This is a genomic window from Curtobacterium phyllosphaerae (genome assembly GCF_049341865.1).
Taxonomy (GTDB): domain Bacteria; phylum Actinomycetota; class Actinomycetes; order Actinomycetales; family Microbacteriaceae; genus Curtobacterium; species Curtobacterium phyllosphaerae.
The window spans coordinates 1-55554 of record NZ_JBMPIU010000009.1; the positions used below are offsets into that span (position 1 = coordinate 1).

General features: G+C 71.8%; 53 protein-coding genes. 18 read left to right on the forward strand and 35 right to left on the reverse strand.

Translation table 11 applies throughout. The annotated features are described in order from the left end of the window. The first annotated feature begins 531 nt into the window (after positions 1–531). Complete coding sequence (locus ACO0E0_RS14290; protein WP_422872113.1) at positions 532–1917, forward strand: sensor histidine kinase; 1386 nt, start codon at positions 532–534, stop codon at positions 1915–1917. Then, positions 1914–2699: a response regulator gene (locus ACO0E0_RS14295; RefSeq protein ID WP_422872114.1), complete on the forward strand. Its 786-nt coding sequence runs from the start codon at positions 1914–1916 to the stop codon at positions 2697–2699. The genes ACO0E0_RS14290 and ACO0E0_RS14295 overlap by 4 nt, the downstream gene beginning before the upstream one ends. Before the next feature lie 49 nt (positions 2700–2748). Here ACO0E0_RS14295 and ACO0E0_RS14300 read toward each other — a convergent pair whose 3' ends face one another. Next, positions 2749–3249, reverse strand: coding sequence for a hypothetical protein (locus ACO0E0_RS14300; protein ID WP_422872115.1), 501 nt, complete (start codon positions 3247–3249; stop codon positions 2749–2751). A 177-nt stretch (positions 3250–3426) separates the two neighbouring features. Here ACO0E0_RS14300 and ACO0E0_RS14305 point away from each other — a divergent pair, with 177 nt between their 5' ends. Continuing rightward, positions 3427–4245 (forward strand): shikimate 5-dehydrogenase, encoded by an 819-nt coding sequence (locus tag ACO0E0_RS14305; RefSeq protein WP_422872116.1) that lies wholly within the window; start codon positions 3427–3429, stop codon positions 4243–4245. A 96-nt stretch (positions 4246–4341) separates the two neighbouring features. Here ACO0E0_RS14305 and ACO0E0_RS14310 read toward each other — a convergent pair whose 3' ends face one another. Both ACO0E0_RS14310 and ACO0E0_RS14315 read right to left on the reverse strand, forming a co-directional pair. Continuing rightward, complete coding sequence (locus ACO0E0_RS14310; protein WP_422872117.1) at positions 4342–5019, reverse strand: hypothetical protein; 678 nt, start codon at positions 5017–5019, stop codon at positions 4342–4344. A gap of 101 nt (positions 5020–5120) precedes the next feature. Next, positions 5121–5408 carry a zinc-ribbon domain-containing protein gene (locus tag ACO0E0_RS14315; protein ID WP_422872118.1) on the reverse strand — a complete coding sequence of 96 codons (288 nt, stop codon included), beginning with the start codon at positions 5406–5408 and terminating at the stop codon, positions 5121–5123. A 221-nt stretch (positions 5409–5629) separates the two neighbouring features. Here ACO0E0_RS14315 and gabT point away from each other — a divergent pair, with 221 nt between their 5' ends. Next, complete coding sequence (gene gabT, locus ACO0E0_RS14320; RefSeq protein WP_422872119.1) at positions 5630–7009, forward strand: 4-aminobutyrate--2-oxoglutarate transaminase; 1380 nt, start codon at positions 5630–5632, stop codon at positions 7007–7009. Between the two features lie 64 nt (positions 7010–7073). On the opposite strand, the gene ACO0E0_RS14325 is transcribed toward gabT, so the two are convergent. The 5 genes from ACO0E0_RS14325 to ACO0E0_RS14345 all read right to left on the reverse strand — a co-directional run bounded on the left by ACO0E0_RS14325 (position 7074) and on the right by ACO0E0_RS14345 (position 11299). Beyond that, the gene (locus tag ACO0E0_RS14325; protein ID WP_422872120.1) at positions 7074–8351 is read right to left on the reverse strand and encodes an ABC transporter permease; all 1278 of its coding nucleotides are present in this window, start codon (positions 8349–8351) and stop codon (positions 7074–7076) included. After that, positions 8348–9043 (reverse strand): ABC transporter ATP-binding protein, encoded by a 696-nt coding sequence (locus ACO0E0_RS14330; RefSeq protein ID WP_422872121.1) that lies wholly within the window; start codon positions 9041–9043, stop codon positions 8348–8350. Before ACO0E0_RS14330 ends, ACO0E0_RS14325 begins: the two co-directional genes overlap by 4 nt. 52 nt (positions 9044–9095) lie before the next feature. Next, positions 9096–9434, reverse strand: a complete 339-nt coding sequence (locus ACO0E0_RS14335; protein WP_422872122.1) for a glycine betaine ABC transporter substrate-binding protein — start codon at positions 9432–9434, stop codon at positions 9096–9098. Positions 9435–9644: 210 nt separating this feature from the next. Next, a complete protein-coding gene (locus ACO0E0_RS14340; RefSeq protein WP_422872123.1) occupies positions 9645–10277 on the reverse strand; it encodes a DUF6197 family protein in 633 nt (210 codons plus the stop codon). 80 nt (positions 10278–10357) lie between these two features. Then, entirely contained in the window at positions 10358–11299 is a 942-nt protein-coding gene (locus tag ACO0E0_RS14345; protein ID WP_422872124.1) for an aminoglycoside phosphotransferase family protein, read from the reverse strand. Here ACO0E0_RS14345 and ACO0E0_RS14350 point away from each other — a divergent pair. Further along, entirely contained in the window at positions 11298–11753 is a 456-nt protein-coding gene (locus ACO0E0_RS14350; protein WP_422872125.1) for a hypothetical protein, read from the forward strand. The genes ACO0E0_RS14345 and ACO0E0_RS14350 overlap by 2 nt on opposite strands. A 34-nt stretch (positions 11754–11787) precedes the next feature. Here ACO0E0_RS14350 and ACO0E0_RS14355 read toward each other — a convergent pair whose 3' ends face one another. From ACO0E0_RS14355 to ACO0E0_RS14365, 3 genes are all read right to left on the reverse strand, one after another. After that, the gene (locus tag ACO0E0_RS14355; RefSeq protein ID WP_422872126.1) at positions 11788–12543 is read right to left on the reverse strand and encodes a ThuA domain-containing protein; all 756 of its coding nucleotides are present in this window, start codon (positions 12541–12543) and stop codon (positions 11788–11790) included. Next, entirely contained in the window at positions 12540–13709 is a 1170-nt protein-coding gene (locus ACO0E0_RS14360; protein WP_422872127.1) for a Gfo/Idh/MocA family protein, read from the reverse strand. The genes ACO0E0_RS14355 and ACO0E0_RS14360 overlap by 4 nt, the downstream gene beginning before the upstream one ends. 72 nt (positions 13710–13781) lie before the next feature. Beyond that, on the reverse strand, positions 13782–14495 hold the full coding sequence (locus ACO0E0_RS14365; protein ID WP_422872128.1) for a YqjF family protein: 714 nt from the start codon (positions 14493–14495) through the stop codon (positions 13782–13784). A 121-nt stretch (positions 14496–14616) separates the two neighbouring features. Here ACO0E0_RS14365 and ACO0E0_RS14370 point away from each other — a divergent pair, with 121 nt between their 5' ends. Beyond that, positions 14617–15156: a DinB family protein gene (locus ACO0E0_RS14370; RefSeq protein ID WP_422872129.1), complete on the forward strand. Its 540-nt coding sequence runs from the start codon at positions 14617–14619 to the stop codon at positions 15154–15156. 127 nt (positions 15157–15283) lie between these two features. Further along, entirely contained in the window at positions 15284–17701 is a 2418-nt protein-coding gene (locus tag ACO0E0_RS14375) for an excinuclease ABC subunit UvrA (RefSeq protein ID WP_422872130.1), read from the forward strand. 84 nt (positions 17702–17785) lie between these two features. Here the strand turns inward: ACO0E0_RS14375 and ACO0E0_RS14380 are convergent, their stop codons facing one another. Both ACO0E0_RS14380 and ACO0E0_RS14385 read right to left on the reverse strand, forming a co-directional pair. Continuing rightward, on the reverse strand, positions 17786–18490 hold the full coding sequence (locus tag ACO0E0_RS14380) for a DUF4240 domain-containing protein (protein WP_422872131.1): 705 nt from the start codon (positions 18488–18490) through the stop codon (positions 17786–17788). Between the two features lie 124 nt (positions 18491–18614). Next, positions 18615–20825, reverse strand: a complete 2211-nt coding sequence (locus tag ACO0E0_RS14385; protein WP_422872132.1) for an NADP-dependent isocitrate dehydrogenase — start codon at positions 20823–20825, stop codon at positions 18615–18617. A 222-nt stretch (positions 20826–21047) separates the two neighbouring features. On the opposite strand from ACO0E0_RS14385, the gene ACO0E0_RS14390 reads away from it, so the two are divergent. After that, a complete protein-coding gene (locus ACO0E0_RS14390) occupies positions 21048–21440 on the forward strand; it encodes a hypothetical protein (protein WP_422872133.1) in 393 nt (130 codons plus the stop codon). 41 nt (positions 21441–21481) lie between these two features. Here the strand turns inward: ACO0E0_RS14390 and ACO0E0_RS14395 are convergent, their stop codons facing one another. Further along, entirely contained in the window at positions 21482–23527 is a 2046-nt protein-coding gene (locus ACO0E0_RS14395) for a potassium transporter Kup (RefSeq protein WP_422872134.1), read from the reverse strand. Positions 23528–23628: 101 nt separating this feature from the next. On the opposite strand from ACO0E0_RS14395, the gene ACO0E0_RS14400 reads away from it, so the two are divergent. Together ACO0E0_RS14400 and ACO0E0_RS14405 are read left to right on the forward strand one after the other, a co-directional pair. Continuing rightward, positions 23629–25107 carry an L-serine ammonia-lyase gene (locus ACO0E0_RS14400; RefSeq protein ID WP_422872135.1) on the forward strand — a complete coding sequence of 493 codons (1479 nt, stop codon included), beginning with the start codon at positions 23629–23631 and terminating at the stop codon, positions 25105–25107. Positions 25108–25202: 95 nt separating this feature from the next. Then, the gene (locus tag ACO0E0_RS14405; protein ID WP_422872136.1) at positions 25203–26249 is read left to right on the forward strand and encodes an NAD(P)-dependent alcohol dehydrogenase; all 1047 of its coding nucleotides are present in this window, start codon (positions 25203–25205) and stop codon (positions 26247–26249) included. 80 nt (positions 26250–26329) lie between these two features. On the opposite strand, the gene ACO0E0_RS14410 is transcribed toward ACO0E0_RS14405, so the two are convergent. Next, positions 26330–28012, reverse strand: a complete 1683-nt coding sequence (locus ACO0E0_RS14410) for a cation:proton antiporter (RefSeq protein ID WP_422872137.1) — start codon at positions 28010–28012, stop codon at positions 26330–26332. 58 nt (positions 28013–28070) lie between these two features. Here ACO0E0_RS14410 and ACO0E0_RS14415 point away from each other — a divergent pair, with 58 nt between their 5' ends. Further along, on the forward strand, positions 28071–28529 hold the full coding sequence (locus ACO0E0_RS14415; RefSeq protein WP_422872138.1) for a BLUF domain-containing protein: 459 nt from the start codon (positions 28071–28073) through the stop codon (positions 28527–28529). Positions 28530–28683: 154 nt separating this feature from the next. On the opposite strand, the gene ACO0E0_RS14420 is transcribed toward ACO0E0_RS14415, so the two are convergent. From ACO0E0_RS14420 to ACO0E0_RS14440, 5 genes are all read right to left on the reverse strand, one after another. Next, positions 28684–29394: an alpha/beta hydrolase gene (locus ACO0E0_RS14420; RefSeq protein WP_422872139.1), complete on the reverse strand. Its 711-nt coding sequence runs from the start codon at positions 29392–29394 to the stop codon at positions 28684–28686. A 27-nt stretch (positions 29395–29421) separates the two neighbouring features. Next, positions 29422–29898: a DUF4126 family protein gene (locus ACO0E0_RS14425; protein WP_422872140.1), complete on the reverse strand. Its 477-nt coding sequence runs from the start codon at positions 29896–29898 to the stop codon at positions 29422–29424. A gap of 123 nt (positions 29899–30021) precedes the next feature. Next, positions 30022–32211, reverse strand: coding sequence for a GMC oxidoreductase (locus ACO0E0_RS14430; RefSeq protein ID WP_422872141.1), 2190 nt, complete (start codon positions 32209–32211; stop codon positions 30022–30024). Positions 32212–32213: 2 nt separating this feature from the next. Next, positions 32214–32903 (reverse strand): SDR family NAD(P)-dependent oxidoreductase, encoded by a 690-nt coding sequence (locus ACO0E0_RS14435; RefSeq protein ID WP_422872142.1) that lies wholly within the window; start codon positions 32901–32903, stop codon positions 32214–32216. A 165-nt stretch (positions 32904–33068) separates the two neighbouring features. Next, positions 33069–33704 carry an MBL fold metallo-hydrolase gene (locus tag ACO0E0_RS14440; protein WP_422872143.1) on the reverse strand — a complete coding sequence of 212 codons (636 nt, stop codon included), beginning with the start codon at positions 33702–33704 and terminating at the stop codon, positions 33069–33071. A 35-nt stretch (positions 33705–33739) separates the two neighbouring features. Here ACO0E0_RS14440 and ACO0E0_RS14445 point away from each other — a divergent pair, with 35 nt between their 5' ends. Together ACO0E0_RS14445 and ACO0E0_RS14450 are read left to right on the forward strand one after the other, a co-directional pair. Next, the gene (locus ACO0E0_RS14445) at positions 33740–34198 is read left to right on the forward strand and encodes a MarR family winged helix-turn-helix transcriptional regulator (protein WP_422872144.1); all 459 of its coding nucleotides are present in this window, start codon (positions 33740–33742) and stop codon (positions 34196–34198) included. Positions 34199–34371: 173 nt separating this feature from the next. Further along, entirely contained in the window at positions 34372–35046 is a 675-nt protein-coding gene (locus ACO0E0_RS14450) for a hypothetical protein (protein ID WP_422872145.1), read from the forward strand. Positions 35047–35155: 109 nt separating this feature from the next. Here ACO0E0_RS14450 and ACO0E0_RS14455 read toward each other — a convergent pair whose 3' ends face one another. Then, complete coding sequence (locus ACO0E0_RS14455) at positions 35156–35758, reverse strand: sigma-70 family RNA polymerase sigma factor (protein WP_422872146.1); 603 nt, start codon at positions 35756–35758, stop codon at positions 35156–35158. A 214-nt stretch (positions 35759–35972) separates the two neighbouring features. Between ACO0E0_RS14455 and ACO0E0_RS14460 the strand changes: the two genes are divergently transcribed. Both ACO0E0_RS14460 and ACO0E0_RS14465 read left to right on the forward strand, forming a co-directional pair. Next, a complete protein-coding gene (locus ACO0E0_RS14460; RefSeq protein WP_422872147.1) occupies positions 35973–37121 on the forward strand; it encodes a glutathione-independent formaldehyde dehydrogenase in 1149 nt (382 codons plus the stop codon). Positions 37122–37290: 169 nt separating this feature from the next. Further along, positions 37291–38385 carry a catalase family protein gene (locus ACO0E0_RS14465; RefSeq protein ID WP_422872148.1) on the forward strand — a complete coding sequence of 365 codons (1095 nt, stop codon included), beginning with the start codon at positions 37291–37293 and terminating at the stop codon, positions 38383–38385. A gap of 72 nt (positions 38386–38457) precedes the next feature. Here ACO0E0_RS14465 and ACO0E0_RS14470 read toward each other — a convergent pair whose 3' ends face one another. Further along, positions 38458–38898: a MarR family winged helix-turn-helix transcriptional regulator gene (locus tag ACO0E0_RS14470; protein WP_422872149.1), complete on the reverse strand. Its 441-nt coding sequence runs from the start codon at positions 38896–38898 to the stop codon at positions 38458–38460. 67 nt (positions 38899–38965) lie between these two features. Here ACO0E0_RS14470 and ACO0E0_RS14475 point away from each other — a divergent pair, with 67 nt between their 5' ends. Next, positions 38966–39334 carry a VOC family protein gene (locus ACO0E0_RS14475; RefSeq protein ID WP_422872150.1) on the forward strand — a complete coding sequence of 123 codons (369 nt, stop codon included), beginning with the start codon at positions 38966–38968 and terminating at the stop codon, positions 39332–39334. Between the two features lie 156 nt (positions 39335–39490). Here ACO0E0_RS14475 and ACO0E0_RS14480 read toward each other — a convergent pair whose 3' ends face one another. The 5 genes from ACO0E0_RS14480 to ACO0E0_RS14500 all read right to left on the reverse strand — a co-directional run bounded on the left by ACO0E0_RS14480 (position 39491) and on the right by ACO0E0_RS14500 (position 44978). Next, on the reverse strand, positions 39491–40393 hold the full coding sequence (locus ACO0E0_RS14480; RefSeq protein WP_422872151.1) for a carbohydrate ABC transporter permease: 903 nt from the start codon (positions 40391–40393) through the stop codon (positions 39491–39493). Beyond that, entirely contained in the window at positions 40393–41346 is a 954-nt protein-coding gene (locus ACO0E0_RS14485; protein WP_422872152.1) for a carbohydrate ABC transporter permease, read from the reverse strand. The genes ACO0E0_RS14480 and ACO0E0_RS14485 overlap by 1 nt, the downstream gene beginning before the upstream one ends. A gap of 11 nt (positions 41347–41357) precedes the next feature. Then, positions 41358–42686, reverse strand: coding sequence for an extracellular solute-binding protein (locus ACO0E0_RS14490; protein ID WP_422872153.1), 1329 nt, complete (start codon positions 42684–42686; stop codon positions 41358–41360). 94 nt (positions 42687–42780) lie between these two features. After that, the gene (gene melA / locus ACO0E0_RS14495) at positions 42781–44097 is read right to left on the reverse strand and encodes an alpha-galactosidase (protein WP_422872154.1); all 1317 of its coding nucleotides are present in this window, start codon (positions 44095–44097) and stop codon (positions 42781–42783) included. A 92-nt stretch (positions 44098–44189) separates the two neighbouring features. Continuing rightward, entirely contained in the window at positions 44190–44978 is a 789-nt protein-coding gene (locus ACO0E0_RS14500; RefSeq protein ID WP_422872155.1) for a DeoR/GlpR family DNA-binding transcription regulator, read from the reverse strand. Positions 44979–45134: 156 nt separating this feature from the next. Here ACO0E0_RS14500 and ACO0E0_RS14505 point away from each other — a divergent pair, with 156 nt between their 5' ends. Further along, a complete protein-coding gene (locus ACO0E0_RS14505; protein WP_422872156.1) occupies positions 45135–46262 on the forward strand; it encodes an SIS domain-containing protein in 1128 nt (375 codons plus the stop codon). Next, positions 46259–47230 (forward strand): N-acetylglucosamine kinase, encoded by a 972-nt coding sequence (locus ACO0E0_RS14510; RefSeq protein ID WP_422872157.1) that lies wholly within the window; start codon positions 46259–46261, stop codon positions 47228–47230. Before ACO0E0_RS14505 ends, ACO0E0_RS14510 begins: the two co-directional genes overlap by 4 nt. Here the strand turns inward: ACO0E0_RS14510 and ACO0E0_RS14515 are convergent. The 8 genes from ACO0E0_RS14515 to ACO0E0_RS14550 form a co-directional block, all read right to left on the reverse strand. Further along, positions 47215–48216, reverse strand: a complete 1002-nt coding sequence (locus tag ACO0E0_RS14515; RefSeq protein WP_422872158.1) for a TerC/Alx family metal homeostasis membrane protein — start codon at positions 48214–48216, stop codon at positions 47215–47217. The genes ACO0E0_RS14510 and ACO0E0_RS14515 overlap by 16 nt on opposite strands. 217 nt (positions 48217–48433) lie before the next feature. Beyond that, complete coding sequence (locus tag ACO0E0_RS14520) at positions 48434–49411, reverse strand: SDR family NAD(P)-dependent oxidoreductase (RefSeq protein ID WP_422872159.1); 978 nt, start codon at positions 49409–49411, stop codon at positions 48434–48436. Further along, positions 49408–50388: a phosphotransferase gene (locus ACO0E0_RS14525; protein WP_422872160.1), complete on the reverse strand. Its 981-nt coding sequence runs from the start codon at positions 50386–50388 to the stop codon at positions 49408–49410. The genes ACO0E0_RS14520 and ACO0E0_RS14525 overlap by 4 nt, the downstream gene beginning before the upstream one ends. 13 nt (positions 50389–50401) lie before the next feature. Continuing rightward, on the reverse strand, positions 50402–51373 hold the full coding sequence (locus ACO0E0_RS14530; protein WP_422872161.1) for an NAD-dependent epimerase/dehydratase family protein: 972 nt from the start codon (positions 51371–51373) through the stop codon (positions 50402–50404). 60 nt (positions 51374–51433) lie between these two features. After that, positions 51434–52114, reverse strand: coding sequence for a hypothetical protein (locus ACO0E0_RS14535; RefSeq protein WP_422872162.1), 681 nt, complete (start codon positions 52112–52114; stop codon positions 51434–51436). 9 nt (positions 52115–52123) lie between these two features. After that, positions 52124–53188, reverse strand: coding sequence for a Brp/Blh family beta-carotene 15,15'-dioxygenase (locus tag ACO0E0_RS14540; RefSeq protein ID WP_422872163.1), 1065 nt, complete (start codon positions 53186–53188; stop codon positions 52124–52126). Beyond that, a complete protein-coding gene (locus ACO0E0_RS14545; protein WP_422872164.1) occupies positions 53185–54450 on the reverse strand; it encodes a lycopene cyclase family protein in 1266 nt (421 codons plus the stop codon). The genes ACO0E0_RS14540 and ACO0E0_RS14545 overlap by 4 nt, the downstream gene beginning before the upstream one ends. Then, positions 54437–55351, reverse strand: a complete 915-nt coding sequence (locus ACO0E0_RS14550; protein WP_422872165.1) for a bacteriorhodopsin — start codon at positions 55349–55351, stop codon at positions 54437–54439. Before ACO0E0_RS14550 ends, ACO0E0_RS14545 begins: the two co-directional genes overlap by 14 nt. Positions 55352–55554 lie beyond the last annotated feature (203 nt).

The window sequence follows — 55554 nt, forward strand, 5'->3', positions numbered from 1 at the left end:
GAAACACCCATCGCACGAGGTCAATAAATTGGCATTGACAATGTGCACGCTGTTGAGTTCTCAAGGACCAGACGCACCGGGTTTCACTCCCTTTCGGGATGCCCACCCGGGCAACTTTCCAACCTTATCACCCTGCCAGTTGGTGTCAAGTCGTGATGACGTGGAACCGGAGGAGGGTGCACCCCGGAACGATCCATGACGGATCAGGTACTGGGGTGGTCCCACTTGAGGTCGACGTGGTCTGGACTGCATCAGATTCGCATCTGACCGTCTCAGCCGCTCCGCCGCCCTATGGGGTGACGAGGGAACGCTCTACGCAGGTCGTCCGGGCTGGCCAAGCCAGCTCGACCTCGGGCGTGTCGCGATGGTGAGCGGCGCGAGGGTCAGCCCCGCGAGGGTCGCGGCGAGCGCAGACCCGACCACCGCACTCCCGGCCAGGGCTTCCCTCCCCAGCCCGTGCCCCTGTTCGATCGTCCACAGTTCACTCCTTCGACTGGTCCGATCGGCCAGCCGCCTCGGTACCGTGTTCGCGTGACCGACCAGACTCCTCCCGTTCGACCCGCCGCCACATGGCTGCGGTCACGGCCGGCGCTGCTCCGGTTCGTCCGCGGTGTGACGGTCTTCGTCGTCGCCGTGGTCGCCATCACCCTCGCGCATCAGCTCCCCTGGTACCCGTCTCGGATCGACTACTACGTGTGGACCGCCGCGATCTCCGCCGTGGCGATCGGGTTCGGTCGGCGGTACCCGTTGCCGCTCCTCCTCGGCACGGCGGTCGTCGTCGGCTGGCCCGCCTGGTCGTTCGAGGTCTCCGAAGTCCGGCTCATCCCGCTCGGGATCGCGGGGTTCCTCGCCGCGAGCGGGGGTGTCCGTGTGGTCGTGACACTCCCCGTGGTCGCCGCCAGCGCGGTCTCCGCCATGGTGCCGTACTGGTTCTGGTTCGCGCCGGGGACCGACCGCCTGCGGGAGGTCCTCGCGGTCGAGAACCCCTCGATCCGCGCGCTCGCCTTCTGCATCGTGCTCGCGGCCGTCCTCCTCGGTCGGGCCTCGTTCGTCCAGGCGCGGGACGCCACGGAGCTCCGGCGGCGGAACAGTGAACTCGAACGACTGCGCGAGTCGGACCGCGCGCGAATCGCGAACGAGGAACGCAGCGCGATCGCGCGCGAGGTCCACGACGTCGTCGCGCATCACATCGCCGCGATGGTGATCCGCGCGCAAGGGGCTGCCCGGCTCGCGGACACCCGCCCCGAGGAGCTCCGCTCGACCGTCGAGTGGATCGCGTCGAGCGGACAAGAAGCCCTGACCGCCATGCGCAACGTCGTGCGGGTGCTCCGCGGGAGCGCGTCCGGGGGAACGACTCCCGGGGGGAGCACGGAGGCACCGCTGCGGCTCGACCACGCACTCGACGACGTCCTCGCCAGGGTGCGCGGTGCGGGACTCGACGTCCTCGCCGAGATCGAGGTACCGCACGGTCTGAGCGCGATGCAGGAGTTCGCGGTGCTCCGTGTCTGCCAAGAAGCCCTGACGAACGTCCTCATCCACTCCGACGGGACGCGGGTGCGCGTCATGGTGATCACGCTCGCGGACGCCCTCCTGCTGCAGGTGCAGGACGACGGTGCCGCCCGACCGGCGTCCGATGGCTCGGCGCCGGGACGAGCGGGGGTCCTGGGCTCCGGGGGAGCCGGTATCCGCGGGATGCAGGAACGGGCGGAAGCGGTCGGGGGATCCCTCATCGCGGGTCCGGTGCAGCACGGCTGGCGTGTCGAACTCGTGCTCCCGCTGCGGGACCAGCGGACGGCTCCGACACGAGCCCCGGAGACGACCGCCCCGATCGCCCCGATCGCACCGCCCGCGCCGTCTGCGCCGACTGCGCTGCCCGCAGCATCCGCAGCATCCGCAGAACGGACCCGCACCGCATGACCGATCCGACGCCGACCACCGGAACGACCACCGCGGGCGACATCCGCGTGATGCTCGTCGATGACCAACCGATGATCCGGATGGGGCTCGGGATGATCCTCTCAAGCGAACCCGGGATGTCGGTCGTCGCCGAGGCGGCGAACGGTCGCGCCGCCGTCGCCGAGGCGGCGCGCGTCCGCCCGGACGTGGTGCTGATGGACATCCGGATGCCCGAGCTCGACGGCATCGGGGCGACCAGGGCCATCACCGACGCGGGCACCGCAGGCGCCGTCGTCATCGTGACGACCTTCGACGACGAGGAGTACCTGCTCGACAGCGTCCGAGCCGGGGCGTTCGGGTTCCTGCTCAAGGACGCCGGTCCGGACCTGCTGACGGCGGGCATCCGGACGGCGTTCGCCGGGGACACCCTCATCGACCCCTCGATGACCCGGTCCCTGCTCGAGCAGCGCCTCGCGGATCGGCTGCAGGGACAGACCGACCGCACCGACGGCCCGACGGTCGCGACGGTCGCTCTCGACGCGGACGGCAGGGCAGTGGACACCGCGCAACGCGCGCTCCTCGACACGTTGAGTGCCCGCGAGCGCGAGGTCCTGGCCGCCGTCGCGCGCGGGTCGAGCAACGCCGCGATCGCGGCAGAGCTCTGGGTGAGCGAGGCCACCGTGAAGACCCACATCTCGAGCGTCCTGACGAAGACACGGACGACCTCACGCGTGCAGGCGGCGGTGTTCGCCTACGAGAGCGGGTTCGTCCGCCCGGGGTGGCTGACCCAGACGGGAGCCTGACCGCGGAACGACGGCCCGGTCCGGAGGCCCGACCCAGTCGCGTCCGAGGTCAGTGACCGAAGGCAGGTGTCGTCGCCGAACACGTGACCGGAGCGCCGACGTCGGCGTGCTCCTCGTCGATGACGCGCTTGCCGTCGAGCAGGATCCGGCACGAGGCCGTCCCGCCCGGCGGCGGGGTCGCCACGACCATGGACCGGTCGGTCGCGAGCACGAGCGTCTCGTGCCGCCACACCGAACCGTCGCCGCCACCATCGCCGACGCCATTGCCGTTGCGCTTGCCGTCGCCGGCCCCGACGCCGACCGTGGTGACTGAACCGAGTTCCGCGACCTCCGGGTCGTCACCACGACGCTCGGCCCCCTCGGCACGCACGTGGGTGAGCGCCGAGCCCGCCGGCTGGTCGACGGTCACCTCGTACGTCACGGACCACGCATCGGCGGTCTGCTGCCGGATCTGACTGCAGCCGGCCACGAGCAGCAGTGCCGCCGCGGCCGAGACGACGATGCCGGCTCCGATGAACCAGCGGGACGTGGTGAGGCTGTCGTGTGGCATGTCCCCATCCTCGCGGCCTGGTCACCGCGACGCATCGGCCCGCCGGGGGTCGGAGGTCGGCCGGGAGGCGCACATCGCGTCGTCCGCACGGCTGACGTCGGCAGGATGCGCGACCTCGGCAGGACGCGCACGAACGCTCGTGTCACCCGGAGGGCAGACGTCCGCCACACTGGCGTGGTGCCGATCCTCAACAAGGACATGCAGGTCTGCATGTCGCTCGCCGCGCGTCCCAGCAACATCGGGACCCGGTTCCACAACTTCCTGTACGACGAGCTCGGGCTGAACTTCGTCTACAAGGCCTTCACGACGACGGACCTCGAGGGCGCGGTCCGGGGCATCCGCGCCCTCGGCATCCGTGGCTGCTCGGTGTCGATGCCCTTCAAGGAGGTGATCATCCCGCTCGTCGACCGCATCGAGGACTCGGCGCGGGCGATCGACTCGGTGAACACCGTGGTGAACGACGACGGTGTGCTCACCGCCTCGAACACGGACCACGAAGCCGCGGCCGCCCTCCTCGCGACGCACGAGGTCGATCCCCGGGCCAGCGTCGTGCTGCGCGGCTCGGGCGGGATGGCCAAGGCGGTCGTCTCGGCCTTCCGCAGCGCAGGCTTCGACGACCTCACGGTGGTGGCGCGGAACGAGCCCGCCGGCACGGCCCTCGCGACGCGGTACGGGTACCGCTGGGCTGCGACGGACGACACCCGCGCTGCCGCCGACGTCCTGATCAACGTGACGCCCCTCGGCATGCACGGCGACAGCGCGGACGAGCTCGCGTTCCCGGCCTCCCGGATCGCGACCGCTCACACCGTCTTCGACGTCGTCGCGTTCCCCTCGGAGACCCCGTTGATCCGGGCCGCGCGGGACGCCGGTCGGCGGGTGATCACCGGCGCGGAGGTCATCGCACTCCAGGCGGCGCTCCAGTTCGAGCGGTACACGGGTGTGTCTCTGACGCCGGAGCAGGTCGCGCGCGCATCGGCCTTCAGTCGGGAGCAGTGACCGAGCGTCCAGGACATCGCGGCCAGGACATCGCGGCACGACACAGCCAGGAAATCCCGTCCGGCCGAAGCACGGACCGGACACAGCCAGGACGACTCATGCGCCGGACGCGCCGGGGCCCACGCTGTCGTCGTCGAGCTCGGACCCCGGGGCCCGACCGTCGCCCGAGGTCGTCGTCGAGCGGCCCGAGGATCCCCGCTGCCGGGCGACGAGCGCCGCGAAGTCCTCGTCGAGCATCTGCTGCACCCGTTCGTCACGGCCGATCTCGTAGCCCTCGGCCGGGCGCTGCGCCCACCCGAGCCGGTCGACGACGGTCGCCCCGATGTCGTTCCAGGCCCGTTCCCGTGCCGCGATGACGACCGTGTCGATGAACGCGGCGTCCTCGGCGCTCCGTCGCATCGCCGCGGCGAGCTCGACGTAGGCGGCCTCGCGGGTGCGGAGCTTGAGGTCGTCGCCACGGCGGTAGTCGTGCTGGTGCTTCGACCGCCCCTTCGCGTTCTGCGCGACGGCCCGGATCTCGCGCATCCGCTCGGCTTCGGTCGTCTGCTCCGCGGCCATCCGCTCGAGCTCGTCCCGCGCAGCGTCGGCGACACGGCCGGCGTCGAACCGCTCGTGGTCCTGCAGCGCGTTGCGGATGATGTGGTTGGCGACGGCGATCGTGACCGCGGACCTGGCGATCAGGAACCCCTCGTCGACGGACCGGCGCAGATCGTCGGGATCGACCGGCTGCTCGCGGACGTCGTCCCGCCGGAGCCGCTTGCCGAACACCGCCACGCCCGCTCCCTCGTGTCTCGCTCGAACCGGCGCCCCGGGGTTCCGGACACCGCAGCATCGACGATACCGATCGTCAGGGGCCGGTGCCCTGCGAAGCCCGATCAGGCGCGCTCCGTCCCCGGCTGCGTCTGCGGGGACGAGGAGGCTGCGAACCGCTGCGAGTCGGCGACGAACCGCTCGGCGGTCTCCTTGTCGAGGTCGGTCTGTCCTCCGCAGTACGCGCAGCTGATGGTCCGGCGGGTCGAGAACGGGAAGACCGGGATGAAGAACAACGTGAACCACGTCGCGCGCTGGACGAGCCGCTGCGCCGCCTCCTGGTGGCAGTAGGCGCACGCGTAGAACAGGACGCCGAGCAGCTTGGACATGCCGCGGGTGCCGAAGATGATCATGGAGTCCCCCTGGTCGGGCTCGGCCGCGGACGCGGCGTGCTGCCGATCCTACGGCCGGGAGGCCCGGTTCCCGCGACCACGTCGCGAACGTCCGGCGATCCATGCGTCCGGCACCGTGCCTCCAGTCCGACCCGGGCATCGCTCCGGTCCGGCTGCCTCGGCCACCGGCCTCGTGCTCGCCGCCGTGGCGGACCGCTGGCGATCTGGCATACCGTGGTGCCATGACGACGACGTCCCCCACCTCCGAGAGCCGGGTCGGCGGCCCGGGCATCCCCCAGTCACGACTGCTCGTCACCGAGGTCCCCGGACCGCGTTCGCGCGCACTCCAGGCGCGCAAGGACGCCGCCGTCCCACGCGGCGTCGGCATCACCCTCCCGGTGTTCGCGGACGTCGCCGGCGGCGGGATCCTGGTCGACGTCGACGGCAACCGGCTCATCGACCTCGGCTCCGGGATCGCGGTCACGGGCGTCGGGAACGCCGCGCCTGCCGTCGTCGACGCCGTCACGGCGCAGATCAACCGGTTCACGCACACCTGCTTCACGATCACGGGCTACGACGGGTACGTCGAGGTCGCGGAGGCGCTCAACCGGCTCACCCCCGGGGACCACGAGAAGCGGACGGCCCTGTTCAACTCCGGGGCCGAGGCGGTCGAGAACGCCGTCAAGATCGCGCGGCTCGCGACCGGTCGTGACACCGTCGTCGTGTTCGACCACGCGTACCACGGTCGGACGAACCTCACGATGGCGATGACCGCGAAGTCGATGCCGTACAAGGCGGGGTTCGGGCCGTTCGCGCCGTCGGTGCACCGCGCACCACTGTCGTACCCGTTCCGGGACGGCCGCACGGGACCGGAGGCCGCCGCCGCCGTGATCCACCAGCTCGAGAAGCAGCTCGGTGCGGACGAGATCGCGTGCATCGTCATCGAGCCGATCCAGGGCGAGGGCGGGTTCGTCGTCCCGGCGCCGGGGTTCCTGCCGGCGCTCGCCGCGTGGGCGGCGGAGCACGGGGTCGTGTTCATCGCGGACGAGGTGCAGACCGGGTTCGCGCGGACCGGCACGATGTTCGCGTGCGAGGACGAGGGCGTCGTCCCCGACATCATCACGACGGCCAAGGGGATCGCGGGCGGGATGCCGTTGTCCGCGGTCACCGGCCGCGCGTCGCTGATGGACGCCGTGCACGTCGGCGGGCTCGGCGGGACGTACGCCGGGAACCCCGTCGCGTGCGCGGCTGCCCTGGCCGCGATCGACCTCTTCGAGCACGGTGGCCTCGTCGACCGGGCGCGGGACATCGGTGCGCTCCTGCTCGCGCGCCTCGACGGTCTGCGGGTGACGCACCCCTGCATCGGGGACGTGCGCGGTCGCGGCGCGATGATCGCGGTCGAGATCGTCGACCCCGCCGGTGCGCCGGACGGCGCGCTGACTGCGCGGATCGCGGCCGCGGTGCATGCGCAGGGCGTGGTGCTGCTCACGTGCGGGACGGACGGGAACGTCATCCGGTTCCTGCCGCCCCTGGTGATCTCCGACGAGCTGCTCCACGACGCGATGGACGTGCTCGGGTCGGCACTCGACGCGGTCGCATCGGGTTCGGCCCCAGCCGCCTGACCTGGTCGGCGCAGCGCGCTGGTCGACGCAGCGCTGGTCGACGCAGCGCGCTGACCGGCGTCCGCTACTCGTAGCGGAGCGCCTCGATCGGGTTCTGTCGCGCGGCACGGCGCGCCGGCAGGGTCCCGGCGAGGAACGCGATGACCATCACGACGATGATCACCGTGGCCACGGAGCTCGGCGCGAACTGGAGGATCTGCAGCCCCGGCAGGTCCTTGAGGAGGGTCCCGGCGAGCAGGTTGCTGAGCCCGGTCCCCAGGAGGATCGCCACCCCGGCGCCGATCGCGCTCCCGAGGAAGCCGATGAACACGGCTTCGAGGCTGAAGAGCGCGAAGATCTTCCCACCGCCCATGCCCATCGCCTTCATCAGGCCGATCTCGCGGGTGCGCTCCTGCACGCTCATGAGCAGCGTGTTGATGATCCCGAACCCTGCCGCGATGAGGGCGATCACGGCGAAGGCGTTGAGCACACCGACGATGCCGCTGATCACGGTCTGGAACTGCCCGAGCTGGTCGGCGATCGTCTGCCCGGTGAACCCGGCGTCCGACAGCCGGGTCTTCACGGCCGCGACGTCGGCGCCGCTCGCGACCGTCGCGGTGGCCGACGCGTACGAGGTCGCGACCGACGCGGGCTTGTTCGTCTCCTGCGCAGTGCGGAGCGCGTCCGTCAGCGCCGCGTTCGCCCCGGCACCCCCGCCGAAGAGGGACTCGTTCTGCACGCCCACCACCGTTGCGTCGACGGTGTGCTCCTGACCGAGGTAGTCGTCCACCGCGATCGTCACGGTCTTGCCGACGGCGTTGGAGGCACTGCCGAGTCCGAGGGTCTTCAGGTAGTTCGTCGGCAGGATGAGCTGGTGCTCCGAGGACTTCTCGGACAGCTGCGACCCGGTCGCGAGGTCGGCCTTCACCACGCCCGCGTTGCCCGTCACGCTCACGACGTACTTGCCGGCGTCGCCGTACTCGAGCCACTTCGCCGACAGCGCGACGGACGGCTGGACCGACGCGATGCCCGTCGTGCCCTCGATCTTCGTGATGTCCGCAGCGCTGAGGTACCCGAACGACGCCGGACCTCGCTGGACGGTCTCGCCGGAGTCGCTCGGGTCGTACTTCGCGGGGCCGCTGTCCGCGGCGGAGCTGTCGACCTTCTTCGTGACGGTCAGCGAGTCGCCGCTGCCGAGCGACGAGACCTGCGAGTCGATGTACCCGGAGACGCCGGTGCCGATCGCGGACGTGATGGTGATCGTGAACGCGCCGATGAAGATCGCGATGACGGTGAGCGTGGTCCGGAGCTTCGACCGGAACGTGTTCCCGACGGCGGTCCGGACGAGGTCGAGGAAGTTCACGCGGCGGCCTCCTGCTCGTCGACGATGAGGCCGTCGCGGACGCTGACGTTGCGGTCGCACCGCGCGGCGAGGTCCCGGTCGTGCGTGACGACGACGAGGGTGATGCCGCGTTCGCGCTGCAGGCCGAACAGCTTGTCCTCGACGAGGTCGCCGGTGGCGGTGTCGAGGTTGCCGGTCGGCTCGTCCGCGAAGATCACCGCGGGGTCGTTCACGAGCGCACGTGCGATCACGACACGCTGCTTCTGTCCGCCGGAGAGGTCGTTCGCGTCGCTCCGCGCCTTGTCCGCGATGCCGAGCGCGTCGAGGGCTTCCAGTCCACGGTTCCGACGCTCGCGGCCGGAGATGCCCGCGATCTTGAGCGGGAGGACGACGTTGTCGAGCACACTCGTCTTGGGCGTGAGGAAGAACTGCTGGAACACGAACCCGAAGGTGCTGTTCCGCGTGGCGTTCACCTGCCGGCCCGACAGCCGTGCCGCGTCGTGGCCGTCGAGCAGGACCTGCCCGTCCGACGGCTGGTCGAGCAGTGCCAACAGGTGCATCAGCGTCGACTTGCCGGATCCGCTCTTGCCCACGATCGCGAGACTCTCACCCCGCCGCACGGCCAAGGACACCCCCTTGAGTGCGTCGAAGCGCGCGTCACCGCGGCCGTAGGTCCTGGTGAGGCCTCGGGCCTCGAGCACGGGTGCGTCCATGGCGCCAACGGTAGCCGTCCGCGGTCCGGTGACCCTGGGGTTCGTCCGGATGCTATGGCTTCGTGACGAAGCCCTCCCCGAGCATCCAGTCGAACGCCACGTCGGCGGGCTCCCGGCCGGCGACGTCGACCTCGTGGTTGAGCTTCTGCAGCACCGCGTCGGTGAGCTTCGGCGAGACCTGGTCGGAGACGTCCTCGAGTTGCGGGTACTGCTCGAGCGTGGCGGTCGAGAGCACCGGCGCGACGTTGTACGCGGGGAAGAACCCTCGGTCGTCGTCGAGCACCGTCAAGCCCAGGGACTTGATGCGGCCATCAGTGGTGAAGACCTCGCCGAAGTTGCACCTGCCGCGGTCGGTCGCGGTGTACACGGTCCCGGTGTCGAGGATGCTCACGTTCCCGGTCGGGACGCCGTCCGCCGCTCCGAGGCGGAGGCCGTAGGCCGTAGGCCTCGAGCGTCGGGTGGAACCCGTCCGAACGGGAGTTGAACTCCGACTCGACGCAGAACGTGCGCTCGGACACCGGTCGGCAGCACGCCGTCGTCGGAGCTCATGCCGCGAGGCCACCGAGAGCGACGAGTGACGGCGGACGGACGTCGGGCTCGGTCACGCCGGGACGACGCCCTTGGCTGCCGCCCGCGCGACGAGCCGCTCGCTCTCCCCCACGGCCACCCGCTCCGCCGTCAGGAGCAACGCCGCCACGTCGTCGGCGCGCCTCGATGCGGCGTCGTTCCAGCTCGTCAGGTCGCGTACCCGTGCCATCCGGACGTCGGGAGCCGGGCACCAGAGCACCGGAGCGCCCTCCTCGACCGCCAGGGCGTGCCACACCAGGTCGAGGGCGCGCTGCACCGGTTGGGAGTGCACTGCGTGCGGGCCGCCCGCGGCGTACACGACGGAGCCGACGAGGCACGCCCCGACGAGCGGCCGCCCGGAGACGTCCATCGCCCCGGCACTCGACGCCTTGCGGGTCCGACCACGGTCGTCGAGGTAGGCGAACCAGGCGTGCTGGATCCACCCGCGCTCGATCACCGCACGGGCCTCGCCGAGCAGCTCCTCGAGCCGGCCGAGTTCCGCGAGCTGGGCGTCGAGTCGGCGCTGGTGGGCGACCAGGCGCCGGGCATGGTGCGCGTCGACCCAGGTGGCGATGCGTCGCCGGGAGAGGAGCGGGATGCGCAGCGGTGCTGCGGTGGAGGCGTCGGTGTGTGCGACGTCGTGCTGGACGCGGAACTCGAGGGTCATGACGGTCCCTCCGGATCGGTGTGCACGGATGTGTGGAGTGACCATAACCCCGTTCGGCGCTCGGGGCGATACCCCCGTTCTCAGGCGGACGGGTCGTCGAGCAGCGCGTCGATGGCCCGCAGCCCCATCACGTGCAGGCCGTCCCCGGGTCGCGTCGCGACGACGACCGCGGTCGCCATCGTCACCGCCCACCCCCGCGCGCGCATCCAGGTGGCGTCGTCCGCCGTGACGGACGCGCGGAACCGGCCCCGGGCCTCCCGTCCGTTCGTCGTCAGCCATGCGGTCGCGAAGTCCGTGGCGGGGTCGCCGGCCGTGACGTCGCCGAAGTCGACGACGGCCGCCAGGCGCCCGTCGGACACCACGAGGTTGTGCGGGTGCAGGTCGCCGTGCAGCCAGACGGGAGGCCCGGCGTACGGCGGCGCGGCCAGCGCCCGCGCCCAGACGGCCGAGACCCCGTCGGCGTGCGGGACGGCACCGGAGGCCAGTCGCTCCGCGACCACGTCGGCGCGTCCGGCCAGCGGACCGCCCCGGACCGGGTTGTGGGGCGCGTCCGGGGGCGCCGGCACGTGCAGGGCGATGACGAAGGCGGCGAGCGCGTCGACCACCTGCGGACGCTCGGCGTCGGTGCCGATCGCGGGCTGACCGTCGAACCACGGCACGACGCTCCAGTGCCAGGGGTACTCCGGTGTCGGTACGCCGATCCGCACCGGCGTCGGGACGGGCACCGTGCCGCGAACCAGGTCGCCGAGCACGGGGAGCCAGCGCTGCTCGTGGTCGACGAGGTGGGCTGCGACCTCGCGGCGTGGGACCCGGACGGCGAGGTCGTCGCCGAGTCGGAGCACGACGTTGTCCCAGCCGCTCGCGACGATCCGGAGCGGCAGCGCGGCGAGGTCGGGATGCTGGTCGCGGAGCAGCGCGCGCACGAGGTCCTCGGTCACGGCGATGTCGGCGAGCACGCGTCGACGGTACCCGAGGTCGTCGCCCAGCTGACGCGCCGGTCGTGCCGCTACGGTTCCTGCCATGCGCGAGACCGGGTCACGATCGACGGCCGGCTGGCGCGCGCCCGTCCGCTGGGCCCGCACCGGTCGGTGGCTCCTGCTGCCGTACGCGGTGCTCGTCTGGTCCACCCTCGTGCCGCAGGTCGTCTCCGTGCTCGCCTTCGCCGTCGCCGTCCTCGGGCTGCTCGGGGTCGCCGCCGCCGCGACCGTCGGCATGCTCGCTCGCGGGCGCGTCGCCACCGGGGTCCTGGGAGCGGTGCTGGTCGTGGTCGGCGTCGCGCTGTTCGGGCTCGACCCGATCCCCGGGTCGGTCGGCGGACTCGGCGACTGGTGGCCCGAGGCCATCACCCAGCCGCAGGTCGTCGGGAGTGCGTACTGGACGGTCGCCGCACTCGGCGTCGTGCTGACGGGCGGGGGGATGCTCGTGACGCTCTTCGTGACGGCGCTGTTCGCGAGCGGTCGGCAGCGGACGCACTGACCCGCTGGGCCGGGCCGGCCGCGATGGCCGGGCGTCACTCGGGGAGGAACCAGTCCCGGGGGTGCTCGTCGGCGGTGAGATCGTGCCGCGGTGCCGTCGCCGCGACGTACCGGGCGGCGTTGCCGAGCACCCGGCGGATGTCCGGGTGGTGGTACACCGGGTACTCCTGGTCGCCGGGCGAGAAGTAGAAGACCTTGCCGAGCCCACGGTCGTAGGCGACGCCGGAGCGGAACACCTCACCACCCTCGAAGGTCGACAGGAAGACCTCCTCGTCGGGGCGCGGGATGTCGAAGAACTCCCCGTACATCTCCTGGCGCGGGATGACGATCGGGTGCGGGACGCCCTCGGCGACGGGGTGGGTGGGGGCGACCGTCCAGACGAGTTCGCGCTCGCCGTCGTTCCGCCACTTGAGCGAACACGTGGTCCCCATCAGGCGCTTGAACACCTTCGAGTAGTGCCCGGAGTGGAGCACGACCAGCCCCATCCCGGCGTGCACGTGCCGGACGACGCGCTCGACGACCTCGTCGGCGACCTGCTCGTGGGCGATGTGGCCCCACCAGAAGAGGACGTCGGTGTCGGCGAGGACCTCCTCGGTGAGGCCGTGCGACGGTTCTGCGAGGGTGGCCGTCCGCACCACCGCGTCGGGGCCGAGGTGCTCTCGCAGACCGTCCGCGACGACGACGTGGATGCCGTCGGGGTAGTTCTCCACGACGACCTGGTCGCCGCGGGTCTCGTGCACGAACTCGTTCCACACGGTGGCGTGGATACCGCGCCGGGTCTCGGTGCTCATGCCTGCACCTCCACTTCGTGGCCCGCGGCGGCCGACTCGTAGACGGCGTCGATCACCCGGCTCCGGTGGAGCGCGTACTCGCCGTGGTGCCCGGCGTACCGCGGGCCCGTCGTGCCGGCCGTCCGGCCGGCTCGGACCGTCGCGAGGAACTCCTCGATCACCCGCTGGTGGTGCCCGGCCGGCACGTGGACCGCCGGGCGCGAGACCGTGGGCACGCCCTCGACGTCGGAGTACAGCGTGACGGTGCCGTCGGTCGCGTAGGCGTCCACGTGGAGCTGCGCGCCGCCGACGGAGCCGAGGACCTCGACGTCGATGTCCTCGTGCGCCTTCGAGTAGGACGCCCACGACGCCTCGAGCTGGAGACTCGCGCCAGTGTCGAAGCGGAGCAGGGCGCTCGAGAAGTCCTCCACGTCGAACGCGTGCGACCCGCGCGCGGAGACCGGCCCGCCGCCGATGCTGCCGCCGCGTCCGGCTGCGCCGAGGTGGTTGTACGCCACGGCGGAGACCGTCGTGACCCGCGGCTCGCCCATCAGGTACAGCGCGATGTCGAGGACGTGCGACCCGAGGTCGATCATCGGCCCCCCACCCGCAGCGGCCCGGTTCGTGAACCACGAGGTGATCCCGGGCACCCCGGAGCGACGGACCCAGCTCGCACGGGCGTGGTACATCTCGCCGAGGGCGTCGCTCCGGCCGGGCCCGGTCGGTGCGATGTGGTCGTGCAGGAACTGGACGTCGGCGCGACGACGGTGGTTGTAGGCGACCTCGAGCACGCGGTCAGCGGCCTCGGCGGCGGCCACCATCTCCGCGGCGAGCGCGCCGGTCGTCGCGAGGGGCTTCTCGCAGAACACGTGCTTGCCGCGCTCGAGGGCCGCGACCGCGATCGGGTGGTGCAGCGCGTTCGGCACGCCGATCGACACGACGTCGAGGTCGTCACGCGCCACGAGGTCCTGCCAGTCGGCGTACCTCGACTCGACCCCGCGGGAGTCCGCGAGCTCGGTGAGCCGGTCGGACTCCTGGCCGGCGAGCGCGACCACGCGGGCGCCGGGCAGGGCGGTGAAGGCGTCGAGGTGGGTGGTCCCGGCGAACCCGAGGCCGACCACCCCCACGCGGAGCTCGGCGGTCGGGTCGGTGCTGGCGGTGTTCGGTGGAGTGGTCGTCGTCGACATGCCTCGACGCTACCGAACTCCGGAGTCGATTCGATTCGATTGCCAGGGAGGTTCCACGGAACAGGACGTCGGTCAGCCGCGGGAGTAGCGGACCACGACGCCGGGCGACCACGTCGTGACGTCCGGCTCCTGCTCTGCGAGACCCGGGAGCCCCGCCGCCGAGAGGAGGGTGTCGTCGAGCCGGTCGACGCGGACCGAGCGGAGCGGCCACGGCTCGTGCGCCCGACGCCACCACCGGGCGCGACCGAACCGGGGAGCGTGCACGCCCCAGCGGTCGAGCAGGAACTCCGTCGTCGGGTCCTGCTCCACCACGTCGGTGCCGGGGGTCACGCGGACGAGACTCCCGGGGCCGCCGCCGTACCGTGCCGACCGGTGTGCGACGTCGTCGGGCCGCACGCGGGACCCGGCACGAGCCCAGACGTAGGGCAGGCCGATGGTCCTCGCGGCGAGGACCGCGGGCGCGTGCTGGGTGTCGATCGACCGGTACGCGATCCCGTGTCGTGGCTCCGGCGCGCCCCGGGGCTCGTCTTCCACCGTCGCGATCTGGACGGCGATCTCGGTCATGGTGCCGAAGCGGCCGAGTCGTGGGAGCGGCGGGACGGTGCTGTCCACGAACCGGTAGGCCGAGAGTGTGGCCCATGCGGCGCCGTCGTGTTCGTCGGGCCGTGTCCCCGGCGGGACGAGGTGCCGGGCGAGGGCGGGGTCGATGCGCCAGTGCAGGCCGACCACCTCCCGCCAGTCGTGCTGGGTGACCGGGTGGTACGGCAGCGGCGGGGCGGCGGACATCGTGCCAGTGCTACTCGGTAGAGCCTGCGTGCCCGGGTCCGGGCGGCGAGGGGGCGCGTTCCGCGGGTGCACGCGCCGGACACCCGCTCGGCGGCGACGGGTCCGCGCTAGCGTGTCCGGCATGGACGACCTCGATGAGCACGGCCGGGCGGAACCACCGCTCCACGGCGACGAGTACGCCACCCTCACGGGCTTCCTCGACTACCAGCGCGCGACGTTCGCGTGGAAGACCGCCGGGCTCACCGCCGAGCAGCTCCGGACGACGGTCGGGGTCTCCACGATGACGCTCGGCGGGATGATCAAGCACCTCGCGTACGTCGAGGACGACTGGTTCGGACGGCACCTCCTCGACGCGCCGGTCCCGGAGCCCTGGGCATCGGCGGAGTGGGAGGCCGACCGCGACTGGGAGTGGCACTCCGCCGCCGAGGACTCCCCCGAGGACCTGCTCGAGCTCTGGACGGCCTCCGTCGAACGCGCCCGTGCGATCTCCGACCGCGCGTACGCCGAGAGCGGCCTCGCGCTGCTCGCCGCCCACACGTGGGAGGACGGCGACGCCCCGTCCCTCCGGTGGATCATCACCCACATGATCGAGGAGTACGCCAGGCACAACGGCCACGCGGACCTCCTCCGCGAGGCGGTCGACGGCGAGACGGGCGAGTAGGCCGGCGCGGTACCGGACGCGGACGGGAGGGACGGGGCGGGCCCGCACCGCGCCTCCAGTCCGTCTCGTGGCGGCCCCGCCGCCGCCGCGCGCCCGCCGTCCAGCGGCCCCGCCTACCATCGCTCGAATGCCCGCTCCCCGAGACAGCACTGGCCGCGACGAGTTCATCCGCGTGCGCGGCGCCCGGGAGAACAACCTGCGGGACGTCGACGTGGACGTGCCCCGCGACCGGATCGTCGCGTTCACCGGTGTGTCCGGCTCCGGCAAGTCGAGCCTCGCGTTCGGGACGGTCTTCGCCGAGGCGCAGCGCCGCTTCCTGGAGTCCGTCGCCCCGTACGCCCGCCGTCTCATCGCGCAGGGCTCGACCCCGCACGTCGACTCGATCACGGGGCTCCCGCCGGCCGTCGCGCTGCAGCAGCGGCGGGGTGCCCCGAGCTCCCGGTCGACGGTCGGCACCCTCACGACGCTGTCGAACTCGATGCGCATGCTGTTCTCCCGGGCGGGGACCTACCCCGCCGGCGCGGACCGGCTCGAGTCGGACTCGTTCTCGCCGAACACGGTCGCGGGTGCGTGCCCCCGGTGCCACGGCCTCGGCGTCGCGCACGAGGTGACGGAGGCCTCCGCGGTCCACGACCCGTCGCTGAGCATCCGCGACGGCGCGATCACCGCATGGCCGGGCGCCTGGCAGGGCAAGAACCTCCGCGACGTGACGGCCGGACTCGGGTACGACATCGAACGGCCGTGGCGGGAGCTGCCGCGGGCGGACCGGGACTGGCTCCTCTTCACCGACGAGCAGCCCGTGGTCGAGGTGCACCCGAAACGGGACCGTGTGGCGAAGCCGTACAAGGGACGGTTCTGGAGCGCTCGGCAGTTCGTCATGCACACCCTCGCGGACTCCCAGAGCGAGTCGCAGCGGACCAAGGTGTTGCAGTTCGTCGAGTCCGGACCGTGCTCGCTGTGCGGCGGGACCGGGCTGACCCGGGCCGCGCTCTCCGTGACGATCGCCGGCCACACCATCGCGGAACTGGGCGCACTGCCGCTGAGTGGCCTCGCCGACGTGCTGCGCCCGATCGCCACGCAGACCGGCGCCGGGGCGGCCACGTCGCGCGCCTCCTCCGGCGAGCACACCGAGGTCGCCGTCGCCATCGCGACGGACCTGCTCGCCCGTGTCGAGGTGCTCACCGGACTCGGGCTCGGGTACCTCGGGCTCGACCGTGCCACGCCGACCCTGTCCCCGGGCGAGACGCAGCGGCTCCGCATCGCGACGCAGCTCCGCTCGGGGCTGTTCGGCGTGGTCTACGTGCTCGACGAGCCGAGCGCCGGCCTGCACCCCGCGGACGCCGAACCGCTCGTCGACGTCCTCGAGGACCTCCGGGCCAGCGGCAACAGCGTGTTCGTCGTGGAGCACGACATGAGCATCGTCCGGCGCGCGGACTGGATCGTGGACGTCGGACCCGGTGCGGGTTCCGGGGGCGGCACGGTGCTCTACAGCGGGCCGGTCGAGGGTCTCGCGGACGTGCAGGAGTCGGTCACCCGTCGGTTCCTCCAGCCCGGTCCTGCCGGCGCGACCGACCGGGCCCGCGCGCCGCGCACGCCGATCGGCACGCTCGAGCTCCGCGACGTGACCCGGCACAACCTCCGCGGCCTCGACGTCGACGTGCCGCTCGGGGTCCTCACCGCCGTCACCGGGGTGTCCGGCTCCGGCAAGTCGTCGCTGGTGGGTGGTGTCCTCGCATCGGAGGGCGCCGACCACCCGCTCGTCAGCCGTGTCGTGCAGGTCGACCAGAAGCCGATCGGCCGCACCCCGCGGTCGAACCTGGCGACCTACACGGGGCTCTTCGACGCGGTCCGGTCGACGTTCGCCACGACCGACGACGCCCGGGCGCGCGGCTGGGGTGCCGGACGGTTCTCGTTCAACGTCACCGGAGGCCGGTGCGAGGTGTGCCAGGGCGAAGGGTCCGTGTCCGTCGAGCTGCTGTTCCTGCCCGGCAGTTGGGCACCGTGCCCGGAGTGCCACGGCGCCCGGTACAACGCCGAGACACTCGAGGTCCGGTGGCACGACGCGACCGTGGCCGACGTCCTCGGGATGACGGTGGACGAGGCCGCCCCGTTCCTGGCCGACGTCCCCGCGGCCGCACGGAGCCTCGAGACGCTGCAGCAGGTCGGGCTCGGGTACCTGCGGCTCGGACAGCCGGCCCCGGAGCTGTCCGGTGGGGAGGCGCAGCGCATCAAGCTCGCGACCGAGCTCCAGCGGGCACGGTCAGAACATACGCTCTACCTGCTCGACGAGCCGACGACGGGCCTGCACCCCGCGGACGTGGAACTCCTGACGGAACAGCTCTCGCGGCTCGTCGACGCCGGGAACACCGTCGTGGTCGTCGAGCACGCGATGGACGTCGTCGCCGCAGCGGACCACGTCATCGACATGGGGCCCTCCGGTGGGGTCGACGGCGGACGGGTCGTGGCCGCGGGGACGCCGGCCGAGGTCGCTGCATCGGCGGAGAGCCGCACGGCGCCGTACCTGCGGGCGCAGCTCGGGCGCTGAGGCGGGAACGGCACCGCACCGCGCGATCCATCCGACACACCGCCATCCGGTGCCGTGTGGATCGGGTCGTGTCGTGGCAGCAGCTCAGTCGCCGGTGTCCGACCACCCGGCGGGGTTCGACGCCGTCTCGTACACGTCGTCGAACGGGACGCGCTTCGCGAAGTCGTCCCCGCTGATGCCCGAATGGTGGGCCGCCTCCGCCGCGACGTACAGCAGTTCCTCGCCGTCGTCGTCCACCGCGTCGACGGTGCCCCACGGGAGCGTGTCGTGGGTGTTCGCGTCCTCCCACACGGCGCGGCCCGCGGCCACGGTGTCGGTCCGCACGTACAGGAAGTCGTCGTCGGCCAGCTCCCCGAGCCCCGACGGGTCGTGGTGGTCGTACCAGTCGACGCGGCACTCGTCGTCGAGGGCGTACAGGGCGAGGTCGAGACGGGCCTCGAACGGGACGAGGTCCGCCACGGGTCGGGCCTCGAGTGCGGCGCGGAGTCGGTGGAAGGCCGCGTCGGACTCGGAACCGTGCAGCGTGTCGATGAGCGCCCAGAACTGGTCCTCGGGCATCGCGACCGCCTCCGCCTCCGTGACCTCGCGCGCTGTGATCCGGTCGGACCTCGACGTCGGTGCCGCGGAGGGCACCGCCCCCGCGTGGCCGGGGACGTTCGACCGGCACTGCGCGACGTGCGTCTGCTCCGGCAGCTTGTTGAGGAGCCGAACGGGCTGGGTGCAGCCGCTCAGGGCGACGGCGAGCACCACGGCGGTGGCGACGACGATGGGAGTGCGGACACGGGGCACGGCAGGACTCTAGCGGCGACGGCAGGTCGGCGGCAGCGGGCGCGACCCACGGACGGACGGGAGGCGCGGTGCCAGCTGGCACCGCGCCTCCCGTCCGGAACCGGCTAAGCCGGTCACACGCCCGCTAGAACGCGGCGAGCGCCTCGTTCAGCGTCGCGGACGGGCGCATGACCGCCTCGGTCTTCGCGGCGTCCGGACGGTAGTATCCGCCGATGTCGACCGCCGTGCCCTGCGGCGCGATGAGCTCCTCGGTGATCTGCTGCTCGTGCGACCGGAGCTTGCCCGCGAGGTCGGCGAACAGTGCCGCGAGCTCGGCGTCCTCGGTCTGGGCGGCGATCTCCTCGGCCCAGAACAGCCCGAGGAAGAAGTGGCTCCCACGGTTGTCGATCGAGCCGAGCTTGCGCCCCGGGGACTTGTCCTCGTCGAGGAACCGACCCGTGGCACGGTCGAGCGTGTCCGCGAGGACCTGCGCCCGTGCGTTGCCGGTCGACGTCGCGAGGTGCTCGAAGCTCACCGCGAGGGCCAGGAACTCGCCGAGGCTGTCCCAGCGCAGGTAGTCCTGCTCGACGAGCTGCTGCACGTGCTTCGGAGCCGAACCGCCCGCACCGGTCTCGAACAGGCCGCCGCCGGCGATGAGCGGGACGACGGAGAGCATCTTGGCCGAGGTACCGAGCTCCATGATCGGGAACAGGTCCGTCAGGTAGTCGCGGAGCACGTTGCCCGTGACGGAGATCGTGTCCTCGCCGCGGCGGATGCGCTCGAGCGAGAAGGTGATCGCGTCGACCGGGGACATGATCTCGATCTGCAGACCGTCGGTGTCGTGGTCCTGCAGGTACTTCCGGACGAGGCCGATGAGCGTCGCGTCGTGCGACCGGCTCTCGTCGAGCCAGAACACCGCGGGGGTGTCCGACGCGCGGGCACGGGTCACCGCGAGCTTGACCCAGTCGCGGATCGGGACGTCCTTGGTCTGGCAGGCGCGCCAGATGTCACCCGTCGAGACTTCGTGCTCGAGCAGCGTGTCGCCCGCGCTGTTCACCACGCGGATCGTGCCGTCGCCCGGCGCCTGGAAGGTCTTGTCGTGCGAGCCGTACTCCTCGGCAGCCTGTGCCATGAGGCCGACGTTCGGCACCGAGCCCATGGTCGCCGGGTCGAAGGCGCCGTTCGTCCGGCAGTCGTCGATCGTCGCCTGGTAGATGCCGGCGTAGCTCGAGTCCGGGATGACCGCGAGGGTGTCGTGCTCGTCGCCGTCCGGACCCCACATGTGGCCGGAGGTGCGGATCATCGCGGGCATCGAGGCGTCCACGATGACGTCCGACGGGACGTGCAGGTTCGTGATGCCCTTGTCCGAGTCGACCATGGCCATGTCGGGGCCGTCGGCGATGCGCTGCTCGAACGCCGCGCGGATCTCGGCGCCGTTCGGCAGGGCGTCGAGACCCTGGAGCATCGCGTTCAGCCCGTCGTTCGGGTTCAGGCCCGCTGCGGCGAGGTCGTCGCCGTACTCGGCGAAGACGTCGGCGAAGTACACGCGGATGACGTGGCCGAAGATGATCGGGTCGGAGACCTTCATCATGGTCGCCTTGAGGTGCACGGAGAACAGCACGCCTTCGGCCTCGGCGCGGTCGATCTGCGCCTGGAGGAACGTCTCGAGCGGGCCGACGTGGAGCACCGTGGCGTCCACGACCTCGTTCGCGAGCACCGGCACCGACTGGCGGAGGACCCGGGTCGATCCGTCGGCGCCGACGAACTCGATGGTCAGGGTGTCGTCGGCGGGGAGGACGACGGTCTTCTCGCTCGAGCGGAAGTCGTCGACGCCCATGGTCGCGACGTTCGTCTTGGAGTCCGAGGACCAGGCGCCCATGCGGTGCGGGTGCTTGCGGGCGTAGTTCTTGACCGAGAGCGGTGCGCGGCGGTCGGAGTTGCCCTCGCGGAGCACGGGGTTGACCGCGCTGCCCTTGACCTTGTCGTAGCGGGCGCGGGCGGCCTTCTCGTCGTCGGTCTGCGGGTCGTCCGGGTAGTCGGGGATGTCGTAGCCCTGCGACTGGAGCTCCTTGACGGCGGCCTTCAGCTGCGGGATCGATGCCGAGATGTTCGGCAGCTTGATGATGTTCGCCTCGGGGGTCTTCGCGAGGTCACCGAGTTCGGCGAGGGCGTCCCCGATGCGCTGCTCGTCGGTGAGCCGCTCCGGGAACTGGGCGACGATCCGGCCGGCGAGCGAGATGTCGCGGGTCTCGACGTCGACACCCGCCTTCTTCGCGTAGGCGGCGATGATGGGCAGGAACGAGTAGGTCGCCAGCAGCGGCGCCTCGTCCGTGAGCGTGTAGATGATCTTGGCCATGCCGGCAGGTACTCCCTCGTGTCGCTCGTGCGTTCGGCGCCACGCTACTCGCGTGCCCCGATCTCTCGACATCAAGATACCTCGTCGACCTGATCGATCTGTCACCAAGCGCGGGGAGATCGTCCAGACGACACTCCGATGACTCATAGGAACGACTCCTGTACTGGATCCATCGCACGAGGAGTCGGCCGGGTCACCGGTCGGGACGACCAGGAGGACGCCATGCGCACCAGACGCCGTGACCAGGAGCGTCGCGGTCCGGACGCGTTCGGGTGGACCCCGGAGGACCTGCGGTCGGCCTACGCGGCGGACGGATCGGGACCGTACCGCTACGCACCCGACGGCGCAGGCCCGTTCTCGTACGATCCCGACGGCTCCGGCCCGTGGTTGGTCGGACCGTCGGGGACCTCGGCCGCGGGTGGCTCGGCCTCCGGATGGGCGCCGCGGGTGCGCGGGTCCGGGAACGCACGCCGACGCCTCGGCACGGCCGTCGTCACGGGGACGCTCACCCTCGCGGTGACGATCGGGAGCGTGGGACTCGTCGTCCACGGGCACGGCGTGCACCGCGACGCGGAGACCGTGATCCACATGTCGGAGCAGCTCACCCGCGGATGAGCCGTCGGGACGGCTCACCCGCGGGTGAGCCGTCGGGCTCGTCAGAAGTCGACGTCGCTGCCCATCGTCACGGTCTGGTGCGGCGGGAGCCCGAACCGCGCCGACGGGTTCGCCGCGTTCTGGGCGAGCGCGACGAAGAGCCGTTTGCGCCACCGGACCATCGTCGGCCCTCGGGTCGGACGGAGCGCGCCACGCGACACGAAGTACGACGCGCTGTCGATCGCCGACGGCTCCAGGTGCAGGACGTCGAGCACGCAGGCCGTCCGGAGCGCAGCCGGGATGTTCGGGTCGTCGGAGAACCCGAACTTGATCCGCACGTGCTCGATCCCGTCGTCGGAGTACCCGAGGTCGTCCCAGAGGAACATCCGGCCGCTCGGCACGTGCGGGACGCCCGCGGTGATGATCGACACGATGAGCACCCGCTCGTGCAGCACGTGGTTGTGCTCGACGTTCGCCCGGAGCGCCAGCGGCGTCGTGTCCTTGTTCGGGTGCGGGAACACCGCGACGCCCGCCACGCGGGGGATGTCCTTCGCGCGGACCTTCTGGATGAAGTCCTCGAGCGACCCCTCCTGTTCGGCGCGCTCCTCGGTGACGAGCTGCCGGCCCCGACGCCACGTCGTCATGACCATCACGACGGCGGCGGCGATGAGCAGCGGCACCCACCCGCCGTGGAGGACCTTCGACAGGTTGCCGGCGAGGAACGTGAGCTCCAGCCCGCCGAACGCGATCCCGGCGAGCACGATCTGCCAGATGCGCCAGTGCCACAGCCGGCGCGCGACCAGGAGCAGCAGCAGTGAGTCCACGACGAGCGCCCCCGTGACCGACACGCCGTACGCCGTCGCGAGTCGCGCCGACGACTGGAACGCCAGCATCACCGCGATCACACCGAGGAACAGGAGGGTGTTCACGGCCGGCAGGTAGATCTGCCCGCCTTCCTTCTCGGAGGTCTGTCGGATGTTCAGGGGCGGGAGCAGTCCGAGCTGCACGGCCTGGGCGGAGAGCGAGAACGCCCCGGAGATGACCGCCTGGCTCGCGATGATCGTCGCCGCGGTCGCGAGCACGACCATCGGCAGGCGGCCCCAGTCCGGGATGAGCAGGAAGAACGGGTTCGAGCGTGTGCTCGGGTCGTGCAGGACCAGCGCCGCCTGCCCGAGGTAGTTCAGCGTGAGCGCCGGGAACACGACGAAGAACCACGACCGGCGGATCGGCGTGCGACCGAAGTGCCCGAGGTCGGCGTACAGCGCCTCGGCGCCGGTGATGACGAGCACGACGGCACCCATCGCGACGAACGTGATCCCGGGGTGGTCGACCGTGAACGCGATGGCGTACGTCGGCGACAGGCCCTGCAGGACCTCCGGGTGCGGGATCACCATGCCGAGGCCGGCGATCGCGATCACGACGAACCAGAGCAGCATGACGGGGCCGAACAGCCGGCCGACCCGCGCGGTGCCGAACCGCTGCACCGCGAACAGCCCGGTCAGGATCACCGCGGCGATCGGCACGATGAGGTGACCGATGGACGGGGCGGCGACCTGGAGGCCCTCCACCGCGGACAGCACGCTCACGGCCGGGGTGATGATCGAGTCGCCGTAGAACAGGGCGACCCCGACGATCCCGATCACCAGGAAGATCGTCGCCTGACCGACGCGGTTCGCGTAGAGGCGACGGGCCAGTGCGGCGAGCGCCATCACCCCGCCCTCGCCCTTGTTGTCCGCGCGGAGCAGGATCGCGACGTACTTGATCGACACGATGATGGTGATGCTCCAGAACATCATCGAGATCACACCGTAGACGTCGCCCTGGTTCGGCTTGACCACGCCGTCGTCGATCGTGAACACGGTGCGGAGTGCGTAGAGCGGACTCGTGCCGATGTCCCCGAAGACGACGCCCAGGGCGGCGAGTGCGACACCGACGAGCGCCTTGCCGCGGATGTCCCGCGGGGCGTGCTCCTCGGGGTCATCACCGCCGGCATCGGGCGCGACGGGGCCGCCCGGTGCACCCGTGTCCTCATGGACCCCGGTGTCCGGTTCCGGTCCGGGCTCGGTGTGCTCGGTGGCCGTCGGGCCCGTCGACGTCGTGTCGCTCATCGGAGCAGTTCTACACCGATCGGACGACGTCCACGTGCGAAGTGGCCGTGCACCGCTGCCCGGCGGATCACTGCACCGTCCGGACGACGTAGTGTGCTCGTGTGTCAGACGCAGTTGCAACGGAGCGCACGGTCGCGGCCGGGATCTCGGTGTTCGACCTCTTCTCGATCGGGATCGGTCCGTCGAGCTCGCACACCGTCGGCCCGATGCGCGCCGGCGCCGCGGTCGCGGAGGAGGTGCGGGCGCTCGGCGTCCTCGAGCACGTCGACAACGTCGCGATGCACCTCTACGGGTCGCTCGCGGCGACCGGCAAGGGCCACGGGACGTTCGACGCCGTCGCGATCGGGCTCGAGGGCGCCCTCCCGGAACTGATCGACCCCGTGGCGTACGCCGAGCGCTGCGCCACCCTCGCGCTGCCGGGTGCCGGACTGCGGCTCGACGGGACGCACCCGGTGTCGTTCGACCTCGTCCTGCACCCGCTCACGATCCTCCCGGCGCACACCAACGGCATGCGGTTCGACCTCGTCGACGGTGCGGGCGCGCTGCTCCACACCGCGACCTACTACTCGGTCGGCGGCGGGTTCATCGAGCGGTCGGAGCCGTTCGCGGCACCGGCCGGGGGTGTCGCCGCACCGGGCGGCGTCCGGCCGGCCCCCGCCGATGCCGTCCCGCTGTCGTTCACCTCGGCCGCCGAGCTCCTCACCCACTGCCGCGCCGAGGGTCTGACCTTCGCCGGGGTGATGCTCCGCAACGAGCTCGCCCGACGCACCGAGGGCGAGGTCCGGAGCGGGCTGCTCGACATCGCGCGGGTGATGACCGAGTCGGTCCGCGCCAGCGCGACCCGGACCGGCGAACTCCCCGGCGGCCTGCACGTCCGACGGCGCGCGGCCGGCTGGCTCGACCGGCTGGGCGGCGTGGCCGAGCTCGGCGACGACGCCGAGGGCAGCACCCCGCGCCACGACCCGGCCCGCTGGCAGGACTGGGCGAACTTCGTCGCGCTCGCCGTCAACGAGGAGAACGCGTCCGGCGGCCGGATCGTCACGGCACCCACCAACGGCGCCGCCGGGATCATCCCCGCGGTCCTCCACCATGCCCTGCACTTCGTCCCCGCGATCCGGGATGCCGACCAGGCCGGCCGGGACGACGTCCGCGTGCGGTTCCTGCTCGCCGCGGGTGCCGTCGGACTGCTCTACAAGGTCCGGGCGTCGATCTCCGGTGCCGAGGTCGGTTGCCAGGGCGAGGTCGGCTCGGCCGCGTCGATGGCCGCCGCCGGGCTCGCCGAGGTCTCCGGCGGGACACCCGAGCAGATCGAGAACGCGGCCGAGATCGCGATGGAGCACAACCTCGGGCTCACCTGCGACCCGATCGGCGGGCTCGTGCAGATCCCGTGCATCGAACGGAACGCGATCGCGGCCGCTCGGGCCATCAACGCCGCCCAGATGGCGATGTGGGGCGACGGCGACCACCGGGTCTCGCTCGACCAGGTCATCACCACGATGCGGGACACCGGCCGCGACATGAGCTCGAAGTACAAGGAGACCGCGATGGGCGGTCTCGCGGTGAACGTCCCGGAGTGCTGACCGCGTGCTCCCGGGTCGCGTCGTCGTCCCGTGCGGGTGCGGCGCCCCGACCGCACCTCCGGCACACAGGCGGACATCCGTAGCGTGGAACGTCCATGAACACCGTCAACGCATACGCTGCCCCGTCCGCCACCGAGCCCCTCGTCCCCACCACCATCGAGCGCCGCGACGTCGGCCCCCACGACGTCCTCATCGACATCCGGTACGCCGGCATCTGCCACTCCGACATCCACACCGTCCGCGGTGAGTGGGGCGAGATCGCGTACCCGCAGGTCGTCGGGCACGAGATCGCGGGCTTCGTGACCGAGATCGGGTCGGACGTCTCGAAGCACGCCGTCGGCGACCGCGTCGGGGTCGGCTGCATGGTCAACTCCTGCCGGGAGTGCGTGAACTGCGAGGCCGGCATGGAGAACTACTGCCTGAAGGGCAACACCGGCACCTACGCGGGCATCGACCCCGCTGACGGCACGATCACACAGGGCGGGTACTCCGAGGCCGTCGTCGTGAACGAGGACTTCGTGCTGCGGGTCCCGGAGTCCCTCGACTTCGCGAAGGTCGCACCGCTCCTCTGCGCCGGCATCACCACCTACTCGCCGCTCGCGCACTGGAACGCAGGTCCCGGCACGCAGGTCGCGGTCGTCGGCATGGGCGGGCTCGGGCACCTGGCCGTCAAGATCGCGCACGCCATGGGCGCCGAGGTCACGGTCCTGTCGCAGACCCTCGCCAAGCAGGAGGACGGCCTCCGGCTCGGAGCCGACCACTACCACGCCACGAGCGACGACGCGACCTTCGAGGAGCTCGCGAACCGGTTCGACCTCATCATCAACACGGTCTCGGCAGAGCTCGACATGGCCAGGTACCTGTCACTGCTCGCACTCGACGGCACGCTCGTGAACGTCGGCGCACCGGCCGAACCCCTGCCGATCCCGGTGTTCGCGCTGTTCGGCAACCGCCGTTCGTTCGCGGGGTCCGGCATCGGGAGCATCGCCGAGACCCAGGAGATGCTCGAGTTCTGCGCGGAGCACGGCATCGTCCCGGAGACGGAGCTCATCGACGCCGGCCAGATCAACGAGGCGTACGAGCGCGTCCTGCGGTCCGATGTCCGCTACCGCTTCGTGATCGACGCGAGCACGTTCGCCTGAGCCGCCGGGCGACTCCGCGCTCCGGGTCAGGACTCCCTGCCGGGGCAGGACTCCGTGCCGGGTCAGGACTCCGTGCCGGGTCAGGGCTCCGCGTCGGCCGGGGCACCCCGCATCTCGAGCGCGATCTGCGAGGCGTCCAGGTTCGCCAGCGCGGACTCGAGCACCTCGGCGTCGAACGTCCCCTCGTCGCGGGCGTCGAGCAGCACTGCACGCTGCGCACCGATGACGGCGAGCATGTGGGCCTTGCCCGCCTCGAGCTGCAGCGGCGTGGGCTCGCCCTCGGGACGCTCGGGTGCATCGCCGACGGACTCCACGCCCGTGCGCATGAGCGCGAACAGACGCGTCCGCTCGGCCGACGTCGCCGCCGCCGCCGCGGCGGTGTCGACCGGCGGCGTGATCGCCCGGAGGAGCGGACCGATCGTCCCGCCCTGCACGAGCAGCGACAGGGCGGCCACCGCGAACGCGATGAGCACGAGGAGGGACTTCTGCGGCGTGCCGTCCGGGATCGTCTGTGCCGCGGCGACGGTCACCGCCCCGCGCATGCCGGCCCAGACGACCGCGGTGCCCTCTCGCCACCCGAGCGGCTCACGGACGAAGTACTCGATGTCCGCGACGAGCTGGGTGACCCGCCGGGAGAACCGGTCGAGTTGCCGGTCCGACACGGGCCGCGCCCGCCGGTTGACCTCGTCGAACGCGCCCTTCGCGGTGTCCGGGGACTGCAACCGCGTCTGCATGTCCTGCATCCGGTCGCGCATCCGCTCGCTGCGCCGGCCGTTCGCGGCGAGGACGCCGAGCAAGGGTGCGATGTACGCCGCACGCACCAGGATCGTCAGCACGAGGGCTCCGACGGCGATGAGCACGGCGGACCCGACGCCGGCGTGGTCGCGTTCGACCGACACCACGATCGACCGGATCTGCACACCCATCGTCAGGAACACCGCACCCTCGAGCACCAGCTCCACCGTGCGCCAGTTCTGGACGTCGGACAGCCGGTTCTGCGGTGAGAGGCGCCGTGGTGCCCCGATCCCGGTGACGAGCCCGGCGACCACCGCGGCGACGAGTCCCGACGCGCCGAGGTACCCGGCGGGCACCGATGCGACGAACGGCACGGCGAACGACAGGACCGTGTTCACGGTCGGGTCGGTGACACGGTGCCGGACCGCGAGGTCGACCCACCCGACGACGAGTCCGATCACGATCGCGACGGCCACCGAGTACGCGAACGACCCGATCGCACCCCAGAACGAGAACGACGCGGCCGCCGCGACGACCGCGGTCCGGAGGAGCACCAGCGCGGTCGCGTCGTTGAGGAGGCTCTCGCCGTCGAGCATCGCCACGACGCGGCGCGACACCGAGGTCCGCTTGATGATCGAGGTCGCCACCGCGTCGGTCGGGCTGACGATCGCTCCGAGGGCCACGCCCCACGCGAACCCGAGCCCCGGGATGACGAGCATGAAGAACACGCCGAGCAGCAGCGCGCTCCCGACGACGAGGAGCACGGAGAGACCGCTGATCGCGCCGAACTCGCGTCGGAAGTTCATCGCCGGCATCGAGACCGCCGACGAGTACAGCAACGGTGGCAGGATGCCCGCGAGGATCCACTCCGGATCGATCTCGACCGTGCTGAACACCGGCAGGAAGCTCCCTCCGACGCCGATCGCGACGAGCACGAGCGGCGAGGCGATGCCGAGGCGGGGACCGAGCACGGTCGCGGCGGCGATCACCACGAACCCGGTCACGACGACGACGAGGAGTTCGGTCATGGGTCAACCCTGCCAGTGCTCCGCGCGATCCGGAGGCGACGATCATCCGCGTGCGTCGATGCACATCCGCGAGTGGTACGACTCATGGGTGATCTCCGTGCTCTACACCAGCGTCGCGACGCACCCGTTCTCCGACGTCGACCTCGCCCGGCTCCTCGGCGAGGCCAAACTCCGCAACGATGCACTCGGGGTCAGCGGGATCCTGGTCGCCCGTGGCGGACGGTTCATGCAGCTCCTCGAGGGGCCGGAGTTCAGCGTGTCCGACCGCCTGAACGTGATCCGGCGGGACGACCGGCACCACGACTTCGAGGTGCTCATCGAGGAGCAGATCAGCACCCGACGCTTCGACGGGTGGGAGATGGCGTACAAGCCGCTCGACGACGCGTCGGTGCGGGACGTCCCCGGGTTCAGTACGTTCCTCGCCGACGAGACCGGCTTCGCGCCGTCGTTCGACCACACCGATGCCGCGTGGTTGCTCGACTGGTTCCGGAGCGAGACCCCGCTGCCGCGACCGTAGTCGGCCCGTCGGCCCGTCGGCCCGTCGGATGCAGGAACCCGCAGTCCGAGTGCTGGTGGACGCCGGTTCTGTGCATCCTCGGACGGGACCGGGCCGAGTCGCGGACGGGAGGCGCGGTGCCGGCCCGCCCCGCTCCTCCCGTCCGACTGGCGGATCAGCCGGGCAGCAGCGCGCGCACCTGCTCGGCGACCAGCTCGGGCCGCGCGATGAACGGGTGGTGCCCGGTCGGGAGGTCGACGGAGCGCGTCGCACGCGCCGCGTGGAACCGCTGCAGCTCGACGGACGTGCTCCGGTCCTCGGTGCAGACCAGGAAGGTCGAGTCGACACCCTGCCATCCGGCCGCCGTCGTCTCGGTCCCGAACGCGGCGAGCGCCTGTGCGGTGACCCGGTCCCAGGCCTCGCCGGCGACGGACTCCGGGACGTCCTGCAGGAACCGCGCCCGGAACGACGTCGCGTCGAGGCCCGCGACACTGATCGTGCCGTCGTTGTTCGGCGCGACCTGGACGGGATCGGGCTCGCCGCTCATGATCGACCCCTGCGACGCCCCGACGTCCGGCAGGTACGAGCTGATGAGCAGCAGGTGTCGGACGGCCGGATGCGTCCCGGCCTCGGCGATCACCGTCCCGCCGTACGAGTGTCCGACGACGATCGCGCCCTCGGCGGGGTCCACCTCGTCGAGGGCACGGCGGAGCGCGGCGGCGTCGGCGCGGAGTCCGCCGCCGATCTCGTCCGGGGTGCCCTCACCGCACGACGGCACGCGCAGTGCCCGGCTCGCGATGCCGTCCCCGACGAGCAGGTCGGCGGTGGGCTGCCACCACCATGCGCCGTCGCGCACCAGGGCGCCGTGTACGAAGAGCAGGTCCATGAGGGCAGGGTACGCACTGCGGGGCCGTCAGGAGCGGAGCACCCGCACCGACCCCGCGATGACGGTGGCGTCCTCGGCGAGCGCGACGGCCGCGTCCGGAGCACCGGTGACCCCGCCGACCGCCTTGCGCGCCAGGTACCCGGCGAAGCTGCCGAGGAGCGCGCCGACACCGCCGAGGATCGCGCTCTCGAGCGCGCGGTTCTTCGGACCCGTCGTCCCGATCGCCAGACCGACGAGGGCGCCCGTCCCGATCCGCCCGACGAGTCCACCGGGGCTGATCCGGGCCGGGGTCTTCGGCAGCTTGTCCCCGACGAGCTCCCCGATCGCCGCCGCGACGAGCACGCCTCGGCCGATCGGCGAGCGGAACATCGCCCACTGCTGCCACGAGCCCGCGAGCGCGGGGTCGTCGTGGTGGAACGCGAGGGCGGCGAGCGGGGTGGCGGCGCGTCCTCCGGTGAAGGCTCCGAGGAGCAGGGAGCGGACCGCGGTGTGCTTGTTCGACATGCGAGCGACGCTACGCGCGGCACCCCGGAACCGGCTCGGGACGGCGGCGTCCGATCCGCGGTCTGCCGGGCCCGGGTGCCGGACGGGAGGCACGGGGCGGGGCCGACCCGTCCCTCCCGTCCGTCAGGTGGTCGTGACCATCGCGTCGATCGCCCGCATCGCCGTCGCGAAGATCGTGAGCACCGGGTTCACCCCGCCGTTCGTGACGTGCACCGAGCCGTCGACGATCCGCAGGTTGTCGTGTCCCCAGACGCGTCCGAACGGGTCGACGACCGACGTCCGTGGGTCCGCGCCCATCCGGAGCGTCCCCGCCTGGTGTTGGCCGGCGCTCACCCCGGTCAGCGGGCCGACCATCTCGGCCACCCGGACCGCCCCGGCGGCGCGGAGCCAGTCGGCGCTCCGAGCGCTCGTGTGGTCGCGGGCCCGGACGTCCTCCGGATGGGCGCCACCGCTCAGCCGGGCGACCGGGATGCCGTACCGGTCGGTCACGCGCGGGTCGACGCGGACGCGCGAGTCGGCAGCGGTGACCTCCTGGATCGGACCCATCAGCCGTGTGCTCCGCCGGACGAGGTCCCGCATGCCGCGCTTGCTCTCGATCCCGGAGCGGGGGAGCAACCCGAGGCCGGTGAGGGAGGCGTAGGTGTTCGACGGGGTGGCGACGAACTCGTCCGCGATGATCCCGCCCGCGACGACGCCCGGGACGCCGTGCCGGAAGTCCGTCGTCGCGATCGAGGGCCCCGGTCCGATGCCGTCCTCCACCACGTCGTCGAAGACACCCACCGCGCCGCCGTACCGGTGTCCCTGCAGGTGCCGGCCGACCAGGTCGGTGTCGTTCCCGATGCCGTTCGGCTCCCGGTCGCTCGGACTGTTGAGGAGCAGCCGCGCGGACTCGACGGCGCCGGCGGAGACGACGACCTCGGCGGCGTCGACGTCCGCGTGCCAGTCGCGGCCGTCCACCGTGCCGACGAGCGCGACCCCGATCACCCGTCCCGCTGCGTCCGTCCGGAGCCGCGATGCCCGGGTCCTGAGGACGATCGAGGCGTTCCCGGTCGCGAACGCCCGCGGGAGCATCGTGTTCTGGCTGCCGTTCTTGGCGTCGACCGGGCAGGCGAACCCCACGCACATCCCGCAGTGCTCGCATGCCGTTCGCCCGAGGTAGGGGACGGAGTTCACGAGGAGCGGGACGTGCACCGTCGACCAGCCGAGCTCCCGCGCGGCGCGGGCGAGACGGTCGCGCCGCGGGCCCGCAGCGACCGGGGGCATCGGCAGCGGACGGGCGCGGGGGCCGGCCCAGGTGCCGTTGCCGTCGTCGCCGCCGCCGCTCACGCCGAGCTCCGTCTCCGCTCGGTCGTACCAGGGGGCGAGGTCCTCGTAGCGGATCGGCCAGTCGGCGAGGCTGCTGCCGTCCGGGACGCCGTGGTCGGTCGCCATCGTGAAGTCGCGCGGGGCGAACCGCCACGCCTGCGCGCCGTACACGCGGGTCCCGCCACCCGCCGTGACCGCGTTGTTGTTCCAGGCCCCGTCCGACGGCCGGACGATGCGGTCGCCGTCGGCGTCGGACACCACCCGGGGGTTGCCGAGGTCCACCGGCCCGGAACGGGGTGCGATCCCCCAGGTGGACCGCGGGTTCCGGATGTGGTCGTGGGCGAGTTCGTCGGTGACGGGCCAGGAGCCCGCCTCGACGACGAGCACACGTCGGCCGGACTCGGCGAGCCCGCACGCCGCGACACCGCCGCCGGCCCCCGAGCCGATGACGATCGCGTCGTAGCGGGGGGCGAGGTCGGCCGGGTGCGTGACGACCGGACGCGCCGTGGGCACCGGGACGGGGACGCTCCAGCCGTCGGGGGGACCGGGCCGCCACCCGACCATGTCCCACGAGCGCTCGCCGCGGTTGCCGCCGTTCCGCTCGTCGGCGTAGTAGCCGGCGGCCACGATGCCGGTGAACCAGTCGCGGTCCGTCTCGGGTCGGGCCGGCGCCGGCCCGGCGGGCCGGTCCTGCGTCGGCTCCGCGGCCTCGGCCGGCGTCGGCGTCGTGACCTCGTCCTGCGTCGGCGCCGCGGGGTCGGGCTGGTCCGCCTCGAGGACCCGTCGTACGCGCTCGAGCCAGTCGGGACGGTCCGTGAGCACCCGCGCGAGGAAGTCGAGCCCGCCCGCCTCCGACGCGGAGGGATGCTCGTCGGCCGGGACCACCCGGTCCATCAGCGATCTGAGGCGGTCCGCATGGTCGCGGACGAACACACGGACGGCGCCCGGGACCGCGTCGTCGGACCGGGGGGCCGCGTCGTCGGAGCGGGGGACCGCGTCGTCGGCCACGGTCAGACCACGACGGAGCCGAGCACCCGGTGTGCGATCGAGATCGACGCACCGGACACCACCGACCGCGGCGAGGACAGGAACGCCACGAGGTCGGCGATCTGCGCGGGGCTCGACTCCCCGCCGGCGCCGGGCTGCACGACCGCGGACGGTGTGTCGGTCACGGTGCCCGGGTTCACCACGTTCACGGTCACGCCCGTCCCGGCGAGCTCGTCGGCGAGGTTCTTCGCGATGACGTTCACCGCGGCGTTCCGGAGCGATGCCGTGATGTTCCCGGACAGGTAGGCGTTCTGCCCGCTGATCACGACGACCCTGCCGGACCCGCGGTCGCGCTGCCCGGGGAGGACGGCGTTCGCGACCCGGAGGAACCCGAGCGCCTTGCCGTCGATCGCCTGCATGACCTGGTCGGGGTCGGACCTCCGCGCGGGGTCGAGGGTGCCGGCACTCGGGGCAGCCGTGACGACCAGCACGTCGATGCCCCCGTGCGCGGCGACCACCTGGGCGATCCCGGCGTCGACCGAGGCCTGGTCGGCGGTGTCCATCGTCACGGCGGTGTCGTCGACGCCCGCGGCGCTCCGGGAGGCGATGACGACGGTGGCTCCCTCCGCGCGGAGTCGGTCGGCGACGGCGGCGCCGATGTAGCCTGCCCCGCCGACGACGAGCGCGACACGGCCGTTCAGTTCGAGATCCATGCCCCCGACGCTATTCCGGCTGCCGGACACGTGCTCGCCCGACCGCCGAGCGTGCATCATCGCCCGGTCGTCGGCGGTCGGACGCGGCGGAACTGCACGCTCGCGGCGCGGACGGGAGGCGCGGGGCGGACGATCCGCGCGCCTCCCGTCCGTCAGGCAGTCGCGTCAGACCGCGATGGTCTCGCCGTCGGCGAGGGTCACGAGCTCGATGCCGGTCAACTGCTCGGCGAAGCGTGCGGAGGAGGCACGGCCGGCATCGCTCAGCATCAGGTCGTGGATCTGCACGGCACGGGTCGGCGCGACCGCACGGATGAAGTCGACGAGCGCCGCGAGCCCCGACCACGGACCCGAGGTCGGCACGAGGAGCGTCTCGACCGCCGTCGACGGCACGAGGTAGGCGTCCCCGGGGTGGTACACGTTCCCGTCGACGACGTACCCGACGTTCACGATCACCGGGATGTCGGGGTGGATGACCGCGTGCTGTCCGCCGACGACCTCGACCGCGAAGCCGGACGCCTGGAACGTGTCACCCGGTGAGACGGTGGTCACACGGCCGTCGTGCGCGCCGAGCTCGTCGGTGACGCTCGCCGGCGCCCACACGCGCAGTCCGGGCTGGGTATCGAGGGCGGCTGCGAGGACCCCCGCGTCGAAGTGGTCGGGGTGGGCGTGGGTGACGAGCACGGCGGTCGTCCCCGCGACGAGGTCCGCCGAGTTCGGGGTGTAGGCACCGGGATCGATGACGAGCGAGCGGTCGCCGTCGGTGAGCACGACGGTCGCGTGGGTGTACTTGGTGAGGTCCATGTGGCAACTGTACAGTCTGCCTGTATTCTTCGTCCATGGACCCCGATGACCGGCAGCGTGCCTTCACCCTCGACGACGCCGACGAGCTCCGCAGGGCGATCGGCGGGAGCGTGCGTGCGATCCGGCGCTCCGAGACGGCACCGGCCGGGCAGATCGAGGTCCTCGGGTTCCTCGCGCGCGACGGTGTGCACAGCATCGCCGCCCTCGCTCGGCTGCGACGCGTGCGACACCAGACGATGAGTGCGGCGGTCGCGGAGCTCGAACGGCAGGGTCTCGTGACGCGGGCCGCCGACCCCGGCGACGCCCGCGGCGTGCTCGTCTCGCTCACCGCGGCCGGAGCGGCGACGATCGCACGGTCCCGGCTGGAACGGTCCGCGCGCATGCTCGCCGCCGCCGAGCGAGCGCTCGACCCGTCCGAGCGGGCGGTGCTCGTCGAGGCAGCGGCGGCGCTCGACAAGCTGGCGGCGGCGCTCCTCGAGGACGAGGCGGGCTGACCCAGGCCGATGCCGGACCAATCCGTCCGGGGCTCGGCGGCGAATACATCACAACCGAGGCAAACGCCTCGCACTGACGGATCAGCAACGGCTCCCACACGGTGGGAAGCCCTGCACGGCGCCCTTGTCCGGGCGCATTCCGTCGTGTCCACAGCACGGGAAAGCTCGTCATCATGCGCAAGTTCACCAAGACCACCGTCAGCATCGCCGCCGCAGCAGCGATCATCGCCGGTGGTGCCGGGTTCGGCCTCACCGCCGCGAACGCCGCTCCGGCCCACTACGCCGCCGCGTCCTCCTCGAAGATCCCGGCGCCCGTCGCCTCGGTCCCCGATGTCCTCGGCGGCAACACCGCCGTCGCACTCGACTCAGGCTTCACCGGCGCGCTCAAGACCCTCGGCCTGACCCCGGGCGTCACCGGCTCGGCGACGCTGACGGACGGCTCGGTGCACTTCCCGATCACCGCCGGTGCCGTCACGTACTGGTCCCCGACGGGCTCCTACCGCCCGTACGTCCAGGGCATCCTGGCGCACGAGGGCTCCGGCCTCTCCCTGACGGCCGGTTCGACGACCGTCACCCTGTCGAACTTCACCGTCAACCCGGGCAGCAGCAAGCTGTACGGCGACGTTTCCGTCAACGGCGGCACCCCGATCACCCAGGCGTACCTGTTCTCGCTCCACGGTGGGACGCTCAAGCCCCTCCAGCTCCAGGGCGACGACGCGATCCTGACCGGCACCACCGTGCACGTGTCCTCCGACGCTGCGGCGCTGCTGAACAAGACCTTCAGCACCGACGCCGTCAAGCCGGGGCTCCTGGTGGGCGTCGCCACCATCACTGCTCAGATCAAGTAAGCGACGCAGCGCTCTCCCGACCGCTCCCCCAGCGGGAGCGGCCTCGCACCACGAGGCAGTCACACAGCGAACGGCCCGCCGGCATCCGGCGGGCCGTTCGTCGTAGCGCTCAGGCGGCGGGCGTGGCCGCGTCGCGGTTCGCCTCGAGGATCACCCGGAGCGCCTGCAGGCCGTCCCGGGCGCGGGTCTTCGCGGTGGCGACCTTGACGCCGAGGAGCTGCGCGGTCTCCACCCCGCTGAGGTCGCGCAGGTAGCGGAGCATCACGGCCTCGCGCTGCAACGGCGTCAGCTGCAGCAGTGCGTCACGGAGCTCCTCGACGTCGTCCATCGCGTCGAACCGGTCGCTCGCGCTGTGGTCGACGTCCTCGTGGTCGCGGATGCCCACCCGACGATCCCGGTTCGCCGCAGCCTGCGCCGAACGGATCCGGTCGACGGCCCGCCCGTGCGCCACGCGGTGCAACCACGTGGAGACCTTCGCCCGCGACGGGTCGAAGCGCGCGGCGTTCTCCCAGACGTGCAGGAACACCTCCTGCAGGACCTCCTCCGACTGGGCGTGGTCGACGAGGCGCCGTTGCACGTACGCGAGCAGCTGCCGGGACATCCGCCGGTACAGCTCGGCGAACGCGAGTCGGTCCCCGTCGCGGATGCCGGCGAGGAGCGCCTCGTCGGACTCTGTCGACCAGACTCGACGCGGAGCGGGACGTACGGCCATGGGGAACTCCACGTGGGATCCGAGATCGGCGCGAGAGACGTCGCACCGGGGGACTCTCACTGTAGGCACCGGATCGGATCGGGGTTGCCCCCAGTCCGGGCTGGTGAGCCTGTCCGATCGACGCGGACGCTGGAACGACGCTCGGATTCCTCCGCGTACCGTGCACCTCGTCACCGGGGACCTGCCCCGGTGGACGCAACGAGCGGAGGCAGTCATGCGCGCAGTCGTCTACAACGGACCCCACGACGTCAGTGTGGAGGAGGTGCCCGATGCGACCATCGAGCGACCGACCGACATCCTCGTGCGGGTGACCGCCACGAACATCTGCGGTTCCGATCTGCACATGTACGAGGGTCGCACCGACATCGAGACCGGCAGCGTCTTCGGCCACGAGAACCTCGGCGAGGTCATCGCGGTGGGTGACGGCGTCGAGAAGGTCCAGGTCGGCGAGCGTGTCGTGCTCCCGTTCAACGTGGCATGCGGCTTCTGCAAGAACTGCGAACGCGGCTGGTCGAGCTTCTGTCTCACGATGCAGCCGAAGCCGGATGCCGCCGGCGCCGCCTACGGGTACGCCGACATGGGCCCGTACCGCGGCGGCCAGGCGGAGCTGTTGCGCGTCCCGTTCGGCGACTACAACGCACTCCGGCTCGGCGAGGACTCCGTCGAGAAGGAGAACGACTACGCGATGCTCTCCGACATCTTCCCGACGGGATGGCACGGCACCGAGCTCGCCGGCGTGAAGCCCGGCGACACGGTCGTGGTCTACGGCGCGGGTCCCGTCGGGTTGATGGCGGCCCTGTCGGCCACCATCAAGGGCGCGGCGCGGGTGTTCGTCGTCGACCGCCAGGCGGATCGTCTGCGGCTTGCCGAGTCGATCGGCGCGATCGCGATCGACGACTCGAAGGTCGACCCGGTGCAGACCGTCCTCGACGCGACGCTCGGCCTCGGAGCCGACTGCGGCGTCGAAGCCGTGGGCTACCAGGCGCACGACGGCCAGGGGAACGAGCAGCCGAACCTGGTGCTGAACCGCCTGATCGCCTCGGTCCGCTTCACGGGCGGCATCGGCGTCGTCGGCGTGTACCTCCCGGAGGACCCGGGAGCGTCCGACGAGCTCGCCAAGAAGGGGCAGATCGCGCTCGACTACGGCACGTTCTTCTTCAAGGGCCAGCACATGGGCACTGGTCAGGCCCCGGTGAAGCGCTACAACCGGCAGTTGCGCGACCTGATCGCCGGCGGCAAGGCGGAACCGTCCTTCATCGTCAGCCACGACCTGCCCCTGGAGCAGGCACCCGACGCGTACAAGCACTTCGACGCACGCGACGACGGCTGGACCAAGGTGGTGCTGCACCCCACTTCCGCCTGAGTCCCGGTCCGGGTCAGCCGCGGTGCGTCCTACCATGCGCGTCTGCCCGGGGGGTGTCCGTGTCGCCGTGCGGGCACCCTCGGGCCTGACCGTGCACCTGTGCGCCAGACCGTCACGACATGGACGCTCACGAGGAACGGAACCCGACGACCCTGAAGGAGGTCCCGGAATGACTGATCGGTACTTGCGGTACGGCCCGGACGTGGAGCAGGAGCAACCGCACGAGGCGGAGGACATCGCGGCGCTCCGTGAGACGTTCGCGGAGATCCGGGCCGAGGCGTTCGAGAAGCTCCGGCATGCGGTACGGGATGCGCACGCGAAGAGCCACGGAGTCCTGCGTGGGACGTTGCGCATCGCTGATGGCCTCCCGGCGGAGCTTCGTCAGGGACTGTTCGCCCGGTCCGGAGACCACCCGGTCATCGTTCGGTTCTCGACCGCCCCGGGCGACATCGTCTCCGACGGGGTCGGTTCGGCCCTCGGGATGGCGATCAAGGTGCTCGAGGTCGACGGGCCGAAGGTCCTCCCGGGCGACCCGCAGCCGCGGACGCAGGACTTCCTCCTCGTGAACCACCCGACGATCTCATCCGGGGACGTCCACACCTACCGACGGGACCAGGCGGTGTTGCTGCAGACCTCGAAGGCGCCGGAGAGTGTGCAGCTCGTGGCCACCGCCGCGATGCGTGGTGCTGCGAACGTGCTGCGGGGCGTGGGTGTCGACCGGACGGGAGGGCCGGCCGGGCAAGCGAAACCGCACGTGCATCCACTCGGGGAGACGTACTGGTCGCAGGGAGCGCTCCGGTACGGTGACCATGTCGCCAAGGTCTCGGCGGCCCCGGTGTCGGGGAACCTCACCGATCTGACCGGTGAGCACGTCACCGTGCGAGAACCGTCCGCGTACCGGGATCTGACGAGTGCGTTCTTCACCGAGGGCGGGGGGATCTGGGAGCTCCGGGTGCAGTTGGCCACCGACCTCCACACGACGCCTGTGGAGGACGCCTCGGTGCCCTGGCCGGAAGACGTCACGCCGTACCGTGCCGTCGCGACCCTCGTCATCGATCCGCAGGACTCCTCGTCGCCGCCCCGACGCGTGTTCGGTGACGACGATCTGTCGTTCAACCCGTGGCACTGCCTCGTCGAGCACCGGCCGCTCGGCTCGATCCAACGGGTCCGGCGACCCGTGTACGACGACTCGACGACGTACCGCTCGATGATGAACGCTCGGCCGCTCGGCGAACCGGACGGGGTCGACCAGATGCCGAGCTGATCGTCCGAGTCTGCGTCCGATCGACGCGGACGTCGGAACGTCGCCCGGTGACGCAGTCGCAGCAGTCTCACGTCAGCGCAACGACCGGATCATGCCCTGGAGCGCGCGGAACGCACCGGCCTGCTCGGCAGCGCTCATGCCGCCGAGCATCCGCACCTCCACCGACCGCACGGCCGCACTCGCCGCCGCGAGGTGCTCGCGGCCGCGATCGGTGAGCTGGGTCGGGAGCGCCTTGCCGACCGGTGCCGCGGACGGACGGGTCACGACGCCGTCCCGTTCGAGGGCCTGCAACAGCACGTTCATCGACTGGCGCGTCACGAAGGCGCCGCGGGCCAACTCGGAGTTCGACAGGCCCGGCCGCTGCGCGAGCAGCTCGAGGCACGAGTAGTGCGTGACGGTCATCCCGAGCGGACGGAGCACTGCCTCCATCGCGGCACGGAGTGCGCTCGAGGCCTCCTTCAGCAGGTAGCCCAGGGACGTCTCGAGATCGATCGCGGCCGCGTCTTGACTCATGTCAGTATTCTGACATAGGTTGGTCGATGTCAGAAGACTGACACGATACGACACCAAGGAGCACACCATGCCCGTCACCGGCCCCGACTTCATCTCCCTGCAGGCTCGCGACCTCGAAGCATCGCAGACGTTCTACGAGCAGTACCTCGGCCTGGTCCGGTCCCCCGCCGGCCCGCCGCACGCCGTGGTCTTCCAGACGACCCCGATCGCCTTCGCCCTCCGCGACGTCGTGCCCGGCACCGACCTCGACGCGGTCCCGCAGCCCGGCATCGGTGCCGCCGTCTGGCTGCACGCCACGGACGTCCAGGCCATCCACGACGCGCTCCTCGCCGACGGACACACCATCGTCGCCGCTCCGATCGACGGCCCGTTCGGCCGGACCTTCACCTTCGCCGACCCGGACGGGTACCACGTCACGCTCCACGACCGCGCCTGACCCCGGGGACCGCGCCTGACCCCGGGACCGCCCCCGACCCCCGGGACCGCTCCTGACGGCGGGTCGGGGGGCGACCGGCTCCCGGACGGGAGGCGCGGTGCGGGCCCGCCGCGCGCCTCCCGTCCGGTCCGTGGTCACGACCCGTCGGGTGCCGGACTACCCCTTCAGGCCCGCCGAGGCCATGGTCGCGACGAACTGCTTCTGCGCGAACAGGAACAGCAGGATGAGCGGCAGGGTCGCGACGACGTTGCCGGCCATGAGCAACGACCAGTCCGTCCGGCGGACGCCCTGGAAGTTCGTGAGTCCGAGCTGCAGCGTGAAGGCGTGCTCGTTGTTGATCGCGACGAGGGGCCACACCAGGTCGTTCCACGAGCCGAGGAGCGTGAAGATCGCGAGCGTGGCGAGTGCCGGCCGGGCGAGCGGGAGCACGATCCGGAAGAACACCTGCAGCCGCGTGCACCCGTCGATCATCCCGGCCTCCTCGAGCTCGGCCGGGAGCGACAGGAAGAACTGACGCATCAGGAAGATCCCGAACGCGGACGCGAGCCACGGCACGATGGCCGCGCCGAGGTGGTCCACCAGGTGGAGCCGCGCGAACATCACGTACGTCGGGATCATCAGCAGCTGCGACGGGATCATGATCGTGGCGAGGACCGCGAGGAACCCGAACGTCCGACCCGGGAACCGCAGGCGGGCGAACCCGTAGCCGGCGAGCGAGCAGAGCACGAGGTGCGAGACGATGGCGGACGCCGAGACGATGACGGTGTTGAGCAGCCAGTGCAGGATGTCCGACTCGGCGAACAGCCGGTCGTAGCCGTTCATCGTGAACTGCGTCGGGATGAACGGCGGCGGGAACTTGTTGATCTCCGACGCCGGCTCCAGCGAGGTCAGGAACATCTCGATGAACGGCAGCAGGAACACGAACGACACCGGCACGAGGAACAGGTGCCAGGGGCTGAACGGCCAGCGGCGGCGACGGACGGTCGGGCGGCGCAGTCCGGCGACGGCGACGGCGTCGCGTCGGGTCGGGGTGCTGAGGACACGGGTCTCGACGGACATCAGAACGAGCTCCTCCCGGCGCGACGCTGCACGAGCGTGACGACGACCGTCACGATCAGGGTGACGAAGAACATCGCGTACGCGATCGCGGATCCGTACCCGAACTGCAGGCTCTGGAACGCCGTCTTCCACAGGTAGTAGACGATGGTCTGCGTCGCGTCGAGCGGACCACCGCGCGTCGTGGCGTACACGAGGTCGAACAGCTGGATCGCCTGCAGCGTCTGGTAGATCGCGACGAAGGCCGTCACCGGTCCGAGCTGTGGCCACACCACCCGCCAGAACGTCTGCCAGGCGTTCGCGCCGTCGATCCTCGCGGCCTCGATGACGTCGGCCGGCACGTCCTGCAGGGCCGCCAGGTAGATGACCGTCGTGAACGCCGCCTGCCCCCACAGCGACATGATGATGATCACGACCATCGCCTCGCCGCGGTCCTCGAGCCAGCCCTGCTGCGGCAGGTGGAGCACCCGCAGGACGTTGTTGATGATCCCGAACTGCGGGCTGAACAGGTACGTCGTCAGGATCCCCGTCGCTGCCGCCGACGCCACGAACGGCACGAAGATCGCGGTCCGGTAGAGGCCGATGAACCGGATCCGCCGGTTGAGCGCCACGGCGAGGAACAGGCCGAGGAGCAGGGACGCAGGGACGAACAGCACCGTGTAGAGCACCGTGTGCAGGACGGCGGCCTGCACACCGGCGTCGGTCACGAGGTCCTGGTAGTTCTGCGTGCCGACGAACGAGGCCGGACTGAACCCGTCCCACGACTGGAACGAGAGGATGAGTGCCCAGACCCCCGGGAACAGGGTGAGCCCGAGCACGATCACCAGTGCGGGGGCGACGAAGCCCCAGCCGGCGAGGCCTTCCCGGGTCCGGCGGGCCGACTGACCCCGCCGGGCTCGGTCGTCACCCGGTGCGGTGTGCTCGCGTCCGGTCGGTCGCAGTGCGAACGTCGTCATGGGATGTCCTCCTAGCCCTGGCGGAGCGCCTTGTCGGCGGCGACGGTCGCCGTCCGGAGTGCCTCGCGTGGTCGGCCGTCGCCCTGGAGCACGCGCGCGACGGCGTCGCCGAATGCCTCGGACAGGCCGTTGTAGCCCGGGACGGTCGGCCGGGTCTGTTTCGCGTTCGCCGAGTTCGCCTGCATCGTCGCCAGTCCCGGCAGTGCCTCGGCGGCCTTGCGGAACGCGTCGCTCGACGCCTCGCTCGACCGGAGGGGCAGGTTGCCGACGGCGATGTTGAACCGCTCGTCCTGCTCCTTCGACGTCAGCCACCGCACGAAGTCCTTCGCCCAGTAGGCGCGGTTGACGTCCTTGTTGTCGAACAGCGTCCAGAGGTCCGGCCCGGACACCGTCTGGTGGTCCCCGTTCGTGCCCGGCAGCTGGACGACGCCGTACGAGGTCCCGGCGGTCTTCAACGCCGAGAGCTCCCACGGTCCGGAGGTGATCATCCCGATCCGGTCGCTCTCGAACAGCTGCGCGAACTTGGTGTCCGTCTGGTCCAGGTACACGCTCTCGTCGTCGACGGCCATGCGCTGCAGGAACGTCAGGGCGTCGACCCCCGCCTCGGAGTCGAACGCGGCGCGCTTGCCGTCCTTCGTCAGGATCGAGCCGCCGTTCTGCCACAGGTGGGGCCACATCTGCCAGGTGGTCTCCTCGCTCCCCGAGACCGAGTAGCCGTACCCGTACGTGTGGCTCGTCGGGTCGGTCAGCTGCTTCGCGGCGCGGCGGAAGTCGTTCCAGGTCCAGTCCGCCGTCGGGTAGGCGACATGGGCGCGGTCGAAGATCGTCCTGTTGTAGAGGAGGGAGATGTTGTCGACGACGGCGGGGAACCCGATGACCTTCCGGCCGGTCGGCTGTGCGGTGCCGCGCGCCGCCGCGGTGAACTCGTCCCAGTGCAGGTCCGGGTCGGCGATCTCGTCCCGCAGGTCGAGCGTGCGCCCGGACCGCTCGAGCTGGCTCGCCCAGGACCCGAAGGTGTAGGAGATGTCCGGGGAGTCGTTCCCGGCGAACGACGCGGCGAGCTTCTGCAGCAGCTCGTCGGTCGAGGACGCACCGGGGGACATGTCGATCGAGACGTTCGGGTGGTTCCGCTGGTACTCGGCGACGAGCGCCTGCAGCAGCTTCTCCGCCTGGTCGCTCTGCCCGGACCACATCGTCAGGCGCACGGGTGCCGCCGGGTCGAGCTTCGTGGCGCCCGGGGTGGCGCAGCCCGCGAGCGCGGTCGACGCGGCCACGGCGAGCATCGCGCCGATCGCCGACCGCCGCGTCCACTCCGCGGGGCGGCCTCCTGGTCGAGTCATCGTCGACTCCTTCCGTCGTCGTTCGGGGACGACCATGTGCGTCGGGTCGGCCGTCGTGGTTCCGGGGCGACGGCCGAGGTTCGGGTGGGACCGGTCAGATGGCCGACGTCGGGACCTGCACGCGCAGGGGTTCCGGCAGGAGGTCACCGTGCGCGGCGACCATGTCGTTGCAGAGGTCCCAGATCTGCTCCGGGGTCAGGGTCGAGGACGCGTTCGGGTCCATGAGCACCGCCTGGCGGACCGCGACCGGGTCACCCGTCAGTGCCGCGTGCACGGTGAGCTCGTTCACCGACACGTACGGCCGGTTGAGCGCCGCGGCCTGGACGGGCAGATTCCCCATCGGCTGCGGAGCGATGCCCGCGGCACCGACCGTCGTCGGCACCTCGACCACACACCCGGCGGGCAGGTTGTCGATGAGCCCGTCGTTGACGACGTTCGCGTGGATCTCCCGCTCGGTCCCGGTCACGAGCGAGTGGATCACCTGGGGGGCGTACTCCGCGGCCTCGTCCTCGAGGTGCAGTGGCGTCCCCGCGGCGAGCGCCCGTTCGGCGGCCTCGAACTCGGCGACGTTGTCCTCGGAGATCCCGATGTACTCGAGCGGCCGGAGCCGGAACCGTTCGATCTGGTCGGCCGAGCGGAGGAACCACGACAGGTACTCGGAGGAGTGCTCGCTCGTCTCCGTCGGGTAGTACCCGATGCGACGGAACACCTCGACGCGCACGCGCCGCTCGAGCTCGGGGTCCTGGCGGATGCGCTCGCGGAGGCGTGGGTAGAGGTCCTCGCCGTCGGCGGTCCACTCCAGGAGCCAGGCCTGGTGGTTCACGCCGGCCGCCCGGAACCGGGTCTGGTCGACGTGGAGCCCGACGAGCTCGGCGAGGTCGTGCGCCGTCCAGTAGACGCTGTGGCACAGTCCGAGCGCCGTGATCTCGGGCGCGACGACGTCGGCCCACCAGATGTTCATGGCCATCGGGTTCGTGTAGTTGAGGAGGATCGCGGCCGGGGCGACCTCGCGCATGTCGGCGGTCAGCCCGCTCAGGAACGGGAACGTGCGGAGCGCGCGGAACACCCCGCCGACACCGGTCGTGTCGCCGATCGTCTGGTGCAGGCCGTACCGTTCCGGGATCTCGAGGTCGGTCCGCGTCGCGGCGATGCCACCGATCTGCACCATGTCGACGACGAAGTCCGCGCCGGCGAGGGCTCGACGCCGGTCCGTCGTGGCCGTGATGTCGATCGGCCTGCCGAACCGCTCGCTCACCTGGTGGGCCGTGCCCTCCGCGACCGCGAGGCGACGCTCGTCGACGTCGAAGAGGCAGAGGTCGAGCCGGGGCAGGTCGTCGTAGCGGAGGAGGTCGGCGAGCAGCTGCCGGGTGAAGACGACGCTGCCCGCCCCGATGAACACAACACGGGTCATGGGGACGAATATCGGCGAGGCCGTGCGGCGGCACAAGCGGATCGAGCGAACCAGTCAAGGGGAATGAGTGGTGACGCCCCCCGAGGTCGCCGTCAGACCACGAAGACGTCCACGCCGGCCGCCCGGATCGCGGCCACCGCGTCGGCGGGCGCCTGGTCGTCGGTGACGAGCACCGCGACGTCCCGGATGTCGCCCATGGGTGCCGTCGTCCGGCGGCCGACCTTCGAGCCGTCGCACACCACGACGACCCGCTCAGCACCCGCGACCATCATCCGGTTCGTGCGCGCCTCGGTGTCGTCGTGCGTGGTGATCCCGCCCTCGGCGCTGATGCCGTCGGTGCCGAGGAACGCCGTGGCGACCGTCGACGCTGCGAACGCCGCCTCGGCGAGGGGACCCACCGCCTCCAGGGAGGCCCTGCGGAGCGTCCCACCCGTCAGGATCGTCGTGACGTGCGGGCTGCGGGACGCCTCGAGGGCGATCGTCACGGCGTTCGTCACGATGGTCAGTCCGTGCCGGTCGCCGAGCGCACGGACGACCGCCTGCGTCGTCGTGCCGCCGCTCACCGCGATCGCCTGCGGCCCCGGCGGCAGCAGGCGCGCTGCCAGCCGGGCGATCTTCTGCTTCGACTCGCTGGCCTCCGACCCGCGCATCATGACGGGCATCTCGGTGAGCTCCCCGGCCGGCCGGACCCGCCCGTACGTCCGCGCGACCAGTCCGCGGGCGTCGAGCTCGCTGAGGTCGCGCCGGAGTGTCGCGGCCGACACCCCGAGCCGTCCGATGAGGTCCTCGGTCCCGGCCTCGCCCTCGGCCCGGAGGATCGCGAGGATGTCGCGCATCCGGTCCCGGCGCTTGCGGGTCACGTCGGAGATGTCGCTCGTCATGGACACATCATCTTGCACGGTCGGCGGTCGAACCGCTCATTCCGAACGCTCGGATCCCGCGTCCACGTAGCCCTCCGGTCGGTCCGTCACGCACACTTGCGACAGCGACGGCCCGCCGGCGCGTCGACTCGAACCACCGCACCACGAGGAGCCCCCGTGACCGTGACCCCTGCGACCCGCGCGGTCGAGACGGCGACCCACGCCGAGATCCTGCAGCAGCCCGGCAGCTGGCACCGTCTCGCCGCGTCGATCACGGACCTCCGTGCGGGCCTCGACGGCTTCCTCGCCCCGGTCCTCGCCACCGACGGACTCCGCATCGTCCTCACCGGCGCCGGGACGTCGGCGTTCGTCGGCGACATCGCTGCCGAGACGCTCCGACGTCGCCTCGGCCGCCGGGTGGACTCGGTGGCGACGACCGACATCGTCTCGGACCCGCACGGCGTGTTCGCCGAGGACGCCCCGGTGCTCCTCGTCTCGTTCGCGCGCTCCGGGAACAGCCCGGAGAGCATCGCCGCCACCCGGATCGTCGACGCCGTCGCGCCAGGCGCGCACCACCTCGTGATCACGTGCGATCCGCAGGGCGTCCTCGCCCAGGAGCACCGGTCGGCCGACCGATCGTTCGTCCTCGAGATGCCGGCCGAGACGAACGACACGGGGTTCGCGATGACCTCGAGCTTCTCGACGATGCTCCTCGCTGCACTGCTGACCTTCCTGCCCGACCAGGCGGACGCCGTCGACCGGCTCGCGGAGGCGGCCGGCTCGCTCATCGACCAGGAGGCGCGGATCGCGTCGTTCGCGGACGGTGTCGAACGCGTCGTCTACCTGGGCAGCGGCGCGCTCCGCGGCGCCGCACGGGAGTCGGCGCTCAAGCTGCTCGAGCTCACCGCAGGCCGGGTCGTGTCCTTCTTCGACTCCCCGCTCGGCTTCCGGCACGGTCCGAAGGCGGTGATCGACGGCAGCACGCTCGTCGTCGTGCACGGCTCTTCCGACGCCTACACCGCCCGGTACGACACCGACATCCTCCGGGAACTCCGCGGCGACGGGGCGGTCCGCGTCGTGTCGGTCGGGGTCGCGGACGACGCGGACGGCTTCCCGCTCGACGGCATCGCCGACCTCGACGACGGGTTCCGGGCGGCCGCCACGGTCGTGTTCGCGCAGCTCCTGGCCCTGTCGGCATCCGTGCAGCACGGGTGCACGCCGGACAACCCGTTCCCGAGCGGCACCGTGAACCGCGTCGTGCAGGGCGTGATCATCCACGACCTGGCCGAGGACGCCGCGGAGTGACGTCGCTCTGGCTCGGGGTGGACGGCGGCGGCACGAAGACCGACTTCCTGCTGGCGGACGACCAGGGCCGCACGGTCGCCGAGACCCGGCAGCCGTCCTGCTACTACTTCGACACCGGACTCCGACTCGTGTCCGAGGTGCTCGGTGCCGGCGTCCGCTCGGTGACCGGACAGGCCGGGATCGGCCCGGCCGACATCGCGTTCGCGCACTTCGGCCTCCCCGGGTACGGCGAGGCGAGCCAGGACACGGCGGCCCTCGACGCGATCCCGGCGGAGTCCCTCGGCCACCACCGCTACACCTGCGGCAACGACATGGTGAACGGGTGGGCGGGGTCGCTGGCCGGTGCCGACGGTGTCAACGTCATCGCCGGGACGGGGTCGATGGCGTACGGCGAACGGGACGGCCTGACCTCCCGCGTCGGCGGGTGGAGCGAGGTCTTCGGCGACGAGGGCTCCGCGTACTGGATCGCGACCCGGGGCCTCGCCGCGTTCTCCCGGATGGCGGATGGTCGACTCCCGCGCGGGCCGTTGTACGGGATGCTCCGCGACCGGATCGGTGTGACGACGGACCTCGACGTCATCGGCGTCGTCGTCGACGCCTGGGGCGCGTCCCGCACCGCCGTCGCGGACCTCGCGAAGGTCGTCACCGCGGCCGACGAGGCCGGCGACGACGCCGCCGCGGAGATCGTCCGGCAGGCCGTGTCCGAGCTCGCGCTCCTCGTGACGACCGCGGTCACGGCGCTGCAGTACGGCGCGGACGAGGTCGTCCCGGTGTCCTGGTCCGGCGGGGTCTTCTCGTCGGAGCGGTTCCGTGCGGCGTTCGCCGACGAACTCGCCGACCGGGCACCGGAGTGCGACCTGCGAGCGCCGGTGCACGGGCCGTCGCTCGGGAGCGTCCTGTACGCGATGCGGCAGGCCGGTGCCACGATCCCCGTCCGCCTCGGCGCGGACGCTCAGCCCGGGGTCTGAGCCCGGTCGGGTCCGCTGCCGTCCCGTCGGAGCCGGGCGACGCTCGCGACGGTCGCCCCGGCCATCGCGACGACGATCACCACGAGGGAGACCCAGGTCGGGATCTCCGGCGCCCACTCGACGTGCTCCCCCCCGTTCAGGAACGGCAGCTCGTTCCCGTGCAGCGCGTGGAGGACCAGCTTGACGCCGATGAACGCCAGGATGAACGCGATCCCGTACTTGAGGTACTCGAGCCGCTCGAGGAGCCCGCCGAGCAGGAAGTACAGCTGTCGCAGCCCCATCAGGGCGAACACGTTCGCGGTGAACACGATGAACGCGCTCTCGGTGATGCCGAAGATCGCCGGGATCGAGTCGAGGGCGAACAGCAGGTCGGTCGTGCCGATGGAGACCAGGACGATCAGCAACGGCGTGAAGTGCCGGGTGCCGTCCGCGGTCGTCCGCAGCTTCATCCCGTCGAACGTGTCCGTGATGCGCACCCGGCGCCGCAGCAGTCGGATCAGCAGGCTGTCCTGCTGCCCGTCGTCGTCGTCGTCGCCGCGGAGCTGCTGGATCGCCGTCCACACGAGCCATGCGCCGAACAGGTAGAAGATCCAGGAGAAGTCCTCGATGAGCTGCGCGCCGACGAGGATGAACACCCCGCGGAGCACGAGCGCGATGACGATGCCCAGCATGAGGACCTCTTGCTGGATCTGCCTGGGCACCGCGAACCGCGCCATGATGATGACGAAGACGAAGAGGTTGTCGATGCTGAGGCTGTACTCGGTCAGCCAACCGGCGACGAACTGCCCCGCGGCGTCACCGCCCGCGAACACGGCCATGGCGACGGCGAACACGAGCGCGAGTCCGACGTACAGACCGACCCACGACCCGGACTCCCGCAGCGTCGGCACGTGCGGTCGACGCGCGACGATGAGCAGGTCCGCGAGCAGGATCGCGACGATCGCCACCATCGAACCCACCTCGAACACCACGGGGAGCTCGGGCATCCACCACTCTCCTCGTCTCGACGGCGCTCGGTCGGCGCTCGGGTCGGTGCACGCGCTCATGGCGGCACGTGCACATGGAGGCGCGCAGCGCGCCCGGTCGCAGGCACCGTTCCGACCCTAACGAAGCCCGGGCGGTCGCGCCCGACCGCGAGCATCGGTGCACCGCGGAACGCAGTTCCGCGGACGGACCCGGCCACCGGCGGTCCGACGCGACCGGTCAGGCCGTGAGCTGCTCGCTGAGCTCCCACAACCGACGGGCGTCCCCGGGGTCGAGCATCGCGGAGTTCGCCATCGACGGGATGCTGTCCGCGGTCAGCGGCAGCACGGTGTCGTCGAGCTCGGCCACGTCGTTGTCCTTGAGGTAGACCCCGCCGACGCCGTCGAGGAACGGACTGGCCGCACCGAAGACGATCGTCGCGGCGCCCTGTTCGATCGTCTTCGTGCCCCGCTCCGGGTCGATGACCGTCGCGCCGTCCTCGTCCACGAGTCCCTGGGCGCGGTACGACTCGACCCGCTCGGGCGCGTGCGGTCCCGGCCCGATCACCACACCGGGGTGCACCGCGACGGCGCGGATCCCGTCCGGCGCGGACCGACGGTCGAGCTCGACCGTGAAGAGGACGTTCGCACGCTTCGACTGTCCGTACGCAGCCGCCGGGTCGTAGCCGGTGGCGAAGTCGACGTCGTCCCACCGGATCTCGCCGAACCGCGCCGCACCCGAGGTCACGGTGACGACCCGTGCTCCGGAGGCCGCCCGGAGCGCGGGGAGGAGCGCTCGGGTCAGTGCGAAGTGGCCGAGGTGCGTCGTCGAGAAGGCCAGCTCGTGGCCGCGCGCGTCGAGGCGGAGCGCCGGACTGAACAGCACGGCCGCGGTGTTCACGAGCATGTGGAGCGGACGTCCCGCGTCGAGCCACCGGGCCGCGAACGCCGCGATCGAGTCGGGGTCGACGAGGTCGAGCTGTTCCACCCGGACGCCGTCGGTGCCGGCGAGCACCGCGCGGGCTCGCTCCGGGTCCCGCGCCGCGACGGTGACGTCCGCACCGGCTGCGGCGAGCGCGCGGGTGGCCGCCGCCCCGAGTCGGCCGTGGCCGCCGGTGACGATCGCCGTCCGGCCGGAGAGGTCGACGTCCGCGAGGACGTCGCGGGCGGTGGACGCGGCGGTGAACGGGGTGCCGAGCGGCGCCTGCACGGAGGTCATGCGTCCATCCTGCACCCGACGAGTTCCGCCACCGCCGTCCCCCAACCCGTCGGGTCCTCGCCCGCCGGCACGAAGGCCGACGAGTACCAGAGCACGAGGACGTCCCACCACCGGTGCTCGTCGGCGGTGAGCGGGTCAACGGACTCGTACCCGGCGAGGAACTCCCGGCGCACCGACTCCGGGACCGGGCCCCAGTCGTGGAAGAGCGTGCCGAGCAGCACCGCGGAACGGGCGAGCTCGACGACCCGGTGGTCGAACCGGAGCTCTTCGAAGTCGAGCACGGCCACGATCTCGGACCGGGTGCAGAGGATGTTCGCCGCGCGGTAGTCGCCGTGCACGAGCTGCAGCGGGAGGTCGGCCGTCGGCGCGGTGTCGAGCATCCGTCGGAGGAGTCGCCGCGCGGACGTCGTCGACGGGTCCGGGTCCTGCCCGCCGTCCAGCCACCCGGACACCTGCTCGTGGAGCGACACGGGCGGGGGCGCGACGGCATCGTCTCGTCCGTCCTGCGGGAACTCCCGCATCGCGCCGTGCAACCGTGCGAGTACCGCCCCGGCCGCCTGGACCTGGGCGGGGTCATGGACGTCGAGCACGGTGCCCACGACGACGTCCTGGAGGCTCATCGAGACCCCGTCGGACACCACCTGGACCAGGCCGTCCCGGGTCGGCAGCGGACGCGACACCGGGAGCCCCCGGTCGCCGAGCCACGCGGTGAGCGCCGCCGCGACCTCGAGCCGCGCGAACCGTTCCGGCGCGACCGACCACTTCAGCACGGCGCGCCGCGATCCACCGCGGACCCAGGCGAGTGCGTTGCGGTCGCTCATCACGACACGATCGCACGCGTCGACCTGCACACCCCACCGGTCCGCGAGCACGCCGACGGCCCAGCGGCCGACCGCGCCCCGGTCGCCGAACCCGAACCGGGTGCGGAGGACCTCGTCCGGGTCGTCGCGCTCCCAGAGCATCTCGAGCGTCGTCACGGCGGTCAGACGGTCAGACGGTCATCGGCCGCGCGACGGCGACCTCGTCGTGCTCGACGAGCCACCGCACGGCCTCCAGCACCGTCTCGCCGGCCGTGTACCGCGGTGCGTAGCCGAGGAGACGCGCCGCCTTGTCGACGCTGACGGCGTGACTGCGGACGAGGTGCTCCCAGGAGGTGTCCGCCGCGTCGGCGCCGAGCTCGTCGCGGAACCGCTCCCACGACACGTGCTCGAGGACCGGCTCCAGCCCGAACCACGATGCGCCGAGCGTCGCGTACCCGCGGACGGTGAGCGCGTCCCTCGCGGTGACGAAGAAGTCCTCGCCGGCCGCGGCCTCGCGGTGCTCGACGGCGAGCTGGAACGCCTGCGCGACGTCGTCGGCGTGCACGTGCACCATGCTCTCCGCGCCGAGTCCGGGGACGAGCACGGTGCCGCCGGACGAGAGGGCCTGCCACACCCCGAGGTCGAGGTTGCCGATCGGCCCGATCGGGACCCAGCCGGGGCCGCTGATGTGCCCCGGGTGCAGAGAGGTCGTGACGAGCTCGCCGTCGGCATCCACGGCCTTGAGCATCCTGGCGATGCGGTCCTTCTCGACGCCGTACTCGCCGAAGGGCGGCGCGGAGTCCTGTTCCGTGACCGGCAGGACCCGGCTCGGACCGGCACGCCAGACCGAGCCGCAGTTGACCAGGTGCGCGACGTGCCCGCGGATGCCGGCGACGAGCTGGTCCGCCGACTCGAGGGTGAAGCAGACGAGGTCGATCACCACGTCGGGGCGCAGGCGGACGACCCGCTCGGCGAAGGTGCCGTCGCGGTCCTCCTGCTCACGGTCCGCGACGACCTGCTCGACCTGACGCCACTCCGGCGCGTCCGCGTAGGGAAGGCGGGTCCCGCGGCTGATGGTGACGACGTCGTGCCCGGCACGCACGAGGCGCGGCACGAGGAACGTCCCGATGTGACCACTACCGCCGATGACGAGGATGCGCATGGGTGCCACAGTACGGGTGCGCCGGTCCTGCGACCCAGCCGACGGATCACACCCTCGCCGTCAGAGCGCGGCGACGACGAGCCAGGCGACGATCGACGACCCGACGATCCGGATGCCCGTGGCCACGAGGACCCTGCCGCGCCACGTCGCGACGAACTCCGCGACCGCGACGACGAGCGCCGCGAGCGTCACGAGGACGACGGCGCCCGGGACGGGCTGCCCCACGACGCTCGCCCCGACCTGGGTGAACGCGATGATCCCCCACGGGACGATCCCGACCGCCGAACCGAACCCGAGTGCCGAGCGGTCCCCGGCTGGTGCCACACGTCCCGGTCCGCCGTCCTGCACCACGCCGAACAGCACGCCGGCCGAGGCGAGCGCGTAGACGCCGACGAGCGCGCCGACGTCCCGCACGCCGTTCGCCTGCGCGACGACGAAGACGGTGATCGGGGTGGTCAGGAGCGGGTCCACGAACCGGGTGCGTCCCCGGGGGAGGAACCGGGCGACCGCGATGAGACCGATCACCACGACCATCGCGGTGCCGAGGTCGACGTGCGACAGGGTGCGCGGCTCGCCGCCGACCGTCGTCGTGACCGCGCGTGTGGTGTGGTCGCCGAGGAGCACCCCGGCGACGAGGGCGACGGTCTGCACACCGAGCAGGACGCCGAGCAGGACCCGTCCCGATCGACGCCCACCCGCGGTCGACGCCGTCGCGCGTCCGCGGCGTTCCGGATCGGTCATGCGGACAGCCTAGGGACGCGTCTCCTCGACCGGTGGGCCCCAGGTGCGCTGTCGCCGGTCCATCCACGCCACGATGACCGTGTGCGGCGTCGTGAGTGCCGCGATGAGGATCAGGTACACGCCGAGGTCGACCCGTCGGAGCGCGACCCCGAGGACGACGAGCATCGCGACCGCGATCGCGGTGATCGGCCACGCCTGCCGGGCGAACCGGAGGAACGGTCGGAGGAGTTCGCGACGGCGGAGCTGTCCGGCAGCCACGGGGTCGAGGAGCTCGAGCCGGACGATGTGCCGGACGGCGTGCCACAGGGTGAAGTAGAGCCCGACGGCGAGGACCGGGGGCACGAGGGCGAAGAACGCCGCGAGGACGACGGTCTCGCCGACCTGGCGCGTCATCGTGGCCCCGGAGCGGTGCACCACGACCAGGTGCGCGACGAGCAGCACCACGACCACCGTGGCCGCGGCGATCCGGACCGCGGCCCCGACGTGGAGGGTCGGTGACGGATGCGCGCCGGTGCCGAGCAGCGCGGTGGTCCGGTCGACCACGGCCGCGTAGGCGTCGGGCTGGGTGGCGAGCGGGAGGATCATCGGGAGCGCCCCGCGGGCGGCCACGGTCACCACGGATCCGCCTCGACCGGTGGCGCCGTCGCCGAGCAGCCGGTCGACCCAGAGGTCGCCCTGCCCCCAGTGGAACCAGATGATCGCGATGAACGCGGCGAACCCCGCCGCGGGCGCGACGCACCACAGCGCGAACGTCGCCGCCCCGACGACCCCGTACACGGCGACGGCGATCACGATCGACCGAGTCCGGCCGGCGCGGCGATCGAGTCGGGCGATCACCAGGTGGTCGAGCGCACCGTGCGGGAGCCCGAACACCAGGATGCTCACCGCGAAGGGGATCAGCTGGGCGGCCATCGGCACCCGGGTGCCGGCGACGTCGAGCACCGCGCAGCCGATCGCGACCACCGCGAACGCGACGGTGACCGGGCGGAGGACGCGACCAGCGATCCACGACGTCTCCGCCCGTGGGAGCGCGGATGCCGTCCGCGGTCGTCGGCCGTCGGTCGCCGCGCTCATCGCCGCGACCGGCGGTCCCGCCGGTGCCTGGCCACCGCGTCGAGCCCGGTACGGACCAGCGCGGCGAGGAACGGCGCCTTCTGCAGCGCGAGCACGACACGGAGGTCGTCGAGGACCGACGAGCGCTCGGAGAGGAACCGCACCACGAGCGGCCCAGGCAGCGCCATCAGCCGACGGAACGCCTCCGGTGCTCGGCCAGGCCGGTCGCGGAGGAACCGGAGGAACACGGCGTCGAGGAACCGGGTCCGCGCCCGGTCCGTGAACGCAGGGACCGGGGATCCGGCGAGCAGGTGCGCCGCCACCGAGACCGCGTGACGGTTCGTCCGGGCGAAGCCGTAGCCGGTGCTCGGCCGCGTCGTCCCCTGGACCGCGGCCCCGGCCCACCCGTCGCTGTCCGTCTCCGGGGGCAGGTCGGTCATCGGGATGCATCCGCGCTCCTCCTCGGTCACGGTCCACGAGCCGGCCGGGAGGCCCCACCGACGCCCGACGTACGTCGCGATCGCGTCGCGGTGGTCGAGCGGGTCACGGCCGTCGGGCGTGAACAGGGTGCTCTCCACGAGCGCCTCGGTCGGGGAGACCGGCAGGACGTAGACGAAGTGGACCGGCCCGTCGTCCGGCTGCCCGGTGAAGTCCATCAGCGTCACGGTCCGGTGGTCGAACACCGGCCGGTCGGCCCTGATCCACTGCCCGACGAACCGCTGGTGCAGGAGCACCCGCCCGACGGTCGGCGCCGTGGGACACCGGGGCCCGCGGGCATCGAGCACCGTCGGTGCGTCGACGGTGCCGCAGGCCGTCACGACCCGCAGTCCCTCCGGGCCGGGCCCGACCGTCCGCACGGGCGTCCCGTCGACGATCCGGACCGCCCCGCGCTCGGCGAGTCGACGCTCGACCGCTCGTCGCCGGTCGGCCGCACGGACCAGCGTGTACGGATGCGCCGGATCGGAGCCGACGCTGCTCCCCCGGTCCGTGCGCACCTCCCATCGGATCCACGACGCGGACCGGGCTTCCGGGACGGGGTCGGAGCCGTCCTCCCACGAGCACCACGACCGCGTGTCGGCGTCTCGACGGCCCTCGATCACGACGACGTCGTGGTCTCCCGGCGTCTCGCCGATGGTGAGTGCGGTCGCGAGGCCGGCGCAGCCGCCCCCGACGATGACGACGTCCGCCGAGGTCGGCAGCGGTCCGAGCACCGCGGAGCGGCGCGCCGACCGGGTCGGCGCCCCGCTCCGCGGTGGGGTGTTCGTGGGATCAGCGACCAGCACGACGCTGGGTGCGGCCGTCGCGCGCCTCGGCGGCGGTCAGCTGCAGCACCGGGACGACGCCGCCGGACAGCTTCTCCGACGAGATCCACACCGCCTCCGGGAGCGTGTCGGTGCCGTCCTGCACGTCGATCGCGGAACGGATCTTCGCGATCTTGTGGATCATCGCGCCGAACCCGACCTTCGCGACGATGTCGGCTGCCGAGAGCACGACCTGCATCCAGGTGATGACCGCTCCGCCGTGGCCCCAGCCCTGGAGCCCGAACATGATCGGGTACGCCATCCACGTGACGACGAGCAGGATGCCCGCGTTGCGGAGGGTCGCGGCGGCCGGCGTCCCGGCGAGGTCCCGCTGCCCCTTGACGACGACGTAGATGACGAGGAGGTACAGCACCACCATGAACACGCCGGAGATGACACCCCAGAGCCAGAGCGCGCCCTCGCTCGTGCCCGAGTCGACGACGACGCCGCCGACGAACCCGGTGCTGATCATGAGGAACGCGGCACCGATGCCCACCGCGCGGAGCCGCCGCGCAGCCGCACCGACGAGCGTCGAGACGGCGAGGAGCTCGATCACGAGGAGCGGCACCGTGACCGTCCAGTCGAAGTACCGCGGCGCCCAGGACAGGATCGCGTCCGCGTTCGGCACCCACAGGTCACCGCGACGCACGTAGCCGAGTGCGAACTCGACGACGAGCAGGACGTAGGACAGGAAGGCGATCCCGGTGATGCACATCCCGGCGTGGATCCCGCCACGGTAGCGCCCGGTGACCTCCCCCGTGGACACCCACGACTTGACGAAGAAGGCGAACAACGCCAGGCCCGCGACGGACAGGGCATAGACGATGACGGAGTGTTCCGCCAACGTGAGCGTGGCGTTCCACGGGGCGAGCTTGTCGAGCATGAGAGACCTTCCGGGGGATGAGATGACATGACGGCACACGCTGACGACGCTCCCGAGCGGGAGGACGATCGGAGCTGGTGGCCGATGTCGACTCACCGGTCAGCGTGTGCTCGTCGAACGAACCACCCGCGTCCACACCCGGTGTCACCCCTGGGGGTGACGATGAGAGGAACTTCATGGTCACCCCGACCTGGGGACGGCGC

Excerpts from the sequence above, each read along its gene's own strand:
- ACO0E0_RS14490 (WP_422872153.1), bottom strand. The coding sequence starts at position 42,686 with ATGACTCGACCAGGAGGCCGCCCCGCGGAGTGGACGCGGCGGTCGGCG.
- ACO0E0_RS14535 (WP_422872162.1), bottom strand. The coding sequence starts at position 52,114 with ATGACCGATCCGGAACGCCGCGGACGCGCGACGGCGTCGACCGCGGGT.
- ACO0E0_RS14370 (WP_422872129.1), top strand. The coding sequence starts at position 14,617 with ATGGACGACCTCGATGAGCACGGCCGGGCGGAACCACCGCTCCACGGC.
- ACO0E0_RS14455 (WP_422872146.1), bottom strand. The coding sequence starts at position 35,758 with ATGGCCGTACGTCCCGCTCCGCGTCGAGTCTGGTCGACAGAGTCCGAC.
- ACO0E0_RS14360 (WP_422872127.1), bottom strand. The coding sequence starts at position 13,709 with ATGTCGACGACGACCACTCCACCGAACACCGCCAGCACCGACCCGACC.
- ACO0E0_RS14390 (WP_422872133.1), top strand. The coding sequence starts at position 21,048 with ATGCGCACCAGACGCCGTGACCAGGAGCGTCGCGGTCCGGACGCGTTC.
- ACO0E0_RS14405 (WP_422872136.1), top strand. The coding sequence starts at position 25,203 with ATGAACACCGTCAACGCATACGCTGCCCCGTCCGCCACCGAGCCCCTC.
- melA (WP_422872154.1), bottom strand. The coding sequence starts at position 44,097 with ATGACCCGTGTTGTGTTCATCGGGGCGGGCAGCGTCGTCTTCACCCGG.
- ACO0E0_RS14540 (WP_422872163.1), bottom strand. The coding sequence starts at position 53,188 with ATGAGCGCGGCGACCGACGGCCGACGACCGCGGACGGCATCCGCGCTC.
- ACO0E0_RS14530 (WP_422872161.1), bottom strand. The coding sequence starts at position 51,373 with ATGCGCATCCTCGTCATCGGCGGTAGTGGTCACATCGGGACGTTCCTC.
- ACO0E0_RS14450 (WP_422872145.1), top strand. The coding sequence starts at position 34,372 with ATGCGCAAGTTCACCAAGACCACCGTCAGCATCGCCGCCGCAGCAGCG.
- ACO0E0_RS14395 (WP_422872134.1), bottom strand. The coding sequence starts at position 23,527 with ATGAGCGACACGACGTCGACGGGCCCGACGGCCACCGAGCACACCGAG.
- ACO0E0_RS14435 (WP_422872142.1), bottom strand. The coding sequence starts at position 32,903 with ATGGATCTCGAACTGAACGGCCGTGTCGCGCTCGTCGTCGGCGGGGCA.
- ACO0E0_RS14330 (WP_422872121.1), bottom strand. The coding sequence starts at position 9,043 with ATGGACGCACCCGTGCTCGAGGCCCGAGGCCTCACCAGGACCTACGGC.
- ACO0E0_RS14515 (WP_422872158.1), bottom strand. The coding sequence starts at position 48,216 with ATGCCCGAGCTCCCCGTGGTGTTCGAGGTGGGTTCGATGGTGGCGATC.
- ACO0E0_RS14485 (WP_422872152.1), bottom strand. The coding sequence starts at position 41,346 with ATGACGACGTTCGCACTGCGACCGACCGGACGCGAGCACACCGCACCG.
- ACO0E0_RS14500 (WP_422872155.1), bottom strand. The coding sequence starts at position 44,978 with ATGACGAGCGACATCTCCGACGTGACCCGCAAGCGCCGGGACCGGATG.
- ACO0E0_RS14350 (WP_422872125.1), top strand. The coding sequence starts at position 11,298 with ATGCGCGAGACCGGGTCACGATCGACGGCCGGCTGGCGCGCGCCCGTC.
- ACO0E0_RS14345 (WP_422872124.1), bottom strand. The coding sequence starts at position 11,299 with ATGGCAGGAACCGTAGCGGCACGACCGGCGCGTCAGCTGGGCGACGAC.
- ACO0E0_RS14295 (WP_422872114.1), top strand. The coding sequence starts at position 1,914 with ATGACCGATCCGACGCCGACCACCGGAACGACCACCGCGGGCGACATC.
- ACO0E0_RS14315 (WP_422872118.1), bottom strand. The coding sequence starts at position 5,408 with ATGATCATCTTCGGCACCCGCGGCATGTCCAAGCTGCTCGGCGTCCTG.
- ACO0E0_RS14440 (WP_422872143.1), bottom strand. The coding sequence starts at position 33,704 with ATGGACCTCACCAAGTACACCCACGCGACCGTCGTGCTCACCGACGGC.
- ACO0E0_RS14470 (WP_422872149.1), bottom strand. The coding sequence starts at position 38,898 with ATGAGTCAAGACGCGGCCGCGATCGATCTCGAGACGTCCCTGGGCTAC.
- ACO0E0_RS14480 (WP_422872151.1), bottom strand. The coding sequence starts at position 40,393 with ATGTCCGTCGAGACCCGTGTCCTCAGCACCCCGACCCGACGCGACGCC.
- ACO0E0_RS14365 (WP_422872128.1), bottom strand. The coding sequence starts at position 14,495 with ATGTCCGCCGCCCCGCCGCTGCCGTACCACCCGGTCACCCAGCACGAC.
- ACO0E0_RS14520 (WP_422872159.1), bottom strand. The coding sequence starts at position 49,411 with ATGACCTCCGTGCAGGCGCCGCTCGGCACCCCGTTCACCGCCGCGTCC.
- ACO0E0_RS14300 (WP_422872115.1), bottom strand. The coding sequence starts at position 3,249 with ATGCCACACGACAGCCTCACCACGTCCCGCTGGTTCATCGGAGCCGGC.
- gabT (WP_422872119.1), top strand. The coding sequence starts at position 5,630 with ATGACGACGACGTCCCCCACCTCCGAGAGCCGGGTCGGCGGCCCGGGC.
- ACO0E0_RS14410 (WP_422872137.1), bottom strand. The coding sequence starts at position 28,012 with ATGACCGAACTCCTCGTCGTCGTCGTGACCGGGTTCGTGGTGATCGCC.
- ACO0E0_RS14475 (WP_422872150.1), top strand. The coding sequence starts at position 38,966 with ATGCCCGTCACCGGCCCCGACTTCATCTCCCTGCAGGCTCGCGACCTC.
- ACO0E0_RS14465 (WP_422872148.1), top strand. The coding sequence starts at position 37,291 with ATGACTGATCGGTACTTGCGGTACGGCCCGGACGTGGAGCAGGAGCAA.
- ACO0E0_RS14550 (WP_422872165.1), bottom strand. The coding sequence starts at position 55,351 with ATGCTCGACAAGCTCGCCCCGTGGAACGCCACGCTCACGTTGGCGGAA.
- ACO0E0_RS14415 (WP_422872138.1), top strand. The coding sequence starts at position 28,071 with ATGCACATCCGCGAGTGGTACGACTCATGGGTGATCTCCGTGCTCTAC.
- ACO0E0_RS14445 (WP_422872144.1), top strand. The coding sequence starts at position 33,740 with ATGGACCCCGATGACCGGCAGCGTGCCTTCACCCTCGACGACGCCGAC.
- ACO0E0_RS14355 (WP_422872126.1), bottom strand. The coding sequence starts at position 12,543 with ATGAGCACCGAGACCCGGCGCGGTATCCACGCCACCGTGTGGAACGAG.
- ACO0E0_RS14425 (WP_422872140.1), bottom strand. The coding sequence starts at position 29,898 with ATGTCGAACAAGCACACCGCGGTCCGCTCCCTGCTCCTCGGAGCCTTC.
- ACO0E0_RS14340 (WP_422872123.1), bottom strand. The coding sequence starts at position 10,277 with ATGACCCTCGAGTTCCGCGTCCAGCACGACGTCGCACACACCGACGCC.
- ACO0E0_RS14385 (WP_422872132.1), bottom strand. The coding sequence starts at position 20,825 with ATGGCCAAGATCATCTACACGCTCACGGACGAGGCGCCGCTGCTGGCG.
- ACO0E0_RS14420 (WP_422872139.1), bottom strand. The coding sequence starts at position 29,394 with ATGGACCTGCTCTTCGTACACGGCGCCCTGGTGCGCGACGGCGCATGG.
- ACO0E0_RS14375 (WP_422872130.1), top strand. The coding sequence starts at position 15,284 with ATGCCCGCTCCCCGAGACAGCACTGGCCGCGACGAGTTCATCCGCGTG.
- ACO0E0_RS14460 (WP_422872147.1), top strand. The coding sequence starts at position 35,973 with ATGCGCGCAGTCGTCTACAACGGACCCCACGACGTCAGTGTGGAGGAG.